The following is a 57671-nucleotide window of genomic DNA, read 5'->3' on the forward strand; positions in this document are numbered from 1 at the left end:
TGCCCAATCCTGCGGCAAGACCAGCCTAATCGATGCAGCGCTTCTAGTTGTCCTCGTTCAATTATGGTAAGATGGGAGTAGCTCATGTTGGGTTCTCCTGTAAATGATGGTTGTGTGGTAACTTCCATTTTACACGAATCCATTCATGGGCTTTTTTTTGTTCATCTAGCTGTCGCACTTCATATTACAATTCGTCATTTAAAAAAAGACTGCCGGCGGACTCATGTCCGTCAGCAGTCTTCTCCAATTAGTTACTTGCACGGCTAAGCAGCTTTCCCTCGCCTGACCGCATTTTTGATCCGCTGCAGGAGATAGACGGCAAGCCAGCTCGATAAAATGATAAACAACGGCATAACCGTGAAATTATATCGGTATTCAGGCACAAACAGCAGTCTGATCAAAGACATAATGAAAATGACTACCGCCAGCATCGCGGCAGGGTGCCTCCAGCGCCACAGCAGAAACAGAAGCGGAATAAGGCTGCTGTATACGATCAGCTGATGAAAATTATGGCCTTTCGGATACACCGTGAACCCCGGTTCATGGCCAGAACCGAAAAACATACGGTTGTACGTATACTCGAGCTTGCCTACCGTATACCACTTCACGTACTTCCAGGTTTGCTGCGTGAACCCCGCTTTAATTCTTGCCCAAGCCACCTCATCCTGAGTCAGGCCCGTTGGATCAACGATTTTGTCTGTATAATCCTTATTGGGGTATGTACCTGCTTTGAACGGATTCGATTGCGAAGCCGTAAGCACAAATTCATGCAAGGTCACTGCGTTGCGAATCCACCATGGAAGCATCGTTGCCGTCACACATAGACCCGTAATAACGCCAAGCAAGACCACTTTTTTTGCAACTTCCCATTTCGATCTTGTCGCTTCCATTAGTCCAGATCGGCGTCTGAACCATTGTTGAAGAAGGAATACGCCGTATAGGGGAACGAATAGCGGCAGAAACTCTGCCCGCACTAACACCGTCAAGCCGAGCAGCACGCCTGCAAATGCCGCGTCCCGTTTTCGCTGAGTACGGAAAGCATAGAGCTGCATAGCTAGATAGGCCATTAAGAAAAATAAAGCAAGCGTCTCTGTCAATACAGCGCCTGTCGCCCAAATAAAGGGATGGTAGACCGCTCCAATTATAATAGCCAGCATCGCTACCCATTTGTTGCGCGTAGCCAGCATGGCTATGACGTAAATCAGAGCTAAAGTAGCTACACTTATGAGAAGCTGAATCCATCTAATTAACGGATAAGGCTCGACATTCAACGCGTCGGCAAGCAGGTAAGTCCCGGCCATGAATAATGGATAGCCCGGCGTTACCCTTGCATTCGAAACCTCTTCCTTGTAGGCATAGATTCCTTTGTCGATCAGTCGATGCACCATCTCGTCATAATACTTGGTATCATGCGATACGGTGTGCTTTACCGAAGTAAGAAAATCCGCTCTCAACCAGCCTGCAAGCAGAAATATAAGAATGATCGCAATCGTCCATGCTTTGTTTTTCTTAACCCATTCCACCAAAACCGTAAATCCTCCTCTATGCCCCGAACAGCTTATTTCCAAGCGAGTACGATGACTCCTGCCAAAATGATGGCAACACCGATCCATCGCTGCAGCGGCACTGTTTCATGAAATATAAATACAGCTGCAATTAAAGCAATGACATAAGCCAAGCTTTGCAGCGGATAGGCCAAACTAAGCGGCAGCTTCTTCAGCACGTAAAGCCACATCACAGTAGCGACACCGTATAATACAAGCCCTGACCATATATGCGGCGACCACAAAAGCGATACCCACGAATCCCCTTTGGCCGTGTCCAGCTTGTTCATTCCTGTTTTCCATAAGAGCTGTCCTGAAACAAGCAGCAGAATGTTTAAAAACAATACGATATATGCCATTAGGAATCCGACCTTTTGCGTTCATGCAATTCATGGTGCAAGATGCCAAGCTCCTGTGTAAGGCGAATGACCTTCTCGGACAGCTTCGATACGATGACCGTAAGATGCAGAATGAGCGCAATGCAAAACAAAATGCCGACTAAGAAGAGCAGTGCCGGCGCGTAATCGATTCCTACCGCATCCGCCAAAGCGTCAATAATCTGTACGCGGACGGATAAAATAAGCATAACAACGCCGAACAACAGCCACAGCATCGAATATTGCTCGCGCAGAAGCCGACGGTTAATCAACATAATAAGTACAAACAAAAAAACAACGCTTGTGATAATCCACAAGGCTTGCATGGTGTATCCTCCTTCAAGCTATCACGACCTTGTATTGAAGCTTCGCAGCTTCTGGTACCTCTATGATTGAACTTCTACCGGCTTTGTTGCCTTCAAGCTGCGAATAAACAGCGACAGCGTTACCTTTACCATATAATACACCGAACGTACTGCATTTATTGATGAAGTGCCTCCCGTGCGCGCGTCCATCACGACCGCAACCTCGCTAGTGCGCAGGCCGCTGCGGTGAATCAGCACAATGGAGTCCACTTCCGGATAGTCAGTTGCATAATCACTTTGGAATACCGCGATTGCCCGTTTGTTGGCTGCTCTGAAGCCCGATGTTACATCCAGAACGCGTTTATGTGTCATCGCGCTGACGATCGTGGACAAGATTTTGATGCCTGCTCTCCGCGATGCCGAAGAAAGGAAACCTGTTTGCTCAATAAATCTGGAGCCGATCGCCAAATCAGCCTTTCCATTAAGCACCGGGTCCAAAATAAGATGCAGCTGTTCCGCTTTATGCTGTCCGTCTCCGTCTACTTGAACCGCAACATCGAAGCCGTAACGATGTGCATAACGATAGCCGGTCTGCATGGCGCCGCCAATACCCAAATTCGTTGGAAGTGTGATGACAGCCGCGCCGTTTGCCTCCGCTACTTCACGGGTACGGTCCTTCGAGCCGTCATTGATGACTAATATGTGAGCAGACGGGCAATGCTTCTTCACATCTTGGATCACATGGCTTATGCTGTGTTCCTCATTATAAGCCGGAATAATGATCAATATTTTTGAAGACGTCAACCCTTGCCGCAGAGACTCTCCGGTAATCTTGCTGTCCTTTTTCGTCATGACTGCGTTCACTTCATCACCACTCCATAAATCAAAATTTGAGTACGCTAAAGCGCACAATTAGTTTAATTCTACTAACAACTCTATTAGAAAGCAACCGATACGATTGTGAATTTGTGTAAAATATGTGCATTTCAAGCCTTTTTATCAACCATAAGTTAACAAAAATAGTAACTTATGTTTGGTAGACAAATGGCTTTCATGAAAAAAATATCGTCTGATGAACAGCCATTGGCTGATACCAGACGATATTTAGACGGTATTCAATTGGAAAAAGTTGCTTATAGCTGACCGGAAATTTTCGCTTTCAAAGCATCTTTGCTTTGAACGCCGACCATTTTGTCAACAGGCTGGCCATCTTTGAAAAGAATCAAAGTCGGTATGCTCATTACGCCGAATTGGGAAGCAAGCTCAGGCTGCTCATCCACGTTGATTTTTGCAATTACGGCTTGACCTTCAAGCTCAGTGGAAAGCTCCTCTACGATCGGAAGCTGCATTTTGCAAGGTCCGCACCAAGGTGCCCAGAAATCTACAAGGGAAACGCCGTTTTGAATGCTCTCGTTAAAGTTTTCTTTCGTCAATGCTACTGCCATTTCAATCATCCTCTCTAAACAATGTGTATGATAAAGGGAATACCCGTCTCACCGCTTGTTGAAACGCGATTCGCTATTCGCAAGCGTGAATTTGTTTCAACACATCCTGAATCGTTATCGCGCTGAAATGACTCTCCAGCTGCTTCTCCGCCGTGCAAAATATACCGAACATCACTTGATTCATATTCGATCCCACGACACAATCCATCTCTGGATTGCCCGAGCACCAGCTCGGAATTAGCGAGCCTTGTGCCATTACTCGATAAATATCAGCCAATGTTACCACATTCGGATCAATCGTCAGCCTGTAGCCTCCTCCCGATCCTTCACGTGTATCCACATATCCGCTGCGTCGCAAACCACCCATTACCTTCCTGACGCGAGCAGAGTGCGTACCGACATTGTCGGCAATCATATCGCTGCTAGCCATTCTGTCCGGTAAATAAGCCAAGTAAACGAGACTGTGTACGGCAATCGTAAATTCGCTGTTCACTGTTTAAGGGCCTCCCTGCTTTGTACTGTAATTTTATCAGTTACAGTTAAAGTTGTCAATAGACAGGACGCCAAATCGCTTTCTTAGCATGCGGAAGGATTCACTCCGCTATTCTACTCAATTATTGGATCGGAATCGCAACATTTTTTTTGATGCACAGTCATGTTTGAGCGATGTCTCCGAATAAATATGAAAGGTGCTTCCTCTTTCGGTTTGGCCGCACCAAACCGGGTAGGCACATGCTTCCTAAACTAGTTTTACTTTGTAAAACTTTAAGGAGGTGACACATAATGGCATTATTTTGGAATCGATGGATACCCGTTCGTACGGAAGGCGGTTCTAGAGCGGAGCTTATTGACCGACTGGAGGCCCACTTCAAGGCAAATGGATTGAAATCCAAAATTACCATTGAAGGCAATTCCTTGAGACGGATTCATGTGCTTAAGAAGGACGCCGATCTTGCAAAGGTTCTGCTCGATGCGTTTGACGAGGAGCATTAATGCGGGCACGCAGCAAAGCTAAAAGCAAGCAGCGGCATTCTTCTCGAATGCCGCTGCTCTCGCTGTCGATTAGGACGAGCGTCCGATAACCGAGGAATTTCTTACGAAGCGATAACCTTTACGCACACCGTTGAGTACCCATTCCGGAACCGGAATCGCCTTCTTGGATAAAAAAGGCATATAAATTTTGTTGTAGGCTTTTTTCAGATCATCCCACATTGTGCACGGCTCTTCCTTCAAAAAGTCTGAAATATCAAGCACAATGCCACGGCCGTCCTGCATCATGACATTTTTGCCATGCACATCATGCGGGTGCAATCCGCGCAATCTTGCGTAATCGAGTGCTTCATCAATATCCGCAATCACCTTCTGGGGAATAATAACCCCGTCAATAATGCACTGGTAGAGAGTCTTGCCCTTCAATCGTTTTAGAATCAAGTAAAAATGCCCTTTATGATCGCCCGCATGATAACACTCGGAATAAGCGGGATGACTGCCGATCCTGGAATATACCTCGCATTCGCTCTCCCAGCCTTCACGCCCTGGCGCATATACCTTCACCGCAATATCCGAATGGTCGCGGTGCGTAAATACACCAGCATAATTGCCAGCCCCCAACAGCTTCCAGCCCTGCGGAGTGTCGTCTACACGAATGGGATCAGCAGGGTCAACACTGCCAAGCACCAGATTCGACAATAAGCTATCCTCCACTAGCCGGATAAGCCCGTCCAATTCCTTCTCATCCAACATACTAATTCCTTCTTTCTTTACCTGCGAACACTGTTTCCTACATTGTAAGACCAGCAAGCAGAAAAATAAAGACCGCGACAGAAAGCTTATCAGCTCTCCGCCACGGTCTTTGCCCTTTCGCGAGACTTAATGGCCTCCGCTTACTACCTTCAAACCAATGACGCCTGAAATAATCATCGATAAAAACAACACTTTCCGCCAATCTCTCGATTCACCAAAAACAAACATGCCTAATATGACACTGCCGATTGAGCCGATCCCCGTCCAAATGCCGTAAGCAGTACTAATGGGGATGGTTTGCAGCGCTTTGGATAAGAAGAAAAAGCTAACGAAGCCTGCCCCTATCGCACCAACCGTGCCCTTCCAGCGCTTAAAGCCGTCCGACAGCTTCATAAACGTAACGCCGCCTACCTCGCCTAACCCCGATATGATCAAAAAGATCCAAGCCATATTATGAACCCACCTTTTCGTGCTCTACGCTGATTTCACTTGCCTTTGCATCTTGTGCCGGCTTCTCCTTCGATACGAGCTTTAAGCCGACAATACCGCCCACGAGTACCGCGATAAAAAACAAACGCCAGAAATCAGCCGGTTCATCCAGTATGAATATGCCTGCTATGACCGTACCAACCGTACCGATTCCCGTAAACATCGCGTACGCTACGCCAATTTCAATGGTTCTCATCGCGCGGGCAAACAGCATGAAGCTGGCTGCCAGCACGATAATGGTAATGATGCTCGGAACGAGCTGCGTGAAGCCCTCCGAATATTTGAGACCGAACGTCCAGCCTACCTCAAGAACTCCGGCTAACAATAGAAATACCCACTGCATGCTTACTCATTCCTCTCTCGCTGTCATCGTCCATAGCTGCCACAATGATTGCCAAACTAATTTTTTTCTTTTTTCGAATAGCTCTTCTGCATATAATTGGTTCTCGACAAGCATACCGTCGACACACACATAAAACGCAGCAATAAGCCGTTCTTCTTCCGCGCCATCAAACAAGCCCTCTTGGGCGCCTTGATGCAGCACCTTAACGATACCCACGGTCAGCTCGTTCTCGTAGTACAAAAAATCTTGTCTCAGCTGATCCCGCAAATGCCGCGGCGGCACGAGAATCGTGCGCTTCAAGAATGCCTGGCCAGTCGACATATGCTTCAGGTCGGTGAAAAAAGCAAACAATCGATACACCTGCTGTTTAACCGGCTCCTGCTCCATTTCGGCAAGGAGCTCCATATACTGCTTCCGTTCTTCAGCGATCACCTCTTGAATCAACTGAACAAACAATTGCTCCTTCGACTTATAATGCGCATATATGGACGGAGTTTTGATGCCCACCGCCTTGGCAATTTCTGAAAGCGCCGCACCTTCGTAGCCGGACTCGGTAAACATCGTTAGCGCAGCTTGCTTGATTTTCTCCGAGGTTGTAGGCTCTGTACTCATAGGAAATCCCTCCGCAACGTATCGCCTCGTCTTGCCTAACGAACGTTAGTTAGTCTAGTGATTGTAAGACGATCGGTCCCAAAAGTCAAGGCTTTAATCCGCTTAAGCGTAACGGCTGTAGCCGTCCTTTGTGGCAAAAACAGTCGTTTCGCGGAGATATATAAGCGCAATTATATGTGAAAACCTATTAATTCTTATAAATCAAAAAAAGCCGCGCAGACCCATTTTGCTCAGAGGGCCTGCACGGCTTTACATTCAGTTTTGTTTTTTGGCCCGGTTGTACCTATCCCGAAGCAGCCATCCCGCGTTGATAAGCATCCCGAGCGCTATGCTAAGCAGCATGATCATTACATTAAGAATAAGGAAATACACGAGCAGCAGTCCAAAGTCGGTCTCATTCCGGGATAACGGAAGAACCTGGCTCAGCATGTATGCGAGCAACACGCTGAACGGAATCCAGAATAGGAATATAAAAATCGGAAAATACCAATGACGGTTGCGAAACCACTTCACAATGGGTACGGAAAAAGCAACAACCATCAGCGCGCATATGATATAGCTGTTATTGACGATACCGCTATTGAAATAGGCCGTGTACAAAAACACATTTCCCGCAGCCGCATAAATCAAGCTTAACAGCAGTACGATTCGCATCGAGCGCTTGAACAACGCTTGCTCCTTCACTGCCTCTTCCATTACTTGCCCACTATTTCTTGCAGCGCTTGGATGAACGCATCCATTTCTTCATCCGTCCCGATGCTCACCCGCAAATAACCGTCAATCCGCGGCTGATTGAAGTAGCGAACCAATACCCCTTTATCCCTAAGCTGCTGAAAAATCACTTGCGCCTCCAGCCTGTTATGCGAAATAAATACAAAATTCGCTTTGGAGTCGGTCACTTTGAAATCCATCGCGAGCAATTGCTCCGTTACACGCTCCCGCGTAGCGACAACCTTTGCCGTCGTACCCTTGAAATAATCGTCGTCTTCGATAGCAGCAACCGCCCCTGCCAGCGCAAGCCGATCGATCGTATAGGAATTGAACGAATTTTTAATGCGATTCAAACCCTCAATCAACTCTTCGCTGCCAAAAGCAAAACCAACGCGCAGGCCTGCCAGAGAACGCGATTTCGATAGCGTCTGCACGACAAGCAAATTCGGATAATCGCCAATCAGCTCGATAGCCGACTGTCCTCCGAAGTCGATATAGGCTTCATCGATGATGACGACCTGATCGGGATGGTCTGCCAGCAGCTTGCGGATATCATCCAGCGGGAGCAGCTCCGCAGTCGGCGCGTTGGGATTAGGCACGACAATCCCGCCGTTATCTACTCGGAAGTCTTCGACTCGAACCTGAAACTGCTCGTCCAGCGGAATAAGCTCCGCGCGGAGTCCATAAAGCTTGGCATATACTTTATAGAAGCTATAAGTGATATCCGGAAACAGAAGCTTCTTTGCAGGATCGAAAAACGCCGCAAATGCAAACGCCAAAATTTCATCCGAGCCATTTCCGGCAAACACCTGTCCTGCAGGCAGACCGTAATAGGCAGCAGCAGCTTTCACAAGATCCTCGCACGTAGGATCCGGATATAAGCGCAGATCAGCATTGGCAGCATTCTTAATAGCCGCAATAACCTTCGGTGAAGGTGGGTAAGGGTTCTCATTTGTATTCAGCTTTATGTACGTTTTGTCCTTCGGCTGCTCGCCTGGCACATACGGCACGAGCGATGCGGTTAGCGGACTCCAGAATTTACTCAATGGTAGATCTTCCTTTCGTTTTAGCTTCCGTTTTACATGGAGGAGCTTAGCTTGCATGAATGAGCAGCTTCGTAATCAGCAAGCCGAGCAGCGCGCCGAATGTGTTGAGAATAATATCATCGATGTCGAAGCTGCCCACACGCAATAGCATCTGCATAAGCTCTACTGCCGTAATGATAATGATCGAAGCTGCCGCAAGAGCAAATCCGCTGCTGTACCTTCTATTCAATAAGGGCAAAAACACGCCAATCGGGATAAAGAGAATAATATTTCCGAATAGATTTTTGAACCACGTATCAAAATTAAAATGATCATGATAAATGATATATTTTTTAATGGTATAGAAAGGAACTAAATTATAGCTATAGCCTTCTCCAAAATAACGATTCCGATAAAACAACAGCCAACACATGACAAGCACGTAGCCGCACGCAAGCGCGGTAAGAAATAAATTCAGCAATACGCTCCTGGAATATGCTTTCGGGTATAACCGCATTCCTACAGTCTCCAAGGCACGGCATAGGTTTGAAATTCATCGGCACCCGTTATCGCAAGTCCGTTAAGCTGATGGCCGGATGCACATCCTCCATCAACGCCGATCTTACCCGGCCCGAACCATATATTCGGATTGCCATGGATATCAATCGCTTTGGTATGGCCGAAGACGACGGTCTTGGCCACATTAGTCGGCCTGCTTAGGAAAGGCTCCTTGATGTAAAGAAAATCTCTGGACGGCTGCTCTTTCCAATTCAAGTAGTTCGGGTTAAGCCCGGCGTGTACGTAGATGAAGTGCTCATCCTCATGATAATATGGCAGTTGATCCAGAAATGCCATATGATGCATGTAGCGTTCTTGAACGGCGGCCTTTGCCTGATCAATAATGTCTCCGATTGCGCCCTGGGTCGCACCGGCATAACTCTCAGCGGTCTGCCTGCCGCCATGTCCCTCAAATTTAATGAGCGCCTGCTCGCTCCGCTCCAGCATCACATCCACGAAGCGCTCGTCATGATTGCCTTGGACGGCGATAGCGCCGTCATTCTTGACCAAACCTGCAACCTGCTCTACAACCTCGCGACTGCGGGGTCCGCGGTCAACAAAATCGCCAAGCAGCATGAGCTGATCCTCACCCGGACAATAATTCATTCGCTCGAGCAAATCGTTGAACGGCGAATAGCAGCCATGAATATCGCTTATGACAAGGGTTCGCTTCATACGCGCCTCCCCGAGATCACAAGATCTCTCTCTATGCCGTCAAGTACGGCAACTTTGGGGAGATGACCCCATGTTTCAAAACCGAACTTCCGGAGGAGAGCCAAACTTGGTTCATTATGTCCGAATACGAAGCCAAGCAAGGTGTGCAGCCCTAAGCGCGGACATTCGTCTATCGCCTTCTGAATAAGAATAGATCCTAGCCCCAGCTTCCGGAATGGCTCTGCGATATAAATGCTGATCTCCGCTGTGGCAAGATAGGCTGGCCGGCCATAGAAGGATTGAAAGCTGAACCATGCAGCAATTTCTCCCTCTATTCGCAAAACCCACAGCGGACGGAAATCAGCCGAGTGGTCATCAAACCAAGCCCGCTTGCTCGCGACCGTGGCCGGCTCCAAATCCGCCGTGACCATTCTGCTTGCAATCGTAGCATTATAAATATCAACGATACGCTCCAGTTCGCTTAGCTGCGCATCCATAATTTCATACTGTAGCTGTCTGGTCATGCTCGCCACCTCTTACCTTTCTATGTTAGTCACTAAGTCCCTTGCGTTTGAATGCTGTTAACTTTGACAAATTATATCACATCACGAATTGTCAGATATATAATTAATGTATTCAGCCGGCGTATTCAAATTAATAAACGTAGCCATGTGATTCGGCTGTTGCGGTCCAACTACTATGGTACGGAGTCCATTCAACAAGCCCATTAGCCGCAAATCTCCCTTTTTCAGCGACGCCTCGATATCCGGGGCCGTTCCGGCATGATAGAGCGCATGAAAAGGCTGGCCCTTGACATGAATCACATCCGCTCCCTGCGCCATATGTGCCTTTAACGCAGCGAGCAGCTCCTCCGACACCCGCGGCATGTCGCAGGCCATCACAAATACATACCCGCTGCCAATAGCCGACAAACCAGCATGAAGACCCGATAATGGACCGCATTCCGGATAGATATCACTCATATAGCTCACTGTATCAGCTAATTCTCCTAGATTAGCGCGGTATATCGCCTCCCGCTCAGGTCGACCAACCGATACGGTCACATGATCGGTTAAATGAACAAGCTGCCTTACAAGCCGATATACAAGCGGCTTGCCTCCTATGTCCAGCAGCGCTTTGTCCGTTCCCATTCTCGTGCTTTGCCCGCCGGCAAGCAGCAGGCCTTGTATATGACGCTCGCCCATCAGACCTCTCATTCCCCTCAATAGACAAGCGTAAACGGCTGTCGCCGTCCTCTGTGGCAAAAGCAGTCGTTTCGCGGAGACAGATAGCACATTTATAGGTGAAAACATATAAATGCTTATAGATGAACAAAGCCCGCCGAGTGACTGCGCTCGGCGGGCTTTGTTCAAATATAGGAAAGTATATCCTTAGGCTATACATTCTCTATATTTCTCGGAATGAAACGCGCCTCGCCGCCAAAGGACGGCGATAGCCGTTTCACCTTGGATGCCCTTAGGCTTTGGACGGATCAAACGAGCTTTTCAGCGATACGATTCGGTTGAAAGCAAGCTTCTCTGCCGTCGTATCCTTAGGATCTACATTGAAGTAGCCATGACGGAAAAATTGGAACTTATCACCGCCTGCTGCTTCTTTCATATTCGGCTCAACGAAGCCTTGCAGCACCTCAAGCGAATTCGGATTAATGCATTCAAGGAAAGGCTTGCCTTCCTCTTCAGCCTCACTCGTAATGAGCGGCTCGAACAAGCGGAAATCCGCTGCTACCGCTTGCGACGCTTCGACCCAGTGAATCGTGCCCTTTACCTTGCGCTCATTAAAGCCAGAGCCGCTCTTCGTCTTCGGATCGTAGGTGCAGTGCAGCTCAATAACTTGTCCTGCCTCGTCCTTGATGACCTCTTGGCATGTGATGAAGTAGGCATGCTTGAGACGCACCTCGTTGCCAGGGAAGAGTCGGAAATATTTGTTGGGAGGATTCTCCATGAAATCGTCTTGTTCAATGTACAGCTCGCGCGAGAATGGAATTTGGCGAACGCCCATTTCCTCGTTCTCTGCATTGTTCTCCGCATCCAGCAGCTCGGACTTGCCTTCCGGATAGTTCGTAATGACGACTTTCAACGGACGAAGAACTGCCATCGTGCGAAGCGCCTTCAGTTTCAAGTCTTCTCTTATGAAATGCTCCAGATTGCGCTCGTCTACGAGACTATTGCTCTTGGATACACCGATCTCCCTGCAGAATGCGCGCATGGATTCGGGCGTATAGCCCTTGCGGCGCAAACCGCTGATCGTCGGCATACGAGGATCGTCCCAGCCGTCTACGACCGCTTCGTCTACCAGTTGCTTCAGCTTCCGCTTGCTCATAACCGTATTCGTCACGTTAAGACGCGCGAACTCATATTGACGGGGTACTGCTGCCATCTCGCACTCGGCGACCGTCCAATCGTACAGCGGGCGATGATCCTCGAATTCCAATGTACAGATGGAATGCGTAATGCCTTCGATCGCATCGCTCAGCGGGTGAGCGTAGTCATACATCGGATAGATGCACCATGCATCACCGGTACGGTGATGATGCGTGTGCGCAATCCGGTACAGCACGGGATCGCGCAGCGTAATGTTCGGCGAAGCCATGTCGATCTTGGCACGCAGCACTCGCTCGCCGTCTTTGAACTCTCCAGCGCGCATACGCGCGAACAGATCCAGATTCTCCTCTACGGTGCGGCTGCGGTATGGGCTTTCTTTTCCAGGCTCCGTAAGGGTGCCGCGGTACTCCCGGGTTTGCTCTGCCGTCAAATCGCAGACGTATGCTTTGCCCTTCTTGATCAGCAGGACCGCACGGTTATAGAGCTCTTCAAAATAATCCGATGCAAAACGAAGGTCATCCCATTCGAAGCCGAGCCAACGGACATCCTCTTGGATGGATTCTACGTACTCGGTATCCTCTTTAAGAGGGTTCGTATCGTCAAAGCGCAAATTGGTTCTGCCCTTGAATTCATCCGCAAGCTCAAAATTCAGACAGATCGACTTGGCGTGTCCAATATGCAAATAGCCGTTTGGCTCAGGCGGGAAACGCGTGACCACTTCCTGCACATGGCCGCTCTTCAAATCTTCGACTACAATGTTTTTTATGAAATTCGAGGATGATGACTTATTCTCTACAGCATTCTCCATCTGCGACCAACCTTTCCACGAAAAATATTTATCCTCTTATAATACACAAATTCCCGCAAAATTATAATACTATCCCAAGATCGCGCCCGTTAATAGAAACGAAAGCACCCCGCTTTCAGCGAAAATATATTCGCATGCGTACATGCAGCGTCCGCATAGGCTTCATACAAAGTGAATACACGAACATGACACGAGCCGATGGAAGGTGATAAGACAGTGGCTGTTTCTTCCTTTGTGATATTCCCAGACGGAGGCTGGAATAATCTCCCCGCCCCTTTTCAAAGACTGTTCGAAGAGCTTGGCAAGAAGCATCTCGTTTATATCGTATCTGCGGAGCCGGTCTCCTCGCAGGCATCCGTCGCAGTCCAAACGTTATCGCTAGAACAAGTTAAAACGTTCGACTGGGAAGAAGCAGCCGCTGTCGTTCTGCATCCCTGCTGGATACAAGCAGCGATGGCCGCAGATCCCAAGCAGCTGATTGCTATGCCGGACTCCCCGCAGCAGGGCGAACCGGCACTTTGGACAAAATGCCGAAAGTGGCTATGCGCCCATGCCGACTTGATCATTACGGATGCGGAGCCGTATTATCTGGAGCAGGCTTTTTGCATGGAGCATGTATTCTTGCTCGACGGGCGCGACGAGGTGACTGATTTACTGGCAAGGCAAGCCTTCGGCTGGATGCTTAGCGGCTTCTCCCCGAAGCCGCTCGTTCGTTTGCAGCAGCGCTGCCTTGCGGAATGGCACAGCAAGCAGCTGTCCGGCGATCCCAAGCGCACTAGCGGTGACAAGCTCTCGCTTTATTTCTTCCATGCCGTCTATCGTTACCTTGTCTATGATTTGGAACGGGCAAGAGAGGCAGTCCTTGCGGCATTCGAGCTTGCCGTCTTAGAAGGCAAAGCGGATGCGCTGTCTACCTACTACCGGTTTTTGTCCGCCATTGAGTTGAAGCAAGGACTCACCAGACAGGCCGTGCAAACCTACAGCTTCTCTGCTGTGACCGAGGAGGAAAGGCGCACGGTCGATTTTCTAGATGAATGGCTGAATGACGGGAAAGACGGGCTCGCAGGCGCGCTCCTCTACCGGTTGAATGATGATTTCAAGCAGTCCATGGAGAGGCTCGAGCTGCTCAATGCCGATCCGATGGCGCAGCGGCTGTCGATCGAATGCTGTATCCAAACGGGACGCCTTAATGAAGCCCTCCGAAGGACGGCGAATAAGCAGCTGCGGCAAGGCGATGACGAGCAGCAATATTTGCTGCTTCGCGGAACAGCGGCTCTGCTTGCGGGACATAGGCATGAGGCGATTCATCGCTTTTTAGAGGCCGCTGAACACCGGATAGAAGCACTGGGAAATATCGCCGAGATTGCCGCATTGGATTCAGCCGTTCAAGAGCTGTTCAGGGGATCCGGTCTTGAAAGCAGTCATGATTAAGCTGAGGAGGAGGACATCGCAATGGACGACGGACGCATTTGGCGGCGCAAAAAAAGCGGCAATAAGCTGACTGCGATCATGCAGGTCAGGAATGAGCAAGGGCGCTATTTGGAAGCCGTTTTAGCCGAGCTGTCTCGGTTTGTCGACGAAATTGTCATAGTCGATGACGCCAGCACCGACGGCACTTGCGAGCTGTGCAGCTCCTTCAGCAAGGTAGTGAGGCTTGTCCGTCTGGAGAGTTCTTTGTTCCGCACGGAATGGCAGCTGAGAAAACGGCTTTGGGATGAAGCAGTCGTCACCTCCCCCGACTGGATCCTTTCCGTGGATGCCGACGAAATCTATGAACAGCGTGCCGCCTTGTCCATTCGAGAGCTCATTAACCAAGACCAGTACGACTGGGTAGGCTATCGCATATATGATTTCTGGGGCTCGCTGACCCATTACCGCGAGGATGAATGGTGGACGCTGCACAAGCGGCATACGATGACCTTGATCCGCTACTTGCCAGGCTTTCATTATTATTACCCGCAGTGGGAGCATCATGTCCCGCGCTTGCCGGTCACTGCCGCCGCTCTTCCGGGAGTATGCACGGAATTTCGAATTAAGCATCTCGGCTGGGCTGGCAGCGAGGCCGACCGACGAGCCAAATACGAGCGTTACAAGCAGCTCGATCCTTTCGGCAAGTGGGGCAGCCTCGCGCATTATGAATCGATACTCGATCCAAAGCCCCGCCTTGTGCGCTGGCATGAGGAGGCGATGGAATGACGAATGAGCCGAAGCGGGACACCGTCACCATTCTGACCCACAGCTATCTGGACGGCTATACGCAAAATATTACACGACCGTTCGGCGGGGGGCTCGAACGGTACATACATTCGCTGTGCCGCGTCATTATGAAGATGGGGCTGCAGCCTATCGTCTATCAGCTCTCTTATTACGGTACATTCAATACGGTCTACGAAGGCGTACAAGTACGCGGCTGGACCTATGAAACGGATAAAATCGCCGCTGCTTTTGAGGAAATGGCGGAAGCCTCGGAAGGCATCCTCATCTATGGCAGTTGCATCTGGCATCCGATTCGATATCGACCGGGCAGCATTGGCATTTGCCATGGCATTAGCTGGGATCGGCATGATATGCCTCGCGACACGAAGCAGGAGGTAGCCGCCATCATTCACGAGGCCGTGCTCCAGCTGGACCTCGTCGTTTCGGTAGACTCGCAGTTTCTGACGTATTGCCGGTCCGTATGCTGTTATCCCGATCCTACTCGCGTTATCTTGCTTCCGAACGCCGTGGACACGGAGTGGTTTACGCCAATGGAGGAAGCAGGCGGCGATGAAGGCGACGGTCTAGCTAGTAAGGGTGAAAGTAATGAAGGAACAGAGAGTGTAGTGAGCAACGAGCGTATAGAGGGCAATCGAGGTATGGAGAGCAACGAGCGTATAGAGGGCAATCGAGGTATGGAGAGCAACGAACGTATAGTGGGCAGTCGAGGTATAGAGAGCAACGAGCGTATAGAGGGCAATCGAGGTATAGAGAGCAACGAGCGTACTGAGGGCAGTCGGGGTATAAAGAGTAAAGAGCGTATTGAGGGCGATGGAGCGCGCTCTACGCAGCTTCGCGTTTTGTTTCCGCGCAGGCTTAGCTTCGAGCGCGGCATTGTGCCGATGATGCTGGTAGCCACGTCGCTCCTACAGGAATACCCCGGCGTGACCGTCGAATTCGCCGGAGAGCTAGTCGAGAAAACACCGGTCGCGATAGCTTTTCGACTGTGGCTGGACTCCCATCCGCACCGCGACAGAATTGAGCATCGCGTCTATTCCTTTGATGAAGTTCGCATGGCTTATCGGAATGCGGATATCGCGGTCATTCCGACTATTTTCTCAGAGGGCACCTCCCTTGCCTGCCTGGAAGCGATGAGCTGCGGCATTCCCGTCGTGTCCAGCAACGTCGGGGGCTTGAACGATATCGTCATCGACGGCTTGAACGGGCGGCTTGTCCCGCCGCAGGCTGAAACGCTGACAGCTGCCGTAAAAACGCTGATGGACGATGATGCGCTGCGCCGCTCAATGGGGAAGCTCGCACGGCTTACTGCACTTGCTTTTGACCAGCGCAAATGGCATGCACAGTGGTCTGCTATTATTGAAGCGCAGCGGGAGAAGCTGCAGCGGGACTGATGGCGCAGCAGGTGGAATGCGCGCAGCAAATGCTCCGTTGCCTCCCGCCCGCTGCATCGATCATAGACAGCAGGATGATTCTAAAAAAACAATGCGGATACAGCCCTCAGCTTGAGCTCCGCTTCAATCTGCAGCACCGGCAGCGCCGCACATGCCGGCGCTGGCAGCGCGGCGCGAGCGCGCGCCGCGAATGCAGCCGCAAGTCCTGCCGCGGCTGCGCGTGCAACCCATGGCGCAGCCGCCGCGTCAGTCGCGGCTGCGCCAAAGCTGCCCGCCGCCGCGCGCCAGTCGGCTGCGGCGGCTGCTAGCACGCCCGCGGCGAGCCGCGCGGGCGCAGAGCTGCCGCTCGCGAGCGTGCTGCGCAGCGCAGCGCGGCAAGCCTGCGGTGCGCGAATAACCGCGCACCACTGCAGCGGCGGCAGAGCCGCAGCGCTGTCGCTCGCAGCGCGGAACGCGCTCCATGCTCGCCAAGCGCCGACGCGCAGCAGCGCTTGCTCCGTTGCAGGCGCCCAAACCCCCGGCGCCTCCACCCCGCGAAGCTCCAGCGCCTTCAAATAAACAGCGCGCCGCTCGTCATTCTCCGGCAACTGCTCCCACAGCAGGCGACCTTCTTCCAATCGGCCTTGCTGCACACTAAACAACCCTCGCCAGAATAAAATATGCATATCGTCTTCTTCATTAAAAGCAGCAAGCACCAGCCCATTAATAACCAAATCCGATCGCTCGTCTTTGTAGCCGTCATCCGTCTGCATAAACCCTGCATCCGCCACCCGTTCAAGGAGCGCCGAACGTATCTGCTGAAACGATTGTTTTCCTGATTCCTCGGCAATTGCCCACTCGGCAGCAGCCCCCAAGAATCGTTGCCTGTATCGCCCATCGACTGTACCTAGCAGCACCATCCGTTCCCACGCCGGCATATAAGCAGGCTGCAGAGAAACGGAACGCATATAATTATTCCATGCATTCTCCCATTCATATATCCGCTCATTAGCAAGTCCTGAAGTAAACAGCGTCCGGTAGCTGCCCGCTCCAGGCGCCGTCGAATAATGGGCTGGCGTCAAGCCAAGCTCCAAAGCTTGCTGCAGCACGCGAAGCGCAGCGGCGTTTTTATCCTGCTCCAGCAATGCCAATGCCAACGCTTCGTACAAATCCGGGAAATCCGCGAATCCCAGCCTCTCAATCCCGTTTCTTGCCCATGTCTCCGCTTCGTCAGGCCTTCCTAAAAGGCGCAGCGCATGGCTCAGCTTCAATAAAAGATCGGATGCATAGCCCTGTTCGGGCTTTAGCGACTGGGCAAGCGGCCCCAGCCATGCAGCCGCGCCACTCCAATTGCCATAAGTAAAGCATTCCGTTCCCATCGCATATTGAAGCATGGCATCTTCCGGATTTCGCCCAATCGCCTGCAAGAGAATTCGCCCGTTCCGCTCCCGCTTGCCCTTTGCCTCCACAACCTCAGGACGATAGCCCTCATGCCAGACAGTAAGCGGTGCGTAACCCAGCCTTTGCGCTCCGAGCTCCGACACGCTCGTCGCTACCTCTTCATGCAGCGCGCCCGTAAAGCGGATGCGCGGATCATTGCGAAACAAGCGGCATACCGCATCGCTTATATAGGATTTGGCTGGCTCAAGCTGCCGCTCACTCGTTATCGCCGCCCCAATCCAGCTGCACAGCCTCACATAGTAACCCGCAAACGCTTGATTCGCAAGCAAGTCTTCCCATATTTGAAGCGGGGATTCATCCAAACGCTCATCGGCATCCAGGACCAGCACCCATGGCTGAGCAGCCAGCTTCAGCCCTTCGTTGCGGGCCGCCGCGAAGTCATCGCTCCACTCTATGCAGACAACCGTTGCTCCGAAGCGCTCAGCGATTTCTATCGTGTTGTCGCATGATCCCGTATCCACCACAATGATTTCCGATACATAGTTTATGGCCGAAGCCAGGCAAGCCGGCAAAAACGACTCCTCGTTCCGCACGATCATACACAGCGAGACAGGCAGTTGATTCCCTTCAAGACCGCTAAGCTTTAAACTTCCTTCCTGATTCTCCCCCTTCTTCATCCGCGAATCCTCCAGCCTTCCTCGCAAGGGAGAAGCAGCCGGATCATGGCGAGCGCTTTAACAGGGAACGTTTCCGCGGGAGGCGATACAAACGGCACAACATTTTGCCTCATGCCTGTGTCAGGGCTTAAAACGAGCTGCAGCCGCTCCAAATGGCGGTCTGCGCGTTCACACAAGTCTGCATATCGTTCGCCAGGTTCTTCCTGTTGTTCATCCTCAGCTTTCACTGCCCCATGCTCCGCCTGCTTGGTCCACCGGGCCAGAACCTCCGCAGCTTCGCTGCCAAGCTGAACGGCATGCCAGCTGACCCAAGCCTTAGCCGCTTGCAAACAGCCGCTTGCCGACATAATGGCAGCCACCTTAATGACTGCCTCTTCGCTGCGGCAGGCAAGCTGAGCCGCAAGAATCGATGCGATGCGAGCTTCCTCGCCAGCGATTCGCAAGTATCTGCAAAGCCTGTATAAAGGGGGCGTAAGTGTGGGATGAAAACGGAGTGCGGCAATGTAAGCCTGAACGACGCCCTGCGTATCCAGCTGAACCTCTTTTAGACGACCTAACATATACGACGTGCGGTATGTGCCTATGCCGTCCTCCGTATGATATTGAGGAGGTGCCGCCCCAATTCCGAGCGCCGCTGCCGCAGAGGAAACGGCTGCATGCAGCTGCCCGCATTGAGCCAGCGCCAACGCATGATAATGATGAAGATCTGGATAGTCGGAGAATTGTGCGGCCCCTAACCTCGCAATATCTGCCGCCTCCGCCCACTGGCTTAAAGACAATAGGCTCCGAACCTCATACTTCACGACCAAATGCGCATAGCTCAGCTGTTCAAAACCTTGCTGCTGGCGTGCAGATCGGAAGGCTTCCAGCGCCTTGCTAGGCATGCCCGCCCGCAAATATTCAACGCCAATATTGTATTGGTGGAAGCTGTTGTCCGGTTCCTTCTGCACCGCGCGCTCAAGCAGTTCCATATTGCGCTGAAGCTTATTCTTCTGGGTAACGATATCCTGCCTGTAGCCGTAATGGATAATTTTCGTATCTGTTAATTGAAACACAGCCCTCGGCCATCTCCGCAATAACGATGCTGCGATCTGCTCATGTATGCTCCCCTCGAAACGGACCAAGTCGTCATTTCGAAACATGCGAAGAACAGGATGAACCGTACCCCCGCGTTCGTCGTCATTCGCTCCGGTTACATTCCATATTTGCAGAAAAAGCCCTTGAACAGGCTGGCAAGCCTCTGCCAACAGCTGCTTGCCGGTATGGGTATCAAGCTCCTCGTCAGCATCAAGAAATAAGATCCAATCTCCCTGCGCCAAAGCTAGACCCGTATTTCGCGCTTTGGCAAAATCATGCTCCCACTCCGCAAGCACAACACGCGCACCGTAACGCTCCGCAATGGCAACCGTCTGATCCGTAGAGCCTGTATCAACCACAATAATTTCATCAACGATGCCTTGCACGCTTGTAAGGCATCGAGGAAGATGAAGCTCTTCGTCTTTAACGATCATGCATAAGGAAATTAGCTTCCGCGGCTTGACCATTCGCCCGCCTCCTTTGCATGCCATTCCATTTCGTGCGCCAGCCCAAGGCATCGATGCGCTGCAGTGCGGCAAGCAGCTTGACATCGTCAGGCTCTGCCCAGCTTCCATCCCACACCCGGCTTCCTTGCGGCCCGGCCAATTTCAGTGCCTCCAGAGCAAGACGCAAGCTTGCAGCAGCCGCTCCAAGCCTCAACCGCCTTGTGGTTCCCAATGGCTCCTGCTCTGCGAGCTCCGACACAGCTATGCCTCGCTCAAACATTCCGAGCGCTTCACTATATAGCCCTTTTATATGGAGCAGCTCTCCGAGCCGAAGCCATTGTCCACCCGTTAGCTCACCTGTCGCTGCATAGCTGCGCAGCATCCTATCTGCCGCTGCATCCTTGTAGCCATCATCATAAAGCGCTTGCTCAAAAAACAAGTCCAACTGCTCATCCGCTTGAACCATTTGATCGGCCAAATGAAGCATGCCTAGCGCAACAGCCCGCTCCATTAGTTTTCTGCTCCATGCCGCCTTGCTCTCTTGCCGTGAAGCTTGCGGCATCTCCTGAACTGAAAACTTCAGCACCGCAGCCTCTATGCTCCTTAAGACAAGCCGGTCATCATCCTTCAACCTTCGGAGAAGGATTCCCTCATCCTTTAGATTGAGCGCTAGCCCTTCATTCCAGCTGCATAAAACAATATCCATAATCGCGGTCTCCATAAACCGCGATTCATTTTCAATGGCGGACCCTTTTTGCAAATCATTCATTTTCGCTGCCGCCTCTGCCAGATGCCCTTCGCCAATTAATGCCCTAGCATACAGACAGACATCCTCAGGCAGCCATTCGCCAGCATCAAGAAATGAATCCAATATTCTCCATAAAGGCAGCGCTGTACCGAAAGCACCGATTTTGGTCAATGATCGGGCAATGAGTAGCTGGCCTTCTGGCAGCTTGCCCGCTGCCGATAACAGCGTTTCCTGAATTTCCGAATCGGATTTTCCCGCTGCATGCCGGCATGCCGCTAAGCCATTGTATCCACGCTCCATGGATGGTTTCTCCAGCAGCACTTGTTCGAACATTAGTTGTGCTTTATCCAGCTGCTCGAGCTCAAGCCAAATTTCCGCCAGCGCGATATGCGCAAGCACGCCTCCCGCTCCAGCCTCCGCTAGATAGCCGTTGCCTGCAACCGATTCCGCCTCTATCGCCGCTTCATAGGCATGAGCCGCCTCGTGCAGCCTGCAGCCTGCGCGCAGCGCATCACCTTGCAGAAGGAACAAATCCGCATAATCGCTGTATCGCAGCGTTTCCTCCTCGAGAAGGACTTCCGCTTGCTCGGTTCGCCGAAGAGCCAAGAGCACTTTTGCATAGTCCCTCACGAGCGTAGGACGGAAAGGCGCCTCTACCCCTACTGCGGCTAGCGAGCGTCCAAAAGCTTGGCAGGCCTCACCCAGCTTTCCAAGCTGACATAACGCTACTCCGTAATTGTACAGGCAAAAAGGATCATTGGGACGCTTGGACAGCTGCCGCGCAATGATCCTCTCATTTCTAATCGCCTTTTCCTTGCGCACCAATACGGCTGGCATATAGCCGTCATGCCGAATGACGATGCCGCTTTGGGAAAGCGGTCCATCCACATCCATCTGCCGGCTTGACCCGGCTCTATTCCCTGCAAATCGGACGAGCTGTTCATGTATTTCTCCCGTATAAGCAAAGCCCCGGTCAGCCCGGAAGATTCTCAGCGCCTCATTTCGGATCTTGGCTCCTGCGGCATCCGCTTCCAGCATATGCTCCATCCTTACCCGCAAAGCTGCTTCCGGCGTGTGTTTCAGCTCTTCCCTTAACTGCATGCCAATCTGGACAGGGCAGTCCACCCACTCATCGGCGTCGAGAACAAGCACCCATAGGGTCCGTGCATTCAAGAGAACTTTATTTCGAGCTTCGGCGAAATCATCTTCCCATTCCATCTCGAGAACCCGGGCACCAAAGCTCTGCGCAATCTGTTTCGTTTCATCCGATGATCCTGTATCTGCCACTATGATTTCGTCCGCGAATGCCTTCACGCTTTTTAAACAGCGTTCCAGCACATCCGCCTCGTTACGTACAATTAAATGTACCCCGAGCAGCATGCGATACCCTCCCACATCTTTTTTAAGCATTTGATAAAGTCAGAGGCGTTAAGTCCCTTGCCCGTTGAAATAAGCATCAATCGTTGTCGGCAATCCCGTTGCGCTCGAACGGTACGCAAGCCTTGTATATTTCAAAAACCGCTGCGGAACAAGTACATCCACGGAACCGACAGCTACGCCTGTCACCGTATCCACATCGGCATACCAGTTCGTTCCATTCGCACTGATTTCAACTCGTGCATCGGCAGTGTTCGCGCCAGGACCTCTGTTGTAAACGAAGAATGAATACGTCCCGAAAACGCTCGTCGTTACAGTCGGCAATGCTGTAAAGGCGTCTGCCGTAACGATGTTCAAGCTGCTCGTCTCCTGGAAGCTCTTCTGCGATATCGACGTGACACTGCTCAGCGTTCCTGCGGTGATCGTCGCACCGAGCACACTGTTGATCGTTCCTGCTGTAATTGTCGTGCCTAGCACGCTCGTGATCGTTCCTGCGGTGATCGTTGCTCCGAGAACGCTGTTGATCGTTCCTGCTGTAATTGTCGCGCCTAGCACGCTCGTGATTGTTCCCGCCGTGATTGTTGCTCCGAGAACGCTGTTGATCGTTCCTGCTGTAATTGTCGTGCCTAGCACGCTCGTGATCGTTCCTGCTGTGATCGTCGCTCCCAGCACACTATTAACCGCATCCAGCGTTCCCGCCGTGATCGTTGCACCGAGTACGCTGTTGATCGTTCCTGCTGTAATTGTCGTGCCTAACACGCTCGTGATTGTTCCTGCGGTGATCGTTGCTCCTAGCACACTATTAACCGCATCCAGCGTTCCCGCCGTGATCGTTGCACCGAGTACGCTGTTGATCGTTCCCGCTGTAATTGTCGTGCCTAGCACGCTCGTGATCGTTCCTGCTGTGATCGTCGCTCCCAGCACACTATTAACCGCATCCAGCGTTCCCGCCGTGATCGTTGCACCGAGTACGCTGTTGATCGTTCCTGCTGTAATTGTCGTGCCTAGCACGCTCGTGATCGTACCGGCCGTGATCGTCGCTCCCAGCACACTATTAACCGCATCCAGCGTTCCCGCCGTGATCGTTGCACCGAGTACGCTGTTGATCGTTCCTGCTGTAATTGTCGTACCTAACACGCTCGTGATCGTTCCGGCCGTGATCGTCGCTCCCAGCACACTATTAACCGCATCCAGCGTTCCCGCCGTGATCGTTGCACCTAATACGCTGTTGATCGTTCCTGCTGTAATTGTCGTGCCTAACACGCTCGTGATCGTTCCTGCCGTGATCGTCGCTCCCAGCACACTATTAACCGCATCCAACGTTCCCGCCGTGATCGTTGCTCCGAGTACGCTGTTAATTGTCCCCGCAGTGATTGTCGCTCCGAGTACGCTATTAATAGTCCCTGCAGTGATTGTCGTACCTAACACGCTCGTGATCGTACCGGCCGTAATTGTCGCTCCCAGCAAGCTCGTTATCGTTCCTGCCGTGATCGTTGCTCCCATTACGCTGTTGATGGTGCTGAGGGTACCCGCCGTAATCGTAACACCCATAAGATTGCTGATCGTTCCGTCTAACATAATATTCACGATATGGCCAGCGGTGTCCGTCGCTAAAGCCTGTGCGGTATCCGTACTGTCCTTCCCGAATATGAGCGTGCGCAGATTATCCGGATTGGGGTTAAACGATGAGAAGTTTGGCATTTTTCTTCACCTTTTTCTTGTTGGAATAGGAACGTCCACGAGGGAGAACAGGTCACCTAGCCAGCTGTGCTTGAAAATAAACTTGCAGCTTTGTCGGCTGCCCCTTCTGCTTTGATTTCAATGTAAGTCTGGAGTAGCGCATAAATTTTGAAGGGACGACGATCTCCGTAACCCCTTTTTCAACTACCCCCTCCATATCAATCGCGTAATCAGAGCCGTTGGGACCCACTTCAAGCCTAAGTACAGCCGGATTTTCCCCACGGTTTACAATGGCGTACGAATACATCGACTTATTCGAGGTATCTTGCATGGGGAGCGGCTTGAATTGATCACTCGTCTGCAAATCCTTATACACCGTTTCACAAAAACCGCTGGGCACACATTTCTCCCTATGCTTTCGATGACTGCATTTTGATTTGCATTTTGATTTGCAGCTTGATTTGCATTTAGAATTGCTTGTTGCTTTGCACTTCGATTTTCCCGGCTTTGCTGAGGTTCCCTTATTGCGCCCCTTGCTGCAGCCCCTTCTCCTACCAGTCCTTTCACACCGATTCGCCGATTTTGGCATCTGCATTTCTTCCCCTCGTGTCCATGCTTCGATAATCTATGTCAACTCTACGAAATTCGAAACGGCGATTGTTCCGCCACCGATACGCCCAAATCATGTTTTCTCCGTATTCCCCCATACAATCAAGCAAGAAACGCCATATACTACTAGAAATACAAGCATGTCAGTAGATAACGAGGTGATTCATGGTGACAAACAATTCTGTCTTCAACACCGAGAATAAACCGCTTTATACACTCATTAATAACCCTTACAGCTCCTCTGCCTCTATAGCCCCGCCAGAAGCAGACGCATCAAGCAATGGTCGGCTGTTTATGGTTACTACCGCAAACGCCGCTATAGCTGGAGGCTCCAATCAGTTGGTCCAAATTACAAATCCCAACTTAAGTGGCCGCTCGCTCTACATTTCGAGAATTTCCGGTGGGACCACCGCTGCGGCTACTCTCATTTTGTATGCTGGGGGAACCGTCACAGGGGGTACAACGCCTACTCCCTTCAACTGTCAATTCGGCAACACGACAACGAGTATCGCTTCGGCTAGAACCTCTTCGGGCACCGTTACGGGTACCCCGACTCAGTTCATGTCACTACCAATGGCTGCAGGCATGTTCAATCTAGAATTCACAGGCGGTATTATAGTCCCGCCCAACCGTTCCATTACGTTATCGCTTGGACCCGGTGCAATAACCGCGGCGACAAATATCGCTTGGTGGGAGGTCTAATATGCCGAACACTAATCCCATGGACAATCCCAGCAATGAGCTGTACGGTCAAGTCGTGAATGGCTATCAGGAGCCTGGAGCTGCCGCGCCTCCCTCAACTGGCGCCGCACGCGCAGCGCGGTATTTCTCAACGGATGCCTCTACCAGCGCGAGCTTGGGAATATTAGGCGGCACCGTGAATACGACAATAAGGCTTAATAACCCCGCCGGTAGCGGAACAAATATTCACGTTGCGAGCATTGGGGGCACAATTGATGTATCACTTAGCCTGTTATCAGGCTTTAGCGGACAGGTCACTATGTTAAGCGGAGGAACCCTTGCAAGCCCTTCTTCGATTACGGCCTCGAATCTTTATATAACCAGCCCCGTAGCGGGCATCGCGGCAGCAACCTCGTCTACAAGCGCGCCATCTGGCGGGAACACATTTATGATTTATCCGGCTTTCCCCTCCCCCTTCCGATTTACTTATACGGGTGGAATCATCATTCCTCCAGGACAATGGCTTGTCGTCAATGTAAGAGGCTCCTTAACCCTGCTTGGCGTGCTTGGAACGAGAGCGAATTTAACCTGGTGGGAAGGATAAACCCGCTTTAAATAAACTGAAATAAAATAACTTTTTTCACACATGAAAAAACTTCAAAGACTATTTAAAATTCAGACATATGTAGATCCATTTTCGCCAAACGTTTTTATCTATTCGCAACCAATCTTATTCAATAAACAGAATATAATCATCAATTTATAAAGGAGATGTTAAATATTTTTCTTATTTTAATTGCATATTTTCAACATTAATTCCTTAGACATTACCTATATTCTTCCCCATCCATTTCGCATTGAAGGATGGCATTAGAGCTTTGTTGTTTCTGTTTAAATACAACCTCACCACCTACCGTCTTATCAGATTGATATGAATTGAAAATGAGGGAGCACTGCTAGTAAACAATAGCCACAAGAGGGGCATAGGAAGCTCGGTTCATGAAGATAATCTTATGATGGATAAAGAGGAAGCATGGCACCCTGACATTAGCCTTATGATGGATAAAGAGGATGTACGATTCGATAATGATAGCCATACGAAGGAGCAGAAGGAGTATAGTTTGTTAACGATAGTCCTACGACGGACAAAGAGAATGTGCGGGTATACGGTGAATAAAGAGGAAATACGGCTTCACTAACGATTTTCATACGGTAGACGATGAGAATGTATGGGTTCGTTTACGATTTTCATACGGTGGACAAAGAGAATGTACGGGTTCGTTAACGATAGCCTTTCGGTGGATAAAGAGGAAATACGGTTCATAAACGTTATTCTTGCAAGATACATAAAGAGCGCATGATTCGTTTATGTTACTCGCGCGAGATGTACAGCCGGAACATCATTCCAATTGGTACGAAGATTCAGAGGTATAACAAATGGAATAGTAAACAAAAAGGCGATTGTCCGAAGACAATCGCCTTTTTCACGCGTTCATGGAGCCGAACGGGCTCGCATGTTCAGCACAGCCGGCATCTTTGGAACGAGCTTTTGTCGAAATGACGTACATGTTGTTCAGAGGATTTGGCCCGAAATGCCATTTCTCTGCTCAAAAACGACCTAAAAAGCCATTTTATGGGCTTTTTTTCGCCCGGAAGCCGCATGTATTTCATTTTTAACTGAGGGAGCATTAAAGCAGAGCTTCGATTTCGGCCTTCATCGCGAGTGGTTCATCGGTCGATTCGAACCGTTTAATGACGTTTCCTTCGCGGTCTATTAGAAATTTAGTGAAATTCCATTTTACGGAATTTCCCTCTAAGTAATGAGGCAGCTTCTCCTCTAGAAAGGCATTCAGCATTTTGCCGCTCGGCTCGCTCGTATTGAATCCTGCGAAAGGAGCTTCCTCAGTTAAATAGCTGAATAAAGGATGAGCCGTTTCGTCCCGTACATCCGTCTTATCGAAGAGCGGGAACGTGACGCCGTAATTGAGCTGGCAGAAGCTTTGCACATCGGAGTTCGTACCTGGCTCCTGCTCCGCAAACTGATTGCTTGGAAATCCAAGTATTTCAAGACCTTGATCCTTATATTCTACATATAGCTTTTGCAGATCAGAATATTGCGGAGTGAAGCCGCATTTGCTTGCCGTGTTGACAACAATCAGCACCTTGCCTTTATATTGCTCCATGCTTTGTTGTTCGCCTTTTATAGTTTCTACGTCAAAAGAATAAATACCCATTGTTTATTGCCTCCTTCAGTTAATTAAATTTAAATAAATTAAATTGCATGCAACTAAATATAGGAATAGAATACCATGTCTGCATACGCAAGTCAAATGAACGCCATGTAGAAAGGACCGAAGATTAGCGAGTTACTATTCGCTAATCTCCGGTCCCCTTTTCAATCACTAATCTATGATTGCGACGGTTTCTTTCTTCCGCTTAGCCACTCCGTAAACAAAGCATAATCCTGCTCCACTTGATCGGCATACGATACAGCCCAATTGGCAATCGAGGTACAGAATGCATCCTCGTCACTGCCCATCGCTTTAACAATCTCAACCTCGCTGTGATACGCCAAAATGCCTTGCGCGACATCGGTATCCGCCCTCGCATGCATTTTGGCCGTTAATTTCCCCATCGTATCCGTCACGGAGAGCATGTCTCCCGCCGTCTCTAGTGATTCCAGCTTTAATCTTTTTTTGTACGGCGAACGTTCACGAACATAGAAATGCCGTTCTCCGATCGACAGCCAGCCAAGATAAGGGTCCGCCTCGTGATGCATCGCTTTCTGCGTCATGGTAACCCGTTTGCCTTGGTGCTCGAACATTGACCAGAACGATTCGCTATAAGGCATGAAGTAAGCCGGTACCGGTACGCGCACCTCTTTCACCTCAAGCACGATATCGTCTTCACCATCCGTGCCCTCGCCGGCCTCGATTAATACATAATAGCGGTCAAGTCCAATGGAGGCTGTTCCCGAACCGTGTTTGACAGCAATATCCTTCACTTTGAAATGACGCAATTCCTCTGCGTCATCCGCGGCGACAGTTGCCAAATATTCAGGCCATGCTTCAAGCAAAGCCGCCCGCTCCTCCTCGGTAGGAGACACAATTTCATCCGTTGAAGCAAACTGGCGATGCTCCTGCACCAACGCGGTCACTTTTTCGAGGAAATGCTGATCCTTGCGCTTCTGCAGCTTTTTGAGCAGCTTCTTAACAGGACCCTCCGCACGCTCCAAATCAACGGCAAAGATGCCTGGGTCATCCTTTCCTTTCGTGAAGCGCCGCATCTGTTTGGAATACGCCTGCAGATACGCCTCAATCCCACTTATCTGATTGCTATAGGTCTGCCCTTTAAGCCTGCCAACAAGCGCAATGCTGACCGACATCCGCATCAGGTCATAGAGATACGAACCCAGGTAACCCTCGTCGAAATCATTCACATCATAGACAAGCGCGCCGCGCTCATTGCGGAACGCCCCGAAATTCTCAAAATGCAAGTCCCCTTGAATCCAAGTAGGCCGGCTTATCGGTGTGTGATAAGGAAACCATTCCCGTGATACGTCGAAATAAAACAAATAGGCGCTGCCTCTAAAAAAAGAAAAAGCCGTTTCTGACATTTTTGCATATTTCTCCTCACGCTTATCGCGCGTCAGCTTCATCAGCTTCTGGTCAAATTCTTGAAAAATTGTGGATAATGTCCGCCTTCTTAGTTTGTTCTGGGTTAACTTGACTTGCTCGGTCAACTTCGGATCCATACGGCTTCCCCCCTATTGCGGTTACGATGCTAATTGCGGTTTACGATTCTAATTTCTGCAGCCTTAAATAGTCGCTAAGCATGGCAAGGCGCCATGGCACAATCATACCAAACGCAAGCAAGTAGAAGATTGCCCCCGTTTGCGGTATCGACATATACTCCTCCACAACCCCGTGCAAAGACAGCCTTATGACGAATAATGTCATCATAATAAATACAAATGCCTTTGAACGCCTGACATAAATGTCAGATTCCACGCGTTCTAGACGTGTGGTTACGATTAAAGGGAATGCGAATATGAGCAGGCCAGTAAGAAAAGCAGCAATCCCCCATATCCAAGGTATATGAGTGGCTGAGAATACGAACATCATAAATCCCGTTGCCATGCCAAGCGGAGGTATTGCGATTTTTCGCAGCGAAACAGGCTGTTTTCCAGCACGGATACGAAGTATGATTAATGCGAGGCCAGCGAGCGCCGATACAATGATCGAGCCGATTTGGATCAAGTGCGTAGACAACAACACTGCGTCCTCCCCCTATTGAACTTGTAAACTTGTCCTATTATTCCTTTCATCGTACTGCAAAAACAGGAGCTCTGCAAATAGAGAACCGCTTATCCATCTGTCGATATCCTTTTGCAAGAAACCGTCTGCCGTTTCATTCCAATAATCGAAAATTTTCCAGGAGAGAGAACATGTCTTTATACAAAGCTGATATGAAACGATCGCCGCTTGGGTTTCCAAGTTCAACGATTAAGCCGCATTTATATCGTCAGGCCGGCTCGATAAGCCTTGGGTGAGACACCCTCTTGCTTCTTAAACACTTTGCTGAAATACTTCTCGTCATGGAAACCGACCATCTCGGCAATTTTGGCTACGCGCAGGTTAGGATTAACCATCAGCAGCTTTGCTTTATCGATACGAATGCCTGTTATGTAATCAGTGATATTAATGCCGTACTCCTGTTTGAACCTGCGCGATACATATTCACGGCTGACAAAAAACCGCTTCGCAATGTCCTGCAGGGACAGCTCGGTTTGGTATTGCTGCTCGATAAAAGCAGCAATGTCGCTCATCTTCGCTTTCTCCTGTGCTTGCCGCTGTGCGATGGCTTGCGACAATCGCAGCAGAAGCTCGTAAGACCAATCTCGCCATGCCTGAATCGAGAGCGCGCTTGCATGTGCATAAGGAGAGTGTTCCGACAGTTCTTCCGTACTGAGAAGTCCGTTCTCCTCTACAGCCTGTCGTCCCGGGGCATCGCGAAGAAGCCGTACGCAGAACTGCAGCACGTCTGTCTTATACTCCTCCAGCATTTGTGGAGACAAATAACCGGACAACCGCGCAGCCTCCAACCATCTCCCCGATACTGCAGTCAGCTGCCCCTCGATTCCACTTAAAGCTGCTACCTTCCACTCCTCCTCGCAATCCGTGAACGTCATGCGCTTCACGGCCGCAGTCTCCGTGCTGCTGTGTGTATAATCGTTGGCATCCAGCGCGTTGCGCCTATGCAGAGCAGATAGCGCTTCCTCGTAATGCATCGGCATCGCATCGGGGAAATGGCCTGGACTGCCCAGTCCCATATGCATGCGCCGCTGCAGCGTCACGAACAGGCCTTCATTTATTTCCTGAAGAATGCCGAGCAGATTCTCGCCATTTCCCCATACCACGATCACGATTTCAGTCGCTGCTCCCCAATGACGGAACGCAACGCCGTTTTGCCTGGCCACTAAAAACTCATTGCAAATGTTAATAATCGCATAATGCAGCAGGTCACTGTCCCAAGCAAACCGCTCATGCAGCTGCTTGTCGCTTGCATCAACCTGAAGCAAAGCCATCCGTGCCGTTCGCGTCCCTTCAGGGACTAGCCCCTCCTCATGCAGCCGCCGCAAAACGATTGTTGCCGTGCTCGGCTCATTGATAAGCCCCGTCAGCAGTTTCTCTCCGTAGACGGGTTTAAACTCATTAAGGCGCATGCTCTGCTTCTGCCGGTCATTCCGCTCCTGCTCCTCTAGCAGCCACTGCTTTGCAGCCTTTGCAACCGCTGCATTAATGGCCTCCGGCTCGATTGGCTTCAACAAATAATCGATTCCCCCGTGGCGCACAGCTTCCCTGACAAAATCAAAATCGCCGCGTCCGCTTACGACAATGAACTTGACCGTACCGGCAAATTCATTAACCGCCGCCATAAGATCAACGCCGCTGCCTTCCGGCATCATCATGTCCATAATCACGATCGCAGGTCTTCCAAGGCGCATCATCTGAATAGCTTCGAAACCGCCGCCAGCCTCCTCAATCTCGTCGATACCGTGCAGTTCCCAATCGACGAGCAGCCTAACCGCTTTACGAACGCGCGCTTCATCATCAACGATCAAAGCCTTCATTAATATTTCCTCCCTTCTCATGCAATCTCTTAAGGATCAGCGTAATCTTTACACCCATCTCCGTCTTATTCTCAACATGCAGCTGCGCGGCTTCGCCATATATCATCCGCAAACGGGCGAGTACGTTGTTGAGCCCTATCTTAGGCTCCGCGCCTGCCTGTGCCAGCTTGACGGAATAGTTGGCGCTTTCAGCAGCCTGGCCAGAAGATTCAGTTAATGGATTCGATTCTATATCGACATGCGGCATATCGCCAAGGATATCATCCTTGAACGGAGCTGAAGCCAGCTCGCGCTGCAGCTCCGCCAGCCGTTCCGCCGGAATAGAGGCGCCATTATTTTCGATCACGATTTCCAATATATGACCATCGCGCGGACGAGCGTGAAGAATGAGCAATCCATCCTCCGCAGCTTTGTCCATGCCGTGCTTGAAATAATTTTCAATGACAGGCTGTAGCAGCATTTTGGGCATTTCTGCATCCAGCAGGGCATCATCCACGTCCACTTGGAAGGAGAATCGGTTCTCATACCGTTCCTTCTGCAGCTCAACGTATGCCTTCAGATGAGCGAGTTCATCCCTCAGCGTAATTGTTTTTGCCTCGTTATCCATGCTGTAGCGCATCATCCGGGCTAGCGCGGACAGCAGTGCATATATGCGCGGCACGCCCAGCTCAAGCGCCAGCGTCCCGATAATCTGAATCGTGTTATTTAAGAAATGCGGATTGATTTGCGCCTGCAGCGCCCGCAGCTGATTCGTTTTATTCGCCAGCTCCAGCTTGTATTCACGCAATATCAAATTGTTGATCGTGTCCATCATACTGCGGAACCGCACGAGAACGAGTCCAATCTCATCATTGCCTGCATACCGGATCGGCACCTGCAGGTTACCGGCCTGTACCTGATTCATATACCGGACCAACTGCTTCACAGGAGCTGTTATACGAAGGGAAACAATAATGGTCGCGGTTACGATTACAATTAGCGATAAAGCGAGCACAAGCAAATTGATAGCCACTGCCTGATTGGCTTCGCGAATCAAATAGGAAGTCGGAATGCGCTTCACGATTACCCAATCCGCAATCGCCGTTTGAACGCGGTCATACACAAACAGCGCGCCTTCCTTCTCGAAATGTCCGCTATTATTTTCTCCGCTCGCAAGCGAGCCCTCGTACCATGAAGCTTCCACGGGCTTTCCCAGAAGCGCGTCATCATCTGCGAAGATAAAGTATCCGTTCTGATCTACGACGTATAGATCTTCTTCGCCGCGGTCGTATAGCTGGCCGACGATATCAGTAAGCAGGGACAGCTTCACATCCATGGAGACGAAGCCCAGCTCCTCATTAGAAGGAACGCGTTCAATCCGCCGATGAAGCGTGAACACCTTCTCGCTTGGCTGCTGCGGCTGCAGAGAGGAGAAGCCATAAGTATGGCTCATATGCGTAGGCTGCATAGCAGCAGCGCTCTTCCCGCTGCCCACATAGGAGACAAGCTCCGAGAAGGGCTCAACCTCATTCGCACGCTTTGCGCCTGCCACATTCGTAACGATCGTGGCCCTTTGTCCCAAGCTTGCGTACAAATAAACCTGATGCACATCGGGCACCGATGATTTCATATATGACATGGCTGCAAAAACGCTGCTATCCGTTTGGAAATCGGCCAGCCCCGTTTGCAGCTGCCGGTACAGCTCGGGATCGGAATACACATTCAATGAGCCCAAGTTAAGTTCCTCAAGAACAGCAGTTACGTTGCGCTGCCCTTGGTAGAGCAGGTTTTGCGTATCCTCAAGCGCCCTTTCCTTCATGGAATGCGATGTATAGCTGTAGGTAACGATCATCGTCGTCACGATGGGGACAATCGTTGCAAACAGCATGAAAACAATTAATTTCGTTCGTATACTATTGAACCTCAAGTGAACCTTCCTCCGCTCCCGATCAATATATTGCACCTGACCGGTCACATCCGTCGGTGTTTATCGCGCTCTCTGACTTGCATAATTAAACATACAATAGTTTTCTGGTGAAAAGAAAGGGGAGTTCCTAAGATGGGCAGCAAGAGAATGTCCGGATGGTGGCCTCAGCTTGTATTCGTAGGCCCGGTAACCATCTTTTTTCTACTGATTATGATTATCCCGTTTCTGCTTGGCATGTACTACTCGTTTACCGATTGGAACGGCGTTGCAGGAACTGTAAATTGGGTTGGCTTCGATAATTTTAAACAAATCTTTACGAATGACTCCGATTTCTGGTCCTCGTTCTGGTTTACGATTCGATTCACGATCGTTGGCGTGCTGCTAACCAATCTGGTCGGCTTCTTCCTAGCGTATCTATTGACGAAGAAACTGAAATCAAAAAATGTCCTGCGTACGATTTTCTTTATGCCGAACGTCATCGGCGGGTTGCTGCTCGGCTTTATCTGGCAGTTCATCTTCGTAAAAGGCTTCTCCACCGTCGGCGACATGACCGGCTGGTCGTTCTTCAACCTTCCTTGGCTCGGCGACGAAACGACCGGCTTCTGGGGCATTACGATGGTGTTCGTATGGCAATCAGCGGGATATCTGATGGTTGTGTACATCGCTTCGCTGACTAACGTTTCGAAAGAAGTGCTTGAAGCTGCCGAGATTGACGGAGCTTCCAGGTTCCAAGTGCTTCGCGGCATTATTTTACCGCTTATTATGCCTGCAATTACCGTTTGTTTGTTCCTCGCGATCTCATGGTCGTTCAAAATGTTCGATCTAAACTTGTCGCTTACCAAAGGCGGACCGTTCAAATCGACAGAATCAGTCGCGCTCAATATTTATGCTGAAGCGTTCCAGAACAACCGCTATGGGCTAGGCACAGCGAAATCGCTTATCTTCTTTATTGTCGTCGCTATCATTACGCTTATACAGGTTCGCGTTACCAAGAGCAAGGAGGTTGAAGCTTAATGGGTACCAAAAAATATACCGGAAAGCTGTTCATTACCGAAGCGGTTATGATCATTGTCGGCCTTCTGTTTCTTGCACCGTTCTATTTCCTGCTTGTGAACTCGGTCAAGCCCTTCGGCGAGATCATGTCGAACTCGGCCAGCTGGCCGCAAATTTTCAAATGGGAAAACTATTCCCGCGCATGGGAGCTGACTCGCTTCCCGCAGGCTTTCCGCAATTCCATGATCATTACTGTCGTCACTGTCATTCTGACTGCTCTGATCAGCGCCATGGGCGCTTACCGGATGGTTCGCGCCAATACGCGTTTTAACCGTATTTTATTCATGCTCTTCGTAGCGGCTATGGTTATTCCATTCCAGTCGATCATGATTCCACTTCTTAAAGTCGTGAACGTAATGGGCGTCAACAATAGTATGGTCGGTCTGATCATGTGTTATCTCGGACTGGGTGCTCCACTTTCTTTGTTCCTGTTCCACGGCTTCATCAAAGCGATTCCGCTCGAGATTGAAGAAGCGGCAACAGTGGATGGCTGCAATCCGATAACGGTATTCTTCCGTATCGTGCTTCCGCTGCTTAAACCGATGCTTATGACCGTCATTATTTTGAACTGCTTATGGGTGTGGAACGACTATCTGCTCCCATCGCTCATTTTGCAGAAACCCGATATGCGGACAATCCCGCTCGCGACCTTCGCGTTTTTCGGGCAATATACGAAACAATGGGATCTTGCGCTTCCGGCGCTCGTGCTCGGCATTGCTCCAATCGTAGCATTCTTCCTTCTTTTGCAGCGTTACATCGTTGAGGGAGTAGCGGCCGGTTCGGTTAAAGGCTAACGCTTGTAATCGGACGGTCGATTCCATATAATAAACCATTAATCAAGGGGGATTTGCATCATGAATAAAAAGATGACTATGCTGTCACTTAGCCTCATTCTCGCAATGAGCATTGTACTGTCTGCATGCGGCGGCAGCAAAAACGAAGGCGGCAACACCGGCAAAGAAGAAGTAAAAACAGTGACGATTTTCCAATTCAAAACCGAGATCGTTGAGGGCCTTAACGAATTGGCTGTTGAATTCAATAAAGAATACCCGAACATTAAACTTGATATCCAAACAGTAGGCGGCGGTGCAGACTATGGCGCTTCCTTGAAAACGAAATTCGCTGCTGGCGACGCTCCTGATATCTTCTCCAACGGCGGCTACGCTGAGATGGAAATGTGGCTGGACAAGCTCGAGGATCTCTCTGACCAAGCTTGGGTGAAGGATCTTGTGCCTCTAGCTGCTGAACCAATGACCAAAGACGGCAAAGTATACGGTATGGCCATGAACCTAGAAGGCTTTGGTTATATTTACAACAAGGACATCTTTGCAAAAGCAGGCATTACCGAGCTTCCAAAAACGTACTCTCAGCTGGAAGCAGCAGCCAAAACACTCAAAGCAGCAGGCATTACGCCATTCGCTAACGCTTACCAAGAGTGGTGGCTGATGGGGAACCAAGGGATTAACCCTGCATTTGCACAACAGCCGGACGTAAATGCATTTATCGCAGGCTTGAACGACGGATCGGTCAAAATCCCAGGCAATGAGAAATTCGCCGATTGGGCGAAGCTTATGAAGCTTACCGTTGACTACGGCAACAAAAACCCGCTTACAACCGACTACAACACGCAGGTATCGCTGTTCGCAAGCGGCGAAGCGGCGATGATGCAAGAAGGAAACTGGGCGCAAGTACAAATCGACAGCATCAATCCTGACTTGAACATCGGCGTTCTTCCTATGCCGCTTGGCGAAGACGCAGAAGCGAATGACAAGCTGAATGTCGGCATTCCGGCTAACCTTGTTATCAACAAAGAATCCGATGTGAAAGAAGAAGCAAAAACGTTCCTGAATTGGCTCGTTACTTCCGATATCGGTAAAGAATACATCGTTAAAAAATTCAAGTTCATCCCTGCTCTGACGACGATTACAGCAACACCTGAAGATATGGGCGACATCGGCACGGAGGTTCATAACTACGTGCAAGCAGGCAAGGTGCTTGGCTTGCAATCCTCGAAATACCCGGATGGCGTAACGCAGGAGTTCGCTAGCGTGATCCAACAATACATCGCAGGCAGAATCGATGAGGCTGCATGGGAAACAGGCATGCAGGCCGCTTGGGATAAACTGAAGAAATAAACAAGAACAGCCGCTTAACCGTCCATTTGGAGGTTAAGCGGCTGTTTTTTTTGCCTTCAGGTAGTTCAGATCATGAAGGATCGCGAACTGCTTCCACCGTTACCCTTGCGGCATATACTTGCGAATATCCACGCCTAGGTTTTCCGACAGCTTCATGCCAAGCGCACGGTCTGCCCGGAAAAAGTTGCAGATGGCGCGAAGCCGAATATCATCATTCGTTTGCTCCAGCTCACCCGTCAGATTGGCAATAAGATTCGCCTGCTGACTCTCAGGTAAAGAACGGAAACGCTCTCCTGCTTGTGTGAAATCGTCGGTTTTATCGATTTCCAGGCGGCCTGCCGCCCCTTGAAGAGGGACGTAGGAGTCATTATAGGACGGCACTTCCTTCGGACTTTCCGACAAGCTGTTCGGCTCATAGTTGACGGTAGAAGGATCAGCCTTCATCGTCATCGCCCCATCCCGCTGGTGGTTGCGAACAGGCGCATAAGGGCAGTTGACGGGAATATGCAAATAGTTGGCTCCTAGACGATAGCGCTGCGTATCCGGATATGAGAACAATCGTCCCTGCAGCAGCTTGTCCTCCGACGGCTCAATGCCTGGCACAAGCGCGCTTGGCGAGAACGCCGATTGCTCCACCTCAGCAAAGTAGTTGACCGGATTCCGGTTCAGCGTCATCGTCCCAGCCTTATGCAGCGGATACATATCTTCCGGCCATAACTTTGTTGGATCCAGCGGATCAAAGGCATAACGATCCACGTGCTCAATCGGCATGAGCTGCACATGTAGCTCCCACTCCGGATAGTCGCCTCGCTCGATTGAAGCATGCAAGTCCCGCGTCGCATGATTAAAATCTTTTCCCTGCATCATGCCTGCTTCCGCTGCTGTGAAGTTCCGCACGCCTTGCTGCGATTTCCAATGGTATTTGACATAGGTAGGCTTGCCGGCATCATTGATCCATTTGAAGGCATGTACGCCGAACCCGTCCATTTCGCGGTAAGTTGCCGGCGTACCGTCATCCGAAAAGAGCCAGGTCAGCATATGCGTCGATTCAGGCGACAGCGTCATGAAGTCCCAGTAACGCGCTGGATCCTGTAGGTTTGTGTGCGGCGCGGGTTTAAGGGAATGAACCATGTCAGGAAATTTCATGGCATCCCGAATGAAAAACACGGGCAGATGATTGCCGACAATATCATAGTTGCCCTCTTGCGTGTAGAACTTTACTGCGAAGCCACGCGGATCACGTGCCGTTTCTGGGGAGCCTGTTCCGTTAATAACGGTGGAGAAACGAACGAATACCGGGGTTTCGATATCCGCTTCCTGCAAGAAATGAGCTCTCGTATGCTCTTTCATGCCAGCCTCCGTGCGGAATACGCCATGCGCGCCGGCTCCTCTTGCATGCACGACCCGCTCCGGGATTCGCTCCCTATCGAAATGGGCAAGCTTCTCAAGCAAATGGTAATCTTCTAGCAGAGCAGGCCCCCGCTGCCCCGCCGTCCGTGAGTTTTGATTATCGCCAACTGGCGTTCCCAGGTTCGTTGTTAGATTATTTTCCATAATAGCACCTCTTCATTCTTTTCTGTATTTAGACTTGATCTAAATCTTTAGACCAATCTTACCGAAATGAAGAGATGCTGTCATGAAAACAACATGAACGAAAAATGAAAATCTCATGAACGTAGTCTTTACATAAAGAGGAATGGCAATAGAAGACATCCTGCCTACCCGTTATTCGCGAATTTCGGCGATCCGGTAACCTGCCCCTCTTACGGTAACGATATATTTCGGTGATACGGCGCTATCCTTTAATTTTTTGCGCAAGCTTTTAATATGAGCGTCCACCAGATTGCTGCCGCCGTAGAAATGAAGCCCCCATACCGTATCGAGCAATGATTCGCGAGAGAGCACCGACCCATCGGATGACATAAAATGCAGCAGCAGATCATATTCGGTTTTCGTGAGTTCCACGCGCTGCCCGCCTCGGTCAACCGTCATTTTTTTCAAATCAACCGTGATGTCCTTGAAGGTGCGTATATCTTGGTCCACCGCTTTGGGCACAATGGCAGGGCGATTAGTCAGCATGCGGTTAATTTGTTTGACAGCCTGTTCTGGCTTAGCTGGCCACACAAGCAGCTCAGCAGCGCCAAGAGCGAACGTATCCCGGCTGTCATAAGACTTCTGGTCGAGTAGAATCAAGACGGGAACTGCATGCATATCGGCCGACTCCAGCAGCTCGGCGCCTGCTTGAAGCGTATGCCCCGTTGCGGCATTCACGAGCGGGATAGCGTCGAATACGAGCAGCTCGGGCTGCAGGCTTTGAAGCATGCTCTTCTGGAAATCATGCAGGGAGAACACATCGAAGCATTCAGACGACAGGGCAACAAGCAGGCTTTTCACTCGCTCGGGCATCGGGCTAATAATCATAACCCGCTGCGTGATCGAACAGATCATACCATTCTGCAGCAGCTCTTCTTCCGTATATCCAGCTTGTTCGTTCTCGCCTGTCGAATGATCGTTTATCATGGTTGTTTCGTCGAGCATGACTCGCAGACCCCCTCTAATACAATCTGGACATGATCAACTTTATAGGAAGTCTCCGCAGCCACTTTCTTCAACCAATCGCTCGGCAGCTCCGTTAACACTTCGTCTACGCGCCCGCAAACCGTGCACACGATATGCTGATGCTCGTCCGTCCGGGCATCATAGCGGCTGACAGCCTCGCCCAGCTTCAGCTCGCGAATAAGGCCGGCATCCGTCAAATACCTTAGGGAATTGTATACGGTGCCGTAAGCAAAATTAAAACCTTTGCCCTTCAACCGGTCTATAACGTCCGCCGCGGTGGGGTGATCGGGTGCATGCTGCACCACCTCGAGGATTTCTCTGCGCTGTATGGTCAAGTTGATTTTGTTCATCGCTTTATCATTCCTTCGGTTTAAATGACTTTAGACTAAGTATAAATCGCTCCATTCAAACGGTCAACCACGCGGTTTATCATGCATTCTAGCGATCTATGAAAAATTGTTTTATTTTTTTGTCGAAATGAATAATCTGAATATTTACAAAATTCTAATAATGTTATATACTAAGCCTATCTTAAACGAGAGGGGATAGTCCATTGAAGTAAGTGAGCGAAGCATGTCTCATTAACTCGGGAAGGAGTATCAATCGGATTTAAGGACATGCGGGGACCCTAATCAATGAAATGATGACGATAGTCGGACAGTCAGTACTTAATGAAGGAAAGGATTTGAAACAAATCGAAAGGAAGTTGATCGAGGTCATTCAAGCAAGGATCGAAGTCGATAAGGTTTGTAACAAATTCGAAAGGACGAAGCAGAAACAAGGCAAGCCGCGGATTGGAGCGTTTGAATAAATTGAATAGTTCTCTACCAAGCAGGTGAAGGGCTTCTGGTTATCATGGATAAGCAGAAGCCCTTCTTATGTGCGTCTATAGGATCGGACTGAGTAAGCGGGATATCGATTCCTTAAATCTGTTCATAAGCGGTCGTTCCGCATAAATCGCAAGCGTCAGCTCCATGCTGACCTTCATGTCATCCTCGAATATGCGTTGCAGCTTCGCCGCTGTCTGCGTATCATAGATAAACGCATTCATCTCGAAATTCAGCTTAAAGCTGCGAATATCCAGATTGGCAGTTCCGACAGATGCGACTTTGCCGTCTATGACCAGCGTTTTGGCATGAAGAAAGCCTTTCTCGAACATATAGCATTTGACCCCATTGACCAGAAGCTCTCCCAAATAGGAATGCGTTGCCCAATAAACGAAAAAGTGGTCCGGCATGCTCGGCAGCATGATACGAACGTCTACCCCCGACAAAGAAGCGATCTTCAGCGCCGTCATCAAGCTCTCATCCGGTACAAAATATGGCGTCTGCAGGCAAATTGTTTTTTTCGCCGCGTAGATCATCTTGATATACGCATCCTTAATTTGCTGATATTCCGTATCCGGACCGCTTGCGACCAGCTGCATCCCAATCGTACCCAGCTCTTCGCCCATAATCGGGAAATAAAGTTCGTTCAATACGACATTGCCTGAAGCAGCCAGATTCCAGTCCATGAGGAACTGCGCCTGCATTTGGAGCACCGCGTTGCCTTGTACCCTCAGATGCGTATCTCTCCATTCGCCAAAATGCTTGTTCAGCCCCAAGTATTCATCGCCAATATTAAATCCGCCGATATACCCGGTCTGCCCGTCAATGATAACAAGCTTGCGATGATTGCGGTAATTGATTTTCAGATTTAAATAAGGGATACGCGACGGAAAAAATGCCGCTTCCTGGCCGCCTGCCGCCAGAAGCTCGTGGAAATAACGCCTTGGCAAGCCGGAGCTTCCAATATGATCATACAGGAACTTAACCTCAACCCCTTCAGCCGCCTTTGCCGCCAGCGCCTTCACCAGTCTTCTTCCCAGCTCATCGTCACGCACGATGTAGTACACGAGATGAATATGATGCCGCGCAGCTTCGATATCCTTCAGCAAAGCGTCAAACTTTTGATTGCCCTCCGTATAGATTTCGACCGCGTTATTGCTCGTATACAGCGCATAGCTTGTTTTCAAGTTCATATAGATCATATCTTGATAGCTCTGCATCGCAGGATCGGTATAAGCGATCTCGCCGTCGCGCAGCTGCCGCATCTGACGTTCAATCGTATGCTCGATAATTCGCTGGCTATCGCCCAGCAGCTTATATAGCTTTCTTTTGCGAACCTTCTGCCCCAGTATTAGATACATGACAAACCCAATCACGGGTATAAAAAAGAGAACCATGAGCCAAGCCCAGGTCGTACTAGCGTTGCGCCGTTCCAGAAAAATGACGGTAATCGCCAAAAAAATGTTAAGAAGCATAATAATTCCGTATGCGTTCTGCATAATAGCTGATTGAATAATAAACACCTCGTCTGATATAAAAGCTAATGCGATCATACTTCATGCACGTTGTATGTTCAAGCCTGATTATATGCTACAATTTAAGCAGATCTAGATATTGCTTCATTAATACCCACATTCAAAGCAGGATTAACACCCAATAAGCCAGCCTACGATCCGGGAACAAGAATACTCGGTGCTTTAATAAGACGCGCAGCTTTGCTACTGGAGGAACAACGATGGACATACGCAAATTTAGATTGGATGAGAAAGCGCTTGGCACCTTTAGCGAGGAACGGGATGAATACGAACGGGATTACGCACGGCTCATTCAGTCTCCCGCGTTCCGCCGCCTGCAAGGCAAGTCCCAGGTATTCGGCGCAGGCACAGGAGATTACTATCGAACAAGATTGACCCATTCGCTTGAGGTATCTCAAATCGCGCGCGAGGTTGCTCGCAGACTCAATAAGCAATATGACTTTCTTTCCCGCAAAGAGCATCCTGGGCTCATTCTAGATCCCGCTGTCGTAGAGATTGCTGCGCTTGCCCATGATCTTGGGCATCCTCCCTTTGGACACAAAGGCGAAGAGGTGCTTAACCATCTGCTAATGGAGGAGTACGGCATTCCTTACGAGGGAAATGCGCAGAACTTTCGCATCTTAATGTTTCTGGAGAAACGCGCGGGAAGCGGAAGCGGCCTTGATTTAACCGCAGCCGTCCTGCTTGCTGTCAATAAATATCCGTTCAGCCTTGGTGAGCCAAGCCGGCTCAAAGGATTGTACAGCACGGAGTGGGGCGAAATCGAGCAATTGCGCCGCGCTTGGAAAATTCCGATCGGCTGCTCCACTTTGGAAGCGCAGCTGATGGATTTGTGCGATGACATCGCCTATTCGACCCATGATATCGAAGATGGCATCCGCGCCGGCAAAATCCAAATGAACCGCAGCTTTTTTGAGGACAGCAGGCTAATCGACCATGTCGTACAAGAGATTGTCGAAGACAAGGGGAATACGGGCATCGGCTGGGGAGAGGTAGATATTCCTGCTATGGTCAAACGCGTGCTCGTATCCTATTTCGAGCAGTGGCAGGAGCTTTATGCAGGCTGTGAGCGAGAGCCTTCCCGCACACGCCGCGAGATGAAGGCAAGGTGGGTAAGCCTATTCGCCGCCAAGGTCGGCATCATCGACGATCCCGTGACCGGTTGGAAGAAGGTCACCTTCGTCAATAGCGGACAGCAGGATATCGAATTGCTTCGGACGATGGAAATTTTGAAGAAGCTGGCTTGGGTAACGCTGATTAAGGATTTCCGCGTGCAGCGCCTGCAGATGCGCAGTGAGATTATGATCCGGAGACTGTGGGACAGCTTTAAGGTGCCCGACTACGGACGCCTCATCATCCCGCCGGACTGGATCGAGAATTACGAGCTGCACAAAAACAAATGGAGCTGGCCCCGGTTTGTGGCGGATTATATCTCCGGCATGACGGATGCTTACGCGGAGAAGGTATACGCCGAGCTGTATGCAAGTAAGTCCGGGTCAATCTACGAAATGGATTAATAACAAGCGTAAACGGCTGAAGCCGTCCTCTGGCGGCTAAGCTTACGTATCGCGTAGAAATATAGAGAAAGTTGGCGAAAAGATATATTTTCCTATATTTCAAGAAAGCGCGGCGAGAAGGGAGTGACACTCCCTTCTCGCCGCGCTTTTTTAACATGCAGCCTTGTCTGAGCCTATCCGATAGGAGCGCTAACTGCGCTTGCAGACAACTCGGTAATGTAATCAAAGAAGCGGACTGGATCAACGTCATATACGAGACTAACCGGACGGCCGTCTGCACGCTCTACCGTACGGCCTTGGCTTGCGCCTTCCTTGATCACCGCACTGTTCACCGTTTTGATCGCAACAAGCTCAGGATTGCCTACAACCGCTGTCGTGAGCACATCCCATAAGTAATACGTCGAATTCGTCTCCATATAGACGAGCGGAGGACAAGCCGCATAGCACTGGCCTACGAAATCAAGGCCTTCATGCTTGCGCAGCGATGCCCAGCGGTTGCGAACCTCCATCGTAAGCGGAACCTTATTCGTGCTCTCAAGCGCGACTAGAAGAATGGAAAGGGTGCTTGCCCATACGCGGTGCACCGCCTCTGGATCCCAGAAAGCATTCCATTCGGCAGTGCCGTCATGCTCTGGCTCTTGTACATTGCCTTTCTCGTTAAACGTTCCGCCCATCCAGACCAGCTTCTCAATCTTTTCCTCGATGTCCGGAGCCTCGTCCAAAGCCCGCGCAAGATCGGTTAGAGGTCCCGTGAATAGAAGCGTCACTTTCTCCTCCGATTGGCGTATCTGCTCAATCATATGCTGATGGGCAGGCTTCGCGGCAGCACCCGTACGGATCGTGCCTGACTCATTCAAGATGGGGAGCGCATCTACAAAAAACGTATGCATCCGCCATTCAGCCGGGAATGGATTAACGCCGCGTGAATTGGATCTAGCCACTTCGATGGATTTTGTTTTGTCGAAGGCGCCAAAACGGTCAATGATTTTGCGGCTTGCCTTCATGCCAGGCTCCAAATAACCGTCTGCAGGTATGACCGATACGCCGATGAGATCGACATCATCCATTTGAAGCAATAGAAATAGGGAGACCAGATCATCTACACCCGCGTCATGATTGAAATAAAGTTTCGTTGCCATAAGTATTCATCCTCTCTAAGAAGAAACGCCTGACGGAGTCCTTTCAATAGACGCCATCGTTTCTGCGAAACGTATAGAGAAAGTATGTACAAAATCATATACTTTCCTATACGTCAATGTGAAACAGCTGTCGCCGTCCTTTGATGGCTCGGCGCGTGTCATTCCGAGAAATATAGAGAAAGGATCGCGAAATCATATCCTTTCCTATATTTCAAGTATAAAACGATATATCGTTTGTCAATCCTATATAGCGAGGAGGTGAATTGTCAATGGCTAAGGATGTATTGTGCGAAGTGAACTCATGCAAGTTCTGGGCAGCAGGGAATCACTGCGCCGCCTCTTCTATTTATGTTGTCAGCAATCGTGGCAAGCAAGCCAGCAACTCCGAGGAAACGGATTGCAAGACGTTTGAACCTAAGATCTAACGTTTACTTTCATGTAAACCCGCGCAAGCCCTCTGGCCGAGTCACCGCAAATGTCTCCGCGCATACAGACGAGGCTTGCGCATTTGTTTTTTATTTGGTAACCGGAACAGCATCATAATACTCTTCAAGCGTTTCTCCGCTCTCTGACAGCTCCGCTGCAAGCTCCTTGCCTACAAAACGCAAATGCCATGGCTCATACTGATAGCCGGTAATCGCTTCCTTGCCTTCTGGATAGCGCACAATAAAGCCATACTCGTCCGCATGCTCAGCAAGCCACAGCGCTTCCTTCGTATCCGCGAAGCAATCGGCTGCCGCACATTTCCCATCGCTGCCGGTAACGTCAATGGCGAGGCCCGTTTCATGCTCGCTCGTGCCCGGAAATGCGCTGTACGTTCTTGCTTTTTCTAATCCGTCCCGCTTCACATAGCGCTCAAACAGCGTCTTCTGCGTATTGTGTGATCGATAAGCAGAGACACCGGCCAATAGGATGCTGTCATCCTCGGCAGCGGAGAACAGCTCCTCGAGAGCCGCAGCCGCTTCTTGGCGCAGCTTGCGCTTCTCCACCTTCTCCGAGAATATAAATTCAACTTCCGGATATACAAGGTCAGACGGGTTATAATCCTCGGGCAGCTTGCGCTGCTTATTAACGAGTACGGCGATTTCCGAAGGCTTTGCGATTACAGCAAGCCCATTCTCCGTCTGACCGGTTTGTCCTCCGTCCCCTTCATTGCTGGGCTGGTCGGCTGAAGCACCGTTGCCCGCATCCGGCTCATTCGATGCTTCCGGCTCATCCGTCTGTACTGGTGAAGCGTTATCTGCTTCCTCCGTAGGCTCTACATCGCTATTGCCTGACAGCTCGCCGCCCCCATCCGTTGTCCCGCCATCTGCTGCTGCCTGCTTGGGAGGTATGGTATTCGTTTCTTCTTTATTGAATAGAGAGTAACCAATCACCATTGCCGCGCATACCATTAGGAACAGCAATAGCCTTCCTTTTCTTTTTTTCATCATAAGCCTCCAATTATATTTTTACATATATTACATGTAATTATTCATCTACCAACAGTTTGTCCGCTTCTATCTCATTAATAGACTACTAAAATCAATGTAATGTTTCAATCTGCCAGCTTGAAAATCATGTAACTCAAAGGATTACACAAAAAACCAATGTAAATTCTTAACTTGCTAATATTTTGCTTGGGCATGGAGGAGCCTTTTGCCTTTTGACATTCGACAGTAATTAGGAGCATAATGGATTAAGAATTTACCGAACGCATATATATTACTATAAGCGGGCTGGCTGCCTCTGAGAGACGGCCTGTTTTTGCTGTGAAAGGTAGGCGGTTATATGACATTTCTTACTCCGAAACGATTATTAAGCACTCGTCCCATTCTTTTCTTTTCATTTATCATGCTGCTCAAAAGTTACCTGGCATGGATGGTCATTTTTGAGGATGGATTCTCATGGACAACGATTCTAAAAGAAATTCCATTTGTCCTCATCGTGTATTGTCTCATAGAATGGTTCGCATCGAAGCGCAAGCTCGTCTATTATTTAATTGCCAATCTATTAATGACCCTTATTCTATTCGCCGTCATTATGTATTACAAGTACTATGGGGTCATCGTTACCTACTTGGCGCTGGAGCAGGTCAATCAGGTCACCGCCGTCAAGAACAGCGTTTTCTCGCTTATGGATCCATACTACCTATTGATCTTTATTGATATTATCATCATGGCTGTTCTATTGTTTCGGCCGAAGAAAGCATTGAATTGGAAGAAGGAGAGTTCGCGCAAGGAAAACAAACGCCTTGTCGTCGCCCTTTTCACGATCTCCATCGCGCTTTGCTTGTTCAATATTTTGCCCAACCGCGCGAGCATGAATGAAATTGTCAAAGCAGAGCAAATGGGTATTCTCAATTATGAGGCCTATATGATCTTCTCCAATAAAGATATCGATTTCGTCGATCCAAACCATATCACGCAAGAGAAAATCGATACGGTCAAAAAAGTAGAGCAGCCTGCAGCGCCGCAGCTTTGGAAAATGGCATCGGGCAAAAACGTCATCATTCTCCAAATGGAGTCGTTCCAAAACTTTCTCGTCAACCTCAAGATTGACGGACAGGAAATTACGCCTAACATCAACAAGCTCGTGAATGAAAACTATTATTTCAAGCATTTCTATCAGCAGGTCGGCCAAGGCAATACATCCGATGCAGAATTCGTCGTAAATACATCCTTCTATATCCCGCCTCGCGGCGCGGCTACGATGATTTATGCCGATAAGGAGCTTCCAAGCTTACCCAAAATGCTGAAGGAAAACGGTTATGATACGGCTACCTTCCACACCAATGTCGTGGAGTTCTGGAACCGTGGCGAGCTTTATAAAGCGCTTGGCTTCGACCGCTATTACGATGCGAAATTTTTCGGCACGGAAGATACGGTATTTTTCGGATCATCCGATGAGCAGCTGTACAAGAAAACGGCAGAAGAGCTTGATCGCATGAGCCAAAACGGTAAACCGTTCTACTCGCATATCATCTCGATGACGGCGCATCATCCGTTTACTATCCCGTCTGACAAGTACAAAATGACGCTTCCTGAGCGTTATGAGAATACGTTCGTCGGCGATTATATCCGTGCTCAGAACTATGCCGACTTTGCTCTTGGTGAATTTATCGCGGATCTAAAGGAACGCGGGATTTGGGATGACAGCTTAGTATTGCTTTATGGGGATCATCTTGGTCTTCCCGTATACTCGCTCGACAAAGACGACAAAGAGCTAATGGCTGAGATTTACGGTCACGAATACAGCTATACCGACATGATCAACATTCCGCTTGTAGTCGCTTCTACAGGAATCACGGAAGGAAAAGTGTTCGATCAGCTAGGCGGACAAGTGGACATTTTGCCGACTATTGCGAACATGCTGGGCATTTCGCTGGATAATCACATTCATTTCGGCCAAGATTTGCTCAATCAATCGTATAATGTGCTTCCACAGCGTTATTATCTCCCTTCCGGTTCGTTCTTAAGCAGCAAAGAGCTGTTTATGTCGGGCAGCGGCTTCGAGGATGGCAAGCACTATTCATTGGCCGGCAACGGCGATACGGAGCAAGAGGCTACAGAGGATGAGTACCAGCGCGCGCTGGAGCTGCTTAATCTATCCGACAGCTATGTAAGCCAGCTGCCAAGCTGGAAGACCAGATAAAACGAGTAAGCGTAAACGGCTGAAGCCGTCCTCTGGCGGCTAAGCTTACGTTTCGCGTAGAAATATAGAGAAAGTTAGCGAGATGATATCCTTTCCTATATTTGAAAAAAGACTCACCATGAAGCGCGGCAAGCGGCTTCCGGGTGAGTCTTTTGCTATACATCGTCAGTTAGCTGTTCTTGACAGCCTCAAGCACTTCATTCACATGTCCCTCTACGCTTACGCTGCGCCATTCCTTGATCAGCTTGCCCTGCTCGTCCAGCAGGAAGGTAGAGCGTTCAATTCCCATGAACTCCTCACCATTCCAGCTCCGCAGCTTCCATACGCCAAACAACTCAGACACCGTATGCTCCGTATCCGACAGCAACAGGAAAGGCAGCTCGTGCTTGTCTACGAATTGCTCATGAGAAGCCAAATCATCCGGGCTGATGCCGATTACCTCTGTATGATTAGAGCCGAACTGTCCGTTGAAATCACGGAAATCACACGACTCTGTCGTGCAGCCTGGCGTCATATCGCGAGGGTAGAAATAAATAACCAGCTTCTTGCCTGCATAGTCTGCCAGCTCCACTTCCTTGCCATTCGATGCCTGAAGCTTGAAATTCGGTACTTGGTCGCCAACCTTCACGATTTCTCCCATTGTTTATCATTCTCCTCAATCTATATTTTGAATCAGCAAACCATGCTCATTCTCGCTCAAATAGAGTTCTCCCACACCTTGCACGGTCACCCTTACCGGGAAGCATTCTGCGGTCTTGTCCGTGAAATGCCAGCGCCTGCCCGTTTCCACTACCATCATCAAGCCGTTATCGTCTCCGACAGGGTTAAAGCTCTCATTGCGAGTTTTGTATGTCATCAGGCCAAGCGCTGCCAGCTGGTCTACCGCTGAAGGAACCTTGCCCGTCGGCACTCCGATTTCACTAATGCAGAGGATATGCTGCTTTGGATCAAACGAATCATCCGTTGCATTGTTCATCGTGTGCCGTGCGATCAACTCCAGAATGTTGCCTGCAGGATCCTCGAAATATACCGAATGCGAATCCCATGATTCGCTGTAGGATATATCCTGTCCGGCTTCCGTCCCGATCGGCACCAGCTCCTCGATCCATCGCTTGGCTTCCGCCAGCTTATTCTCCGGAATCGTAAATGCAAAATGGTAGTAATGTTTTTCGTTAGGCGGCTGCTCCAGTTCCAAAAAAGTCAGCTCGCTCCAGCCTGCCTGCACCGTGAAACGCCCTTGCTCGGAGCTTACGACCGGCAAACCAAGCATTTCAGCATAAAAAGGCATAAGGCTGACAGCGTTAGCCGTGTGCAATGCTAGCTTCTCAATAATCATTTTACACCTCGTTATGCTCATAATACAAAATGCTCTCCGTTGCAAATGCCTTCGCCTCAGCATGCTGCTCATAAAGACCGTATGCCAGCATGAGCTTCGTCAAGGCTGCTTCAACCGAAAGCTTCTCTATTACAATAGCACCTGCTTCAATTAATCGAAGGGAAGAGGAGTAAAGGGCATCGGAACGGTCTTTAATCGGACATATGTATACATCGATACCTTGCTTGCTGCAATCAGCAATAAACTGGGTCAGTGAATATGGGCCATCTTCTACAGCACAGGCTGTTCCCGAGTGATGAAGATCATGCAGCACCGCTTTAGGGCGGTTGTGCCCAAATTCATAAAAGGAATAATTAAGGCCCGGATACGGCTTGATATAGACGATGCTCGAATCCAAACGAAGCGAATCCACATCCCAAATCCAAGGTTTCGGATCCGACTGCTTCAACGACTCCGGCGCCGGATTTCGCTTATCCGGTTGGAAAATGAAGCTGCCCTGCTCCATTCTGCCATAAGGAATGTCATAAGGGCTTCCGAATTGATCCGTAAAAGATTCGCACTGCTTCATTCGGGTTCCGAGATACACAAGCGCCTCTCGCCTGTCGTTCTCATAAAGCGCAAATACGCCAGGCAGCTGCTCACCCGCAGCAAAATCAATGGCATTCGCAAAGTTTCGCCGGCCATTGCTCCTTGCATCCTCGAGCGGATAATTGCTTGCCGTCAAGACAAAAGGTATTCTTATACTCGCAAATAGATAGCTCATCATCGAAGCGCTATAAGCCAGCGTATCCGAGCCATGGGTTACGATAAGGCCGCAATACGGAGTCAAATCCACTTTGCGGATTGCTGTAGCAAGCGTTATCCAATCGGCTGCCGTCATATTCTCGCTCAGCAAATTCAACGGCTGAATCGCATCCAGCTTGACGTCTTGGCGCCGCTGCTTGCTATTGCTGTAATCCTCAATAAGCGAGTAGGAGCCCGCGCCGTCCACGTCGATACCCGCGCCTTGCTTCTTGCTTCCTATAGTTCCGCCTGTAAATACGACTAATAATGATTTCAACCTGTTTCCTCCTTGCTAGCTTGCGCTTGTTCTATCCAACCTTGCATTCCGCATGCTTTTATCGTATATGCGGCTAAGCACTCCGGTCAAGGCGGACAGCCATCCTATACAGGTTGCCCTGTCGCAGAGCCTTCATACCGCACGGCTCTTAACCTCGCTGTATAAGCAAATGGGGCTTAGGCTGAACGCAGCTTCCTTCGCGTTCATCATCCACAGCCCCTTTCATTCAATCACCTGTCAGCTTTCTTTGCTCTTTCCAGAAGGCATCAAACTGCTTCAGCAGCGATTCCGTTGAAATCACTTCTTGCAAATATTTGCGCCCTTCTGTCAATGCCATCTGCAAATACTCGTTATAGTTGACATAGTGGCTCGGCTGCTTAACGCCTTGATAGCGTATTGGATCATTAGACATGAGCATATAAGGGGCGTATGGACCCGTTGCATACTTTTCTTGCTCAAGCGCATTATTATAGATGGTGATAACGCCCGCCGCGTCTGCAAAGCTTCGATTGTTTTCAAGCGAAGATAGGTAGGAAATAAATGCCCATGCCTCGTCTCTGTGCTCGGATTGCAGCGCAATTCCCCAACCTGCGGCACCTACATTGAAATGGGAAACACCCTCAGGTCCAACTGGGAGCGGCGCCGTTGCCCACTCGTTGGCCTCCAGCTTGTCCTCGATGAACGGAATCACATCCGAATCCTGGATGAGCATGGCGGCTTTTCCTTCGGTAAACGCCTTTATCTGCTCGTTGAAGCCCCAATCGATAGCCCCGGGATGCGAGGTCTCAATATAAAGCTTACGGTAGAGCTCAAGTCCCTCAGCTGCTCCGGAGCCTTCGAATATCGTCGTTCCATCGACGTTAAACATAGATTCACTGGCGCTGACGTTGCTTCCGTTATAATCCTGAATGATAGAGGACAAGGTGTTGGCAGAAGCCCTTCCACCGCGGAATGCGAAGCCATATTGCCCGATTTCCGGCTTCGTCAGCTGCTTTCCGACAAAAAACAGCTGCTCCCACGTTTCCGGCACTTGAAGTGCTCTTGCATCAAACCAGTCCTTACGGTAATAGAGCTGCACTTGATATAGACTGCTCGGAATATAGTAGGTTATATCAGCCACATCCCTTGCCATCAATCTAGCGTTATCGCTTAGCAGCATATAATTTTCCCATGAACTGATGTATTTCTCTAAGCTGACCAGCAAGCCCCTTGAAGCATACACATGCGCCGTAATATCGCGAACCTCGACAATATCGACCGCTTCCCGTTTGTCGAGCATCGATAGGATCGTGTCGTCCGCTGTTTCATAATCAGGCGAGATCAGCTCGATGCCGATGTTCGGATGCTCCTTCTCGAATTGCGCGATTAGCTTCTCCAGCTGCTGCGTCCGCTGAGGCGTCGTCAGACTTTGTACCATTTTTAACGTTATTTTGTCGGCTGCCCCCGTCTGTTCAGGCAGCTCCGACCGATTGCTGGTCGTCGTGCAGCCGCTTATGAATGAAATCATAAGGATGATTGAGAACGGATACAGCCCTTTGCTCAGCAAATGGAGCATCATCAAATCCCCCCGATTCAAATAAAGGTGATAACCATTACTTTGTATATCGGCTTCAAGCTCCCCAAACGATACAGTTTCGTCCTTGTTTTTTTGCGGAATAAAGCATCGTATCTGCCTCATTTACAATATCGGCCGTCCACTCTGGCGTCCGCGTAACCGCTCCAAAGCTCATCGTCACCTGGAAGGCCTGACCGCCCGCCTCGAACGTCAGCAGGCTAAGCTCTTGGCGGACTCGCTCCAGTATCACTGTCACCTCTGCTGCTGTATGCGCATACAGCAGTATGGCGAACTCCTCTCCCCCATACCGGAATACCTCGCCTTGTTTTCTAGCCACAGCGCCTTCGAGCAGCTGCGCAATCCGTTTGAGCACGACATCGCCGGTAACATGGCCATAACGGTCGTTCACGCCTTTGAAGTAATCGATATCTGCCATGACAAGCGTGAAGGAGCGCATGAACCCGACCTGCTCTGCAAGCTGCTCTTGGAACGAGCGATGGTTATACAAGCCCGTCAGATAATCACGTTTGGATTGATTCTCAAAATAGCTTTTTTCCGTTAAATGCCTGCGTTCGCGAGCAACGATAACACCGCCAAGTACGCCTACCATGGCAAGAAATGAAAGGTTCATGATATGAAAAGGAAGCAGCCCCGCCGTATCGGCTTGTGGCTGAAGCAGCATGACTAGGATATACCCCGCGATCAAAGCCGCTGATGAAAGCAGCCCGCCTGCAAAGCGCCAGTACACGGCTGCGTGCAATATAATTAAATAAGCGATGGGAAGGAGCGGACTGCTTGTCCCTCCTGTTAATGAAATAAGTGCAGTAAATGCCGCGATATCGATAATTACGGCTGCCTGAGAGACCAATAGGTAGGGGCGGGATTGGGGAGTCGAGCGGTGAATGACGATGTCGGCCGTCGCCATATAGACAACGCCCAGGCAAAATAGAACGGAGAAATAAGTTAGATTCTCCGCGCCTTTATAATAATAGAGCCCGTAAATAAGACCCGATGCGATCAAGAATAACCATCTAAGCATGGAAAAGATAATCTCTAGCGTGTGATCACTCTTCTGATTCATCGTATATGCACATCCCTGCGCTGCAATATAAACTTAATGTAAATTCATTCTACTATGCGCCCCCTATTCTGTCTAAGAATAAATCATCAGAGCCATTGCTCCAAAATAGATGTAACGATTCTTATTGTTCGCAGCCCCTTCGAAACCATTTATTTTAAAACATGTAAATAATAATAATAATCATTGTCAATGCTGTAAGAGTAGCAAGTTATTACTGCCCGACGAGAAAGGGATGACTCCGTTCCTGATCAGGCAGTCGGAATGCGAAATTTCCGAATCATATACGTTAGAGGTGAACCCAACTTGATGAAATCGAATTCTGATATAACTCTAATGCCGCTTAAGCATGCTGATAAAAAAAACCGCCCGGCCGAGAAACGTATGGCCAGCAAGCGATATTTTGGACGCGGCGGCGTGAAATTCGCCCTGCTGAAACTGCTTAATAGCGAACCGATGCACGGTTACCAGATGATGAAGTCGCTCGGGGAGCAATCCGGCGGGCTGTACCAGCCGAGCGCTGGATCCATCTATCCTACACTCCAAATGCTTGAGGAACGCGGTTTCATTGCCATCAAGGTCGAGGATAACGGGAAAAAGGTATATAACATTACAGACCAAGGCCGCTCAGCCCTGCTCTTGCTTCCCGACAAAACAAGACGTACAGCGATAAGCGACGGACATCTCTCGCCTGTGGCTGAGTCATTCCGTAATGAGAAAATACGCAAAAAGCTCGGGCTCTCGCCTGAATCATTCGACCTGTTCCGGTTAGTGACACGGGCGGAGCAGGAAGCCTCCGCCAGTAAAGAAAGAACGATGCTTCTTCAGCAGCTGCTAAGCGAGCAGCTGCTGAAGCTCAGTGCCTTTCTTGCTGACGATGAGCAGAAAAGCAGACTCTAGCTTGCATGCGGCAGCATCGCAAAAAAAAAGATTACCACACAGCCTCCGTAACCGAGGACCGCGGGTAATCTTTCTTCAACAATTAATGCGTCGAATCATGGGAGACATGCTGACCGCTCAGCTTAAGACTGCCTTGACTGTCGCTCGCATGCTCTGCGTCTTGGCTTCTTCCCATAAACGGCCACCAGTTTGCTGCGCCGAACGTGCGCACCATCACAGGAATAAACAACGGAAGCATGAGCAGCGCGTACATGAACAACCCGCACAGCACGATCGTGGCGATTTGCAGAAGCGACATGACGCCCGAAGGCAGCATCGCCGCGAACGTACCGCCTAGAATAACCGCTGCAGACATAATGACCGTGCCCATATTTTTCATCGCCTCTAGAATGGCTTGCTGAGGCGACAAGTGGCGATATTCTTTGAATCGGTCCATAAGGAAGATGCTGTAGTCTATGCCGAGCGCGACCAGCATAACGAATCCAAAGAACGGAACCGCCCAGCTAATGCCCGACTGTCCAAGCAGCCTCACGAATATAACCTCCGCAATCGCCAGCGATGAATAGAAGGTTACAAGCAGCGACGCAACCATATACAGCGGCATAACGATGGATCGGAACAAGATGATCAAGATAATCGAAATGCCTATCAGCATGAGAATAACCGTACGCGAATAATCCGCATTCGAGATATTTCTCAAGTCATTGTTCATGCTTGTAACGCCGCCGACTGCTACCTCGGCACCACTGTACTCGGTGCCTTGGAGACCGCGGCTAACGGCTGCTTCAAGCCCGTCTATCTCATCCATCGTTTCCTGCGCGTACGGATTGCCGCTGAATACGACGTCGAATTTCGCGGTTTGGCGATCCTCGGACATATACACATTAAGCGCCGTCTGGAACTCCTCATTCGCGATGGCCTCCGCTGGGATGTACCAGCCGGATATTTGCTTATTCGGCGCTTCGGACAACCCGTTCAGATAGCCGCCGGCTGAAGCCAGCCCGTCAGTAACCTGTGTTAGGCCATCCACACTTTGATTAAGCCCGCTTGTAAGCTCGCCAAGCTGATCGTTTAACGATGCAAAGCCTGCCTGCAGCTGCTTCTGTCCGTCCGAGAGTTCATTGAAGCCTTGCGTCACGCTAGGAAGCCTCGAAACAATTTGGCCTTGACCTGCAGCCGCCTGCGAAATGCCTTTTTGCAGCTCTGCCAAGCCTGCCGCCAGCTTGCCAAGGCCTGCTGCCAACGCAGATTGTCCTTCGGTTGCCTGAAGCAGTCCCGCATTCGCTTGCGTCATGCCCCCTGAGATGCCCGACAGCTGCGTATTTAGCTCAGTCAATTGACCGCTAATGCCCGCGGCCCCCAATTGAAGCTGACCAAGCGAGTTAAGCGTATCTTGGAACTTTTCATCATTTTGCAGCTCAGGATAGCTGCCTTGCAGATCGGTCAACCCTTGCTCGACGCCAGACAAACCGTCGGCGAGCTTTGCTTGCTCCGCTGCAATGGTTTGATAGGCGCCGCTAAGCTTGCCGAGACCCCCGCCGAGCTGCTTATAGCTTGCAAGCAATTGGCGGCTAGCGCCAGCCAGCTGCTTCGTGCTCTCCTCCGCTTGCTTCAAGCCGTCGCTGAGCTCGCCTGCGCCGGCAGAGCCGTCCTCCAGCCCCTGTTGAATCTGCTTAAGGCCTACTCCAAGCTGAACGATGCCTGCTTTCAGTTCATTCGTTCCGTCAACGAGCTGGCCTGCCCCGTCAACTGCCTCATTCAGCTTAGGCGCGTTCTCGCTTAGCGCTGTGCTCGCCTCGGATAGACCATCGCCGATCTTGCCAAGGCCTTCCCCGCTTTGTCCGAGACCATCCTCAAGCGTTGTAACCTGATCGGATACAAGGAACTGCTCCATCATATCTCCAGTTGGACGCGTTGCGCTGCGAACAGCCTTCACGCCTTCCGTATTAGCAAGCTCACGGCTAATCTGCTCCAGCGCGGCAAGCCCCTCCGGAGAATCCATCGGCTTATCCGACTTTACAATGACTGTCGTCGGCAAGGAATCTCCAGGCCCGAAGCTATCCGATATAATGTTGAATGCTTTGACAGAATCGTATTTGTCGCCGATTTCATCGAGCGAATTGAACGATATCGTGCCTTTATAGGCCGTTAGGAAAGGAACGATGATGACAGCCAAAATGAGGAGTGCCCATAATGGACGCTTCAACGAGAACTTGCCGACCGTTCCCCACAGCTTGCTTGGCTTGTGCTCAAGCGACCCCTTCGCGGGCCAGAACAGCTTCGTCCCGAGCACGGCCATAAAAAACGGCACGATCGTAAACAAAGCGAGCAGCAGCACCGCTACCCCTACTGCCACCGCAACTGCGGAGCGGTAAAGAATAAAGGTTGAGAAGCCGATGGCTGCAAAACCAACCAAAACCGCCAAACCGGAGAACAACACGGTTCTTCCTGCCGTGCGATACGTTTGAATAATCGCCTGCGTTTTGTCGCCGCCGCTATGCGTCAGCTCCTCTTTAAAGCGGCTGATGAGCAGGATGCAATAATCGGTACCTATACCGAACAAGACGGCAACAAGAAAGATCTGCGTAAAGTTGGAGAGCGGAAAGTCGAATGAATCGACTAGGAACGCTACAACCGACTGCGTAATTAAATAGGTGAAGCCCACTGCAACAAGCGGCACGATCGGCGCAATTGCTGAACGGAAAACAACGAATAAGATGACTAGAATGAAACCGAGCGTAATAAACTCCGTTTTCTTAAGCCCTTCCTGCGAACTTTGCACAACATCCTCGGAGATGATCCAGTTTCCCGTGAAATAATGTTCAACCTTCACATCGGAAATCGTATCATAAAGGCCGTCGCTAAGTTCAGAGAGCGTGCGGTCTCCCGCTTCAACGTTAACAAGCGCCAGAATGGTGCTTCCATCCTTGGATACCATCTGCTCTGCCAATTCTTTGGTGTCGAAATGAGTGGTTACAGCAAGGACGCCAATCTGATCCGCGCTGCTCTTCAGCTTGTCGATGCCGGCCTTCACATCAGCCAGCTCCGCATCAGACAACCCTCCGTCTTTATGGAATACAAGGACGGTAGCCATTCCACTGCTGGACCCAGCCCCGTCATTCCCTCCGATTGCTTCTTCCAAATCGCTTGCCATTGTTGAAGAATACCCGTCCGGCACGTTAACCTGCCCCTTCGTACGAACGAGCTCTTCCATATTCGGCGCCGTGAGCATCAAGCCAATGGCTGCAGCAAGCCATAGCGCCAGTACCAGCCATCTAAATCTCAGTACGGTTCTCATCTCTGTTCTCCCTCCATCTGAATGTGAGCTATGAATGCATCATTTCCTTCGCGAGTCTCTCGAAGGTTTCAATAAAACCAAGCGCCTCTTGCTCCTCGAACCGTTCAATGTATCTGGCGAGCAGCACATCGATCTTATCCGCCATGCGATCGCATACCTGATTGCCTTCCTCGGTAAGCGTCAAATAAATAACGCGCCGGTCCTTCTCATCCGTCAGCCTCTGAATCAGGTTCTTATCAAAAAGCCGGTTAATAATCGCTGTTATCGAGCTCTTGCCTACGCAGAAAATATCCGCCAGCTCCGAAGATGTGCTTCTATCATGCGACCGCAAGTACCGGAGCGTAGAAAATTGATCAACCGTAAGATCCTCAGGCATAAGCTCGCGGATCATCGCATTCAGCCGGCGGTTGACTAGAAAATTGGCCGCCTCGTAGCGATCGATAATATTTTTGAGCAATGCTCGATCCACCGTGATGTCCTCCTCATGTCATACCAAGTTTATTGCCACTAAACTAATTCTATTGTAAAACAGTTCGACAATAGAACTATATCAAAACGAACCAAGCGACGCAATCCTATATTTCCGAACATATCGTGAACAAGAAATGGCTTATTTATAAAAAGACTGTAGAAAAATGGAAGCTTATATCGTGAATAAAGGAGGATTTTAGTGAATATTGTCGAATTATAGGGAAAATACATAAGCAATCAGGAGGCCGCAAGTGAGTAACATATGGTTTAAGCAGCATCATAAACAATTGATGATGG

At 50.0% G+C, this 57671-nt stretch carries 54 protein-coding genes (1 of these 54 running past the window's edge); 14 read left to right on the forward strand and 40 right to left on the reverse strand.

Annotation, left to right across the window (positions count from 1 at the left end):
• Positions 1 to 263: 263 nt before the first annotated feature.
• From FHS16_RS13110 to FHS16_RS13135, 6 genes are all read right to left on the reverse strand, one after another.
• Positions 264 to 1523 carry a phospholipid carrier-dependent glycosyltransferase gene (locus FHS16_RS13110; RefSeq protein WP_312890902.1) on the reverse strand — a complete coding sequence of 420 codons (1260 nt, stop codon included), beginning with the start codon at positions 1521 to 1523 and terminating at the stop codon, positions 264 to 266.
• 35 nt (positions 1524 to 1558) lie between these two features.
• Positions 1559 to 1903, reverse strand: coding sequence for an EamA family transporter (locus tag FHS16_RS13115; protein ID WP_183562749.1), 345 nt, complete (start codon positions 1901 to 1903; stop codon positions 1559 to 1561).
• Entirely contained in the window at positions 1903 to 2247 is a 345-nt protein-coding gene (locus tag FHS16_RS13120) for a DUF2304 domain-containing protein (RefSeq protein ID WP_183562751.1), read from the reverse strand. The genes FHS16_RS13115 and FHS16_RS13120 overlap by 1 nt, the downstream gene beginning before the upstream one ends.
• A gap of 60 nt (positions 2248 to 2307) precedes the next feature.
• On the reverse strand, positions 2308 to 3090 hold the full coding sequence (locus tag FHS16_RS13125) for a glycosyltransferase family 2 protein (protein WP_312890884.1): 783 nt from the start codon (positions 3088 to 3090) through the stop codon (positions 2308 to 2310).
• A gap of 269 nt (positions 3091 to 3359) precedes the next feature.
• Positions 3360 to 3671 (reverse strand): thioredoxin, encoded by a 312-nt coding sequence (trxA, locus tag FHS16_RS13130; protein ID WP_183562753.1) that lies wholly within the window; start codon positions 3669 to 3671, stop codon positions 3360 to 3362.
• A gap of 73 nt (positions 3672 to 3744) precedes the next feature.
• Complete coding sequence (locus FHS16_RS13135) at positions 3745 to 4164, reverse strand: RrF2 family transcriptional regulator (protein ID WP_183562755.1); 420 nt, start codon at positions 4162 to 4164, stop codon at positions 3745 to 3747.
• 290 nt (positions 4165 to 4454) lie between these two features.
• Between FHS16_RS13135 and FHS16_RS13140 the strand changes: the two genes are divergently transcribed.
• On the forward strand, positions 4455 to 4664 hold the full coding sequence (locus FHS16_RS13140; RefSeq protein WP_183562758.1) for a ubiquitin family protein: 210 nt from the start codon (positions 4455 to 4457) through the stop codon (positions 4662 to 4664).
• Positions 4665 to 4733: 69 nt separating this feature from the next.
• On the opposite strand, the gene FHS16_RS13145 is transcribed toward FHS16_RS13140, so the two are convergent.
• The 11 genes from FHS16_RS13145 to FHS16_RS13195 form a co-directional block, all read right to left on the reverse strand.
• Entirely contained in the window at positions 4734 to 5414 is a 681-nt protein-coding gene (locus FHS16_RS13145; RefSeq protein WP_246431744.1) for a serine/threonine-protein kinase, read from the reverse strand.
• Between the two features lie 126 nt (positions 5415 to 5540).
• Positions 5541 to 5864 carry a DMT family transporter gene (locus FHS16_RS13150; protein WP_183562760.1) on the reverse strand — a complete coding sequence of 108 codons (324 nt, stop codon included), beginning with the start codon at positions 5862 to 5864 and terminating at the stop codon, positions 5541 to 5543.
• A 1-nt stretch (position 5865) separates the two neighbouring features.
• Complete coding sequence (locus FHS16_RS13155; RefSeq protein ID WP_183562762.1) at positions 5866 to 6246, reverse strand: DMT family transporter; 381 nt, start codon at positions 6244 to 6246, stop codon at positions 5866 to 5868.
• A 6-nt stretch (positions 6247 to 6252) separates the two neighbouring features.
• Positions 6253 to 6858, reverse strand: coding sequence for a TetR/AcrR family transcriptional regulator (locus FHS16_RS13160; protein WP_183562764.1), 606 nt, complete (start codon positions 6856 to 6858; stop codon positions 6253 to 6255).
• A gap of 255 nt (positions 6859 to 7113) precedes the next feature.
• Positions 7114 to 7554, reverse strand: a complete 441-nt coding sequence (locus FHS16_RS13165) for a hypothetical protein (RefSeq protein ID WP_183562766.1) — start codon at positions 7552 to 7554, stop codon at positions 7114 to 7116.
• On the reverse strand, positions 7554 to 8615 hold the full coding sequence (hisC, locus tag FHS16_RS13170) for a histidinol-phosphate transaminase (RefSeq protein ID WP_183562768.1): 1062 nt from the start codon (positions 8613 to 8615) through the stop codon (positions 7554 to 7556). Before hisC ends, FHS16_RS13165 begins: the two co-directional genes overlap by 1 nt.
• Before the next feature lie 46 nt (positions 8616 to 8661).
• Positions 8662 to 9111: a VanZ family protein gene (locus tag FHS16_RS13175; protein WP_183562770.1), complete on the reverse strand. Its 450-nt coding sequence runs from the start codon at positions 9109 to 9111 to the stop codon at positions 8662 to 8664.
• Between the two features lie 2 nt (positions 9112 to 9113).
• Complete coding sequence (locus FHS16_RS13180) at positions 9114 to 9827, reverse strand: metallophosphoesterase (RefSeq protein ID WP_183562772.1); 714 nt, start codon at positions 9825 to 9827, stop codon at positions 9114 to 9116.
• Positions 9824 to 10330 (reverse strand): GNAT family N-acetyltransferase, encoded by a 507-nt coding sequence (locus FHS16_RS13185; protein WP_183562774.1) that lies wholly within the window; start codon positions 10328 to 10330, stop codon positions 9824 to 9826. Before FHS16_RS13185 ends, FHS16_RS13180 begins: the two co-directional genes overlap by 4 nt.
• Before the next feature lie 81 nt (positions 10331 to 10411).
• On the reverse strand, positions 10412 to 11011 hold the full coding sequence (gene mobA, locus FHS16_RS13190; RefSeq protein WP_183562776.1) for a molybdenum cofactor guanylyltransferase: 600 nt from the start codon (positions 11009 to 11011) through the stop codon (positions 10412 to 10414).
• A 271-nt stretch (positions 11012 to 11282) separates the two neighbouring features.
• Complete coding sequence (locus FHS16_RS13195; protein WP_183562778.1) at positions 11283 to 12956, reverse strand: glutamine--tRNA ligase/YqeY domain fusion protein; 1674 nt, start codon at positions 12954 to 12956, stop codon at positions 11283 to 11285.
• Positions 12957 to 13172: 216 nt separating this feature from the next.
• Between FHS16_RS13195 and FHS16_RS13200 the strand changes: the two genes are divergently transcribed.
• Genes FHS16_RS13200 through FHS16_RS31745 form a run of 3 tightly spaced genes read left to right on the forward strand, consistent with a single transcriptional unit; the run spans position 13173 to position 16564 of the window.
• Positions 13173 to 14387 carry a hypothetical protein gene (locus FHS16_RS13200; RefSeq protein ID WP_183562780.1) on the forward strand — a complete coding sequence of 405 codons (1215 nt, stop codon included), beginning with the start codon at positions 13173 to 13175 and terminating at the stop codon, positions 14385 to 14387.
• A gap of 21 nt (positions 14388 to 14408) precedes the next feature.
• Positions 14409 to 15152 (forward strand): glycosyltransferase, encoded by a 744-nt coding sequence (locus FHS16_RS13205; RefSeq protein WP_183562782.1) that lies wholly within the window; start codon positions 14409 to 14411, stop codon positions 15150 to 15152.
• Positions 15149 to 16564 (forward strand): glycosyltransferase family 4 protein, encoded by a 1416-nt coding sequence (locus FHS16_RS31745; RefSeq protein WP_246431745.1) that lies wholly within the window; start codon positions 15149 to 15151, stop codon positions 16562 to 16564. The genes FHS16_RS13205 and FHS16_RS31745 overlap by 4 nt, the downstream gene beginning before the upstream one ends.
• Positions 16565 to 16644: 80 nt before the next feature.
• On the opposite strand, the gene FHS16_RS13215 is transcribed toward FHS16_RS31745, so the two are convergent.
• From FHS16_RS13215 to FHS16_RS13240, 5 genes are read right to left on the reverse strand one after another with little or no spacing between them, the layout of a single operon-like run.
• Positions 16645 to 18621 carry a glycosyltransferase family 2 protein gene (locus FHS16_RS13215; protein ID WP_183562784.1) on the reverse strand — a complete coding sequence of 659 codons (1977 nt, stop codon included), beginning with the start codon at positions 18619 to 18621 and terminating at the stop codon, positions 16645 to 16647.
• Positions 18618 to 20165, reverse strand: coding sequence for a tetratricopeptide repeat-containing glycosyltransferase family 2 protein (locus FHS16_RS13220; RefSeq protein WP_183562786.1), 1548 nt, complete (start codon positions 20163 to 20165; stop codon positions 18618 to 18620). The genes FHS16_RS13215 and FHS16_RS13220 overlap by 4 nt, the downstream gene beginning before the upstream one ends.
• Positions 20122 to 22272: a glycosyltransferase family 2 protein gene (locus FHS16_RS13225; RefSeq protein ID WP_183562788.1), complete on the reverse strand. Its 2151-nt coding sequence runs from the start codon at positions 22270 to 22272 to the stop codon at positions 20122 to 20124. The genes FHS16_RS13220 and FHS16_RS13225 overlap by 44 nt, the downstream gene beginning before the upstream one ends.
• A 48-nt stretch (positions 22273 to 22320) precedes the next feature.
• Positions 22321 to 23970 carry a DUF6385 domain-containing protein gene (locus FHS16_RS31750; RefSeq protein WP_246431746.1) on the reverse strand — a complete coding sequence of 550 codons (1650 nt, stop codon included), beginning with the start codon at positions 23968 to 23970 and terminating at the stop codon, positions 22321 to 22323.
• A gap of 52 nt (positions 23971 to 24022) precedes the next feature.
• Positions 24023 to 24349: a DUF6385 domain-containing protein gene (locus tag FHS16_RS13240; RefSeq protein ID WP_183562790.1), complete on the reverse strand. Its 327-nt coding sequence runs from the start codon at positions 24347 to 24349 to the stop codon at positions 24023 to 24025.
• 374 nt (positions 24350 to 24723) lie between these two features.
• Here FHS16_RS13240 and FHS16_RS13245 point away from each other — a divergent pair, with 374 nt between their 5' ends.
• Positions 24724 to 25260, forward strand: a complete 537-nt coding sequence (locus FHS16_RS13245; RefSeq protein ID WP_221226340.1) for a hypothetical protein — start codon at positions 24724 to 24726, stop codon at positions 25258 to 25260.
• 1 nt (position 25261) lies between these two features.
• The gene (locus tag FHS16_RS13250) at positions 25262 to 25843 is read left to right on the forward strand and encodes a hypothetical protein (RefSeq protein WP_183562792.1); all 582 of its coding nucleotides are present in this window, start codon (positions 25262 to 25264) and stop codon (positions 25841 to 25843) included.
• Positions 25844 to 26927: 1084 nt separating this feature from the next.
• On the opposite strand, the gene FHS16_RS13255 is transcribed toward FHS16_RS13250, so the two are convergent.
• From FHS16_RS13255 to FHS16_RS13275, 5 genes are all read right to left on the reverse strand, one after another.
• A complete protein-coding gene (locus tag FHS16_RS13255) occupies positions 26928 to 27473 on the reverse strand; it encodes a glutathione peroxidase (RefSeq protein ID WP_183562794.1) in 546 nt (181 codons plus the stop codon).
• Positions 27474 to 27646: 173 nt separating this feature from the next.
• On the reverse strand, positions 27647 to 28993 hold the full coding sequence (locus tag FHS16_RS13260; RefSeq protein WP_183562796.1) for a DUF2252 domain-containing protein: 1347 nt from the start codon (positions 28991 to 28993) through the stop codon (positions 27647 to 27649).
• Positions 28994 to 29033: 40 nt separating this feature from the next.
• Complete coding sequence (locus FHS16_RS13265) at positions 29034 to 29516, reverse strand: CcdC family protein (protein WP_312890885.1); 483 nt, start codon at positions 29514 to 29516, stop codon at positions 29034 to 29036.
• A gap of 239 nt (positions 29517 to 29755) precedes the next feature.
• Positions 29756 to 31372 carry a helix-turn-helix domain-containing protein gene (locus FHS16_RS13270; protein ID WP_183562798.1) on the reverse strand — a complete coding sequence of 539 codons (1617 nt, stop codon included), beginning with the start codon at positions 31370 to 31372 and terminating at the stop codon, positions 29756 to 29758.
• Positions 31353 to 33278, reverse strand: a complete 1926-nt coding sequence (locus FHS16_RS13275; protein ID WP_183562800.1) for a cache domain-containing sensor histidine kinase — start codon at positions 33276 to 33278, stop codon at positions 31353 to 31355. The genes FHS16_RS13270 and FHS16_RS13275 overlap by 20 nt, the downstream gene beginning before the upstream one ends.
• 132 nt (positions 33279 to 33410) lie before the next feature.
• On the opposite strand from FHS16_RS13275, the gene FHS16_RS13280 reads away from it, so the two are divergent.
• The 3 genes from FHS16_RS13280 to FHS16_RS13290 are packed head-to-tail and all read left to right on the forward strand — an operon-like array spanning position 33411 to position 36466.
• On the forward strand, positions 33411 to 34292 hold the full coding sequence (locus tag FHS16_RS13280; protein WP_183562802.1) for a carbohydrate ABC transporter permease: 882 nt from the start codon (positions 33411 to 33413) through the stop codon (positions 34290 to 34292).
• Complete coding sequence (locus FHS16_RS13285; protein ID WP_183562804.1) at positions 34292 to 35125, forward strand: carbohydrate ABC transporter permease; 834 nt, start codon at positions 34292 to 34294, stop codon at positions 35123 to 35125. Before FHS16_RS13280 ends, FHS16_RS13285 begins: the two co-directional genes overlap by 1 nt.
• Before the next feature lie 60 nt (positions 35126 to 35185).
• Positions 35186 to 36466, forward strand: a complete 1281-nt coding sequence (locus tag FHS16_RS13290; protein WP_183562806.1) for an ABC transporter substrate-binding protein — start codon at positions 35186 to 35188, stop codon at positions 36464 to 36466.
• A 99-nt stretch (positions 36467 to 36565) separates the two neighbouring features.
• Here FHS16_RS13290 and FHS16_RS13295 read toward each other — a convergent pair whose 3' ends face one another.
• From FHS16_RS13295 to cls, 4 genes are all read right to left on the reverse strand, one after another.
• The gene (locus FHS16_RS13295; protein WP_183562808.1) at positions 36566 to 38020 is read right to left on the reverse strand and encodes a catalase; all 1455 of its coding nucleotides are present in this window, start codon (positions 38018 to 38020) and stop codon (positions 36566 to 36568) included.
• A gap of 171 nt (positions 38021 to 38191) precedes the next feature.
• Positions 38192 to 39004, reverse strand: a complete 813-nt coding sequence (locus FHS16_RS13300) for a winged helix-turn-helix transcriptional regulator (protein WP_183562810.1) — start codon at positions 39002 to 39004, stop codon at positions 38192 to 38194.
• A complete protein-coding gene (locus tag FHS16_RS13305) occupies positions 38983 to 39375 on the reverse strand; it encodes a Fur family transcriptional regulator (RefSeq protein WP_183562812.1) in 393 nt (130 codons plus the stop codon). Before FHS16_RS13305 ends, FHS16_RS13300 begins: the two co-directional genes overlap by 22 nt.
• A 536-nt stretch (positions 39376 to 39911) precedes the next feature.
• Positions 39912 to 41405: a cardiolipin synthase gene (gene cls, locus FHS16_RS13310; RefSeq protein WP_246431747.1), complete on the reverse strand. Its 1494-nt coding sequence runs from the start codon at positions 41403 to 41405 to the stop codon at positions 39912 to 39914.
• A 182-nt stretch (positions 41406 to 41587) separates the two neighbouring features.
• Between cls and FHS16_RS13315 the strand changes: the two genes are divergently transcribed.
• Positions 41588 to 42904 (forward strand): deoxyguanosinetriphosphate triphosphohydrolase family protein, encoded by a 1317-nt coding sequence (locus FHS16_RS13315; protein WP_183562814.1) that lies wholly within the window; start codon positions 41588 to 41590, stop codon positions 42902 to 42904.
• 173 nt (positions 42905 to 43077) lie between these two features.
• Here the strand turns inward: FHS16_RS13315 and FHS16_RS13320 are convergent, their stop codons facing one another.
• A complete protein-coding gene (locus tag FHS16_RS13320; protein WP_183562816.1) occupies positions 43078 to 44043 on the reverse strand; it encodes a nucleoside hydrolase in 966 nt (321 codons plus the stop codon).
• Between the two features lie 269 nt (positions 44044 to 44312).
• Between FHS16_RS13320 and FHS16_RS13325 the strand changes: the two genes are divergently transcribed.
• The gene (locus FHS16_RS13325) at positions 44313 to 44468 is read left to right on the forward strand and encodes a DUF1540 domain-containing protein (protein ID WP_183562818.1); all 156 of its coding nucleotides are present in this window, start codon (positions 44313 to 44315) and stop codon (positions 44466 to 44468) included.
• A gap of 90 nt (positions 44469 to 44558) precedes the next feature.
• On the opposite strand, the gene FHS16_RS13330 is transcribed toward FHS16_RS13325, so the two are convergent.
• Positions 44559 to 45473 carry a M15 family metallopeptidase gene (locus FHS16_RS13330; RefSeq protein ID WP_376769669.1) on the reverse strand — a complete coding sequence of 305 codons (915 nt, stop codon included), beginning with the start codon at positions 45471 to 45473 and terminating at the stop codon, positions 44559 to 44561.
• A gap of 340 nt (positions 45474 to 45813) precedes the next feature.
• Here FHS16_RS13330 and FHS16_RS13335 point away from each other — a divergent pair, with 340 nt between their 5' ends.
• Complete coding sequence (locus FHS16_RS13335) at positions 45814 to 47676, forward strand: LTA synthase family protein (RefSeq protein WP_183562822.1); 1863 nt, start codon at positions 45814 to 45816, stop codon at positions 47674 to 47676.
• A 169-nt stretch (positions 47677 to 47845) separates the two neighbouring features.
• On the opposite strand, the gene bcp is transcribed toward FHS16_RS13335, so the two are convergent.
• The 5 genes from bcp to FHS16_RS13360 form a co-directional block, all read right to left on the reverse strand.
• Complete coding sequence (gene bcp / locus FHS16_RS13340; protein ID WP_183562824.1) at positions 47846 to 48316, reverse strand: thioredoxin-dependent thiol peroxidase; 471 nt, start codon at positions 48314 to 48316, stop codon at positions 47846 to 47848.
• A 15-nt stretch (positions 48317 to 48331) separates the two neighbouring features.
• Complete coding sequence (locus FHS16_RS13345; RefSeq protein ID WP_183562826.1) at positions 48332 to 49012, reverse strand: VOC family protein; 681 nt, start codon at positions 49010 to 49012, stop codon at positions 48332 to 48334.
• A gap of 1 nt (position 49013) precedes the next feature.
• A complete protein-coding gene (locus tag FHS16_RS13350; protein WP_183562828.1) occupies positions 49014 to 50072 on the reverse strand; it encodes an asparaginase in 1059 nt (352 codons plus the stop codon).
• A gap of 226 nt (positions 50073 to 50298) precedes the next feature.
• Complete coding sequence (locus tag FHS16_RS13355) at positions 50299 to 51630, reverse strand: ABC transporter substrate-binding protein (protein WP_183562830.1); 1332 nt, start codon at positions 51628 to 51630, stop codon at positions 50299 to 50301.
• 52 nt (positions 51631 to 51682) lie between these two features.
• Positions 51683 to 52708 carry a GGDEF domain-containing protein gene (locus tag FHS16_RS13360; RefSeq protein ID WP_183562832.1) on the reverse strand — a complete coding sequence of 342 codons (1026 nt, stop codon included), beginning with the start codon at positions 52706 to 52708 and terminating at the stop codon, positions 51683 to 51685.
• Positions 52709 to 53014: 306 nt separating this feature from the next.
• On the opposite strand from FHS16_RS13360, the gene FHS16_RS13365 reads away from it, so the two are divergent.
• Positions 53015 to 53605, forward strand: coding sequence for a PadR family transcriptional regulator (locus FHS16_RS13365; RefSeq protein ID WP_246431753.1), 591 nt, complete (start codon positions 53015 to 53017; stop codon positions 53603 to 53605).
• Between the two features lie 82 nt (positions 53606 to 53687).
• Here FHS16_RS13365 and FHS16_RS13370 read toward each other — a convergent pair whose 3' ends face one another.
• Complete coding sequence (locus tag FHS16_RS13370; protein WP_183562836.1) at positions 53688 to 56903, reverse strand: efflux RND transporter permease subunit; 3216 nt, start codon at positions 56901 to 56903, stop codon at positions 53688 to 53690.
• A gap of 28 nt (positions 56904 to 56931) precedes the next feature.
• The gene (locus tag FHS16_RS13375; protein ID WP_183562838.1) at positions 56932 to 57372 is read right to left on the reverse strand and encodes a MarR family transcriptional regulator; all 441 of its coding nucleotides are present in this window, start codon (positions 57370 to 57372) and stop codon (positions 56932 to 56934) included.
• Between the two features lie 253 nt (positions 57373 to 57625).
• On the opposite strand from FHS16_RS13375, the gene FHS16_RS32440 reads away from it, so the two are divergent.
• On the forward strand, positions 57626 to 57671 hold the 5' end (the start) of the coding sequence (locus FHS16_RS32440; protein WP_183562840.1) for an EAL domain-containing protein. The gene runs 2609 nt beyond the window's last position; 46 of the gene's 2655 nt are visible here — the first part of the coding sequence; it begins with the start codon at positions 57626 to 57628; the stop codon falls past the right edge of the window.

It is taken from the genome of Paenibacillus endophyticus, from assembly GCF_014192395.1.
In the GTDB taxonomy this organism is placed as follows: Bacteria; Bacillota; Bacilli; order Paenibacillales; family Paenibacillaceae; genus Pristimantibacillus; species Pristimantibacillus endophyticus.

Coding starts and splice junctions, on each gene's coding strand:
- FHS16_RS13115 (WP_183562749.1), bottom strand. CDS start 1,903: ATGGCATATATCGTATTGTTTTTAAACATTCTGCTGCTTGTTTCAGGA.
- FHS16_RS13120 (WP_183562751.1), bottom strand. CDS start 2,247: ATGCAAGCCTTGTGGATTATCACAAGCGTTGTTTTTTTGTTTGTACTT.
- trxA (WP_183562753.1), bottom strand. CDS start 3,671: ATGGCAGTAGCATTGACGAAAGAAAACTTTAACGAGAGCATTCAAAAC.
- FHS16_RS13140 (WP_183562758.1), top strand. CDS start 4,455: ATGGCATTATTTTGGAATCGATGGATACCCGTTCGTACGGAAGGCGGT.
- FHS16_RS13145 (WP_246431744.1), bottom strand. CDS start 5,414: ATGTTGGATGAGAAGGAATTGGACGGGCTTATCCGGCTAGTGGAGGAT.
- FHS16_RS13150 (WP_183562760.1), bottom strand. CDS start 5,864: ATGGCTTGGATCTTTTTGATCATATCGGGGTTAGGCGAGGTAGGCGGC.
- FHS16_RS13155 (WP_183562762.1), bottom strand. CDS start 6,246: ATGCAGTGGGTATTTCTATTGTTAGCCGGAGTTCTTGAGGTAGGCTGG.
- FHS16_RS13160 (WP_183562764.1), bottom strand. CDS start 6,858: ATGAGTACAGAGCCTACAACCTCGGAGAAAATCAAGCAAGCTGCGCTA.
- FHS16_RS13165 (WP_183562766.1), bottom strand. CDS start 7,554: ATGGAAGAGGCAGTGAAGGAGCAAGCGTTGTTCAAGCGCTCGATGCGA.
- FHS16_RS13175 (WP_183562770.1), bottom strand. CDS start 9,111: ATGCGGTTATACCCGAAAGCATATTCCAGGAGCGTATTGCTGAATTTA.
- FHS16_RS13180 (WP_183562772.1), bottom strand. CDS start 9,827: ATGAAGCGAACCCTTGTCATAAGCGATATTCATGGCTGCTATTCGCCG.
- FHS16_RS13185 (WP_183562774.1), bottom strand. CDS start 10,330: ATGACCAGACAGCTACAGTATGAAATTATGGATGCGCAGCTAAGCGAA.
- mobA (WP_183562776.1), bottom strand. CDS start 11,011: ATGGGCGAGCGTCATATACAAGGCCTGCTGCTTGCCGGCGGGCAAAGC.
- FHS16_RS13195 (WP_183562778.1), bottom strand. CDS start 12,956: ATGGAGAATGCTGTAGAGAATAAGTCATCATCCTCGAATTTCATAAAA.
- FHS16_RS13205 (WP_183562782.1), top strand. CDS start 14,409: ATGGACGACGGACGCATTTGGCGGCGCAAAAAAAGCGGCAATAAGCTG.
- FHS16_RS31745 (WP_246431745.1), top strand. CDS start 15,149: ATGACGAATGAGCCGAAGCGGGACACCGTCACCATTCTGACCCACAGC.
- FHS16_RS13215 (WP_183562784.1), bottom strand. CDS start 18,621: ATGAAGAAGGGGGAGAATCAGGAAGGAAGTTTAAAGCTTAGCGGTCTT.
- FHS16_RS13220 (WP_183562786.1), bottom strand. CDS start 20,165: ATGGTCAAGCCGCGGAAGCTAATTTCCTTATGCATGATCGTTAAAGAC.
- FHS16_RS13225 (WP_183562788.1), bottom strand. CDS start 22,272: ATGCTGCTCGGGGTACATTTAATTGTACGTAACGAGGCGGATGTGCTG.
- FHS16_RS31750 (WP_246431746.1), bottom strand. CDS start 23,970: ATGCCAAACTTCTCATCGTTTAACCCCAATCCGGATAATCTGCGCACG.
- FHS16_RS13245 (WP_221226340.1), top strand. CDS start 24,724: ATGGTGACAAACAATTCTGTCTTCAACACCGAGAATAAACCGCTTTAT.
- FHS16_RS13250 (WP_183562792.1), top strand. CDS start 25,262: ATGCCGAACACTAATCCCATGGACAATCCCAGCAATGAGCTGTACGGT.
- FHS16_RS13255 (WP_183562794.1), bottom strand. CDS start 27,473: ATGGGTATTTATTCTTTTGACGTAGAAACTATAAAAGGCGAACAACAA.
- FHS16_RS13260 (WP_183562796.1), bottom strand. CDS start 28,993: ATGGATCCGAAGTTGACCGAGCAAGTCAAGTTAACCCAGAACAAACTA.
- FHS16_RS13270 (WP_183562798.1), bottom strand. CDS start 31,372: ATGAAGGCTTTGATCGTTGATGATGAAGCGCGCGTTCGTAAAGCGGTT.
- FHS16_RS13280 (WP_183562802.1), top strand. CDS start 33,411: ATGGGCAGCAAGAGAATGTCCGGATGGTGGCCTCAGCTTGTATTCGTA.
- FHS16_RS13285 (WP_183562804.1), top strand. CDS start 34,292: ATGGGTACCAAAAAATATACCGGAAAGCTGTTCATTACCGAAGCGGTT.
- FHS16_RS13290 (WP_183562806.1), top strand. CDS start 35,186: ATGAATAAAAAGATGACTATGCTGTCACTTAGCCTCATTCTCGCAATG.
- FHS16_RS13295 (WP_183562808.1), bottom strand. CDS start 38,020: ATGGAAAATAATCTAACAACGAACCTGGGAACGCCAGTTGGCGATAAT.
- FHS16_RS13300 (WP_183562810.1), bottom strand. CDS start 39,004: ATGCTCGACGAAACAACCATGATAAACGATCATTCGACAGGCGAGAAC.
- FHS16_RS13305 (WP_183562812.1), bottom strand. CDS start 39,375: ATGAACAAAATCAACTTGACCATACAGCGCAGAGAAATCCTCGAGGTG.
- cls (WP_246431747.1), bottom strand. CDS start 41,405: ATGATCGCATTAGCTTTTATATCAGACGAGGTGTTTATTATTCAATCA.
- FHS16_RS13315 (WP_183562814.1), top strand. CDS start 41,588: ATGGACATACGCAAATTTAGATTGGATGAGAAAGCGCTTGGCACCTTT.
- FHS16_RS13320 (WP_183562816.1), bottom strand. CDS start 44,043: ATGGCAACGAAACTTTATTTCAATCATGACGCGGGTGTAGATGATCTG.
- FHS16_RS13325 (WP_183562818.1), top strand. CDS start 44,313: ATGGCTAAGGATGTATTGTGCGAAGTGAACTCATGCAAGTTCTGGGCA.
- FHS16_RS13330 (WP_376769669.1), bottom strand. CDS start 45,473: ATGAAAAAAAGAAAAGGAAGGCTATTGCTGTTCCTAATGGTATGCGCG.
- FHS16_RS13335 (WP_183562822.1), top strand. CDS start 45,814: ATGACATTTCTTACTCCGAAACGATTATTAAGCACTCGTCCCATTCTT.
- bcp (WP_183562824.1), bottom strand. CDS start 48,316: ATGGGAGAAATCGTGAAGGTTGGCGACCAAGTACCGAATTTCAAGCTT.
- FHS16_RS13345 (WP_183562826.1), bottom strand. CDS start 49,012: ATGATTATTGAGAAGCTAGCATTGCACACGGCTAACGCTGTCAGCCTT.
- FHS16_RS13355 (WP_183562830.1), bottom strand. CDS start 51,630: ATGATGCTCCATTTGCTGAGCAAAGGGCTGTATCCGTTCTCAATCATC.
- FHS16_RS13360 (WP_183562832.1), bottom strand. CDS start 52,708: ATGAATCAGAAGAGTGATCACACGCTAGAGATTATCTTTTCCATGCTT.
- FHS16_RS13365 (WP_246431753.1), top strand. CDS start 53,015: ATGAAATCGAATTCTGATATAACTCTAATGCCGCTTAAGCATGCTGAT.
- FHS16_RS13370 (WP_183562836.1), bottom strand. CDS start 56,903: ATGAGAACCGTACTGAGATTTAGATGGCTGGTACTGGCGCTATGGCTT.